Raw genomic sequence first — 56,191 nt, 5'->3', positions numbered from 1 at the left:
CCCACCGGCTCGGTGTTCGGCGTCCTCGGGCCGAACGGCGCCGGCAAGACCACCACTGTCCGCATGCTCGCCACCCTCCTTCGCCCCGACGGCGGTGAGGCGCGCATCTTCGGTCACGACGTCAGCCGTGAACCCACCGCGGTCCGCTCCCTGATCGGCGTCACCGGGCAGTACGCCTCCGTCGACGAGGATCTGACCGCGACCGAGAACCTCGTGATCTTCTCCCGGTTGCTCGGCCTGAGCCGCCGCGATGCGCGCACCAAGTCCCTCGAACTCCTCGAGGAGTTCGACCTGGTCGAGGCCGCGACCAAACCGCTGAAGAACTTCTCCGGCGGTATGCGTCGGCGCCTGGATCTGGCGGCCAGCCTGATCGCTCGCCCGCCGCTCCTGTTCCTCGACGAGCCCACCACCGGCCTGGATCCGCGCACCCGCGCTCAGATGTGGGTGACCATCCGGCGACTCGTCGCCGAGGGCTCGACGGTGTTGCTCACCACGCAGTACCTCGACGAGGCCGATCAGTTGGCCGATCGCATCGCAGTGATCGACCGAGGTCGCGTGATCGCCAACGGCACCGCCGACGAACTCAAGGCTTCGGTCGGGATCTCCTCCCTCCAACTCAAGTTGGTCGACCGTGACCGAACCGAGGAAGCTCGTTCGCTCATCGCGGCTGCGCTGAGCGTCGAGGTGGGTGTCACCCCCGAAGTCGGGCGGATCACCGCACCACTGAGCGACCCGTCGATCACTGCGGACCTGTTGATCCGTCTGCGTGAGCAAGGAATTGCCGTCGACGAGATCAACGTACAGAAACCCAGCCTGGACGAAGTGTTCCTGACCATTACCGGGCACCAGCCCGAAGACGGTGGACGCAACGACGCCCAGTCCGACAACGACTCCGATCGGAGCGTCGCATGACAACCACCCTCACAAAACCCCGGTCGCCGATAGCCCAGCCGGATGCCGCACCCCGCCGCATCAGCCTGCAGCAGAGCTTCGCGAACACGTTCACGATGGCGTACCGCGGAATTCTCAAGATCAAGCACAACCCCGAGCAACTTTTCGACGTCGTCATCCAGCCGATCATCTTCACGTTGATGTTCACGTACATCTTCGGCGGCGCGATCGCCGGTGACGTGACGGCATATCTGCCGACGATCATCCCCGGCATCCTCGTCCAGACCGTCATCACCGGTTCCATCGTCACGGGCACTCAGCTTCGTGAGGACATGGACAAGGGCGTGTTCGACCGCTTCAAATCCCTTCCCATCGCTCGTATCGCCCCGCTGTCCGGCGCATTGCTCGCCGACGTCGTGCGCTACGGCATCGCAACGACCATCACGTTCATCGTCGGTTTCGCGATGGGTTACCGCCCCGCAGGCGGCGTGGTCGGCATTCTGTCTGCCGCGATCCTGGTCATGGTGTGCGCATTCTCCATCAGCTGGATCTTCGCTCTCATGGGCGTGCTGATGAACAAAGCGTCCACGGTGCAGGGTGTTTCGATGCTCGTGCTGTTCCCGCTGACGTTCCTGTCGAATGCGTTCGTCGATCCTGCCACCATGCCGAGTTGGCTTCAGAAGTTCGTGAACGTCAATCCGGTCTCACACTTGGTGACCGCAGTTCGCGAGCTGGCCAACGACGGTCACTTCGGTATCCACGTCGTGTGGTCGTTGGTCGGCGCCGCGGTGATCGTTGCCGTCATGGCACCCCTGACCGTCCGGATGTACATGCGCAAGACATAAGTCCCGCAACATCGTCCAGACCTAATCCAGCACCGGTCCGCGAAGCGCAGCCAACACTGCTTCGCGGACCGCTCTGCGTGAGTAGCCCGACACCTTCTCGGTTTCCACAGACCACCTGTCGGCTCCCACCACACCGACAGCGAAGTCGGAGAGACGCGCATGGTGGAGCGAGACGAAGTCCTGTCTCCCCGGCATTTTCAACGACAGAGCCATCAGTTCGACCCCTCGATCGATGTTGCCCGTGACAAGATCGAACGACCCGATCGCCGACGCCAAGGAACCCGCGAGCGGCAGGTCCGCATAACCCTTGGGATCGAACTTGAGAGCACTCGAATCCTTCATCTGCAGAACACGACTTGCCACGAGTTCATGTCGGCCGTGAACGACGTGAGCACACACGGCCGCAGCACCGAGCAGAACGACGAAGGGATCACCGAAGATGTTCTCGATCGCAGAGCCCAACAACTCCAGTGCTTCTCGATACCTGGCCAACCCTTCTTCGACTCGGCCGTCCGCGAGATCCGCCTCGGCGATGCTCGCCATCAGCGCCGCGCGCCGTTGATCGGTTTCGATGGCACCGGTCCCACCCGAGTGCGCCAAGGCCGGACGTGCCCGATCGAGAAGTGTTCGCCCGCCGGCGGTGTCACCGGATGCGATCATTGCTCCGGCTTGAAAGCAGATGAGCTGCATCGCCTCGTCACGTGCACCGAGGCGTTCCATCGACGCCGCCGCAATCGCGTAGAACTCGATGGCCTCGCCATATCGCGCGGATTGGCTGTGGACCGACCCGACATGCTGGGCCGCCATCGCCAGGCCCCACTCGTCACCGGCATTGGTCGCGTAATCGAACAACGCTTCCCCGTCCAGCAAAGCGCCCCGCAGATCCCCGATGTTCTCGCGCATATTCGAACGCGCGGACAGCGCAGCCATTCGGGTCTCGGGGTCGGAACTGCGAACGCCTTCCGCAACCAAACGCGCAAGTCTGTGGTTGGCGATCCCACTCGTGGTCAGCTTGATCAGAAATGCGAACAACGGACCGAGATCATCGCGCTCACGCAACAGCTTTCGAAGACGAACCCGCGCGCGGGCATGGTTTCGATCGGTCTCCGCGAAAAACAGATGCATCGCCACCAGAATGAACGTCGCGCCCACCAATTCTGCATTTACATCGCGTAGATCGTTGTCCGCGGTCGCCCCGACGATCTTCGACGCCCAGTTCGAGACTTCCGAATTCGATCCTCGTACGGCCCACAGAATCGCGAGGACGGGAAAGACGTTGGCTACGGTGACCGCGTCGCCGCGCTCCACGGCCCAGCGAAGAACCGCGAGAAGGTTGTCGTGCTCGGCGTCGAGGTCGGCAATCAGGCGCAGCTGATCCGTGCGTGCACGCACGACGGCGTCCTCGGCGATCGCGATTGCCCAGACATCCAGGCGCCGGATCACTTCCGGCCCCTCTCCGGACGCGGCGAGCTGCTCCTCGCCGTATTCACGGACCGTCTCGAGCATGTAGTACCGAAGCTCACCCTGCCCGTCGCTGACGGAAAGAAGTGACTGATTGACCAGCGCTTCGACAGCGCCGGCCACATCGTTCAACTCTCCCCACCCGGCAACGGCCTGCGCCGAGGAAAGCGTGAAACCTGCTGGGAATCGGCACAACCGACGCAGCGCAATCTGATCACCGCTGCCCAACAGATTCCAGCTCCAGTCGATCACCGCGTGCAGAGTTCGATGCCGATCTGGAGACGTCGGATCATCGGAGCGCAACAACGCGAACCGATCTCGAAGTCTCGAACCGATTTCGTCGACGCTCATCGTGCGGACCCGGGCAGCCGCGAGCTCGATCGCCAACGGGAGTCCGTCGAGCGTCGTACACAGCTTGACGACCGCATCGACGTCCAGATGAACGGACGGCCGCACCGCACGGGCTCTCGCCGAGAAGAGCTCGACTGCCGAGCCGGTTCCGTCGTCGATCGCCAACGGCGGCAACGGGTACACCGCCTCGGCACTGATCATGAGCGGCGAACGACTGGTGGTCAGTACCGTCAGCTGACGACCGGCCGCGATCATCTCGGCCACGATCTCCGAACACGCGCCGATCACGTGCTCGCAATTGTCGAGGATGAGCAACATCGGACCGGCGGACAACGCCTCTTTGAGTCGCTCTCGCGCCGAATGCGTCCGGCCGACGGTCAATTTGCCTGGCGCCAGATCGGATTCGCTGATTCCGAGGGTGCCGCCGATGGCCGCGATGACATCTTCACTGCTGCGCAACGACGCCAACTCCACGAGTACCACCGCGACGCCAGGCTGGTTCACGGATCCGCGCAGGCCCAATTCGTGTGCGAGACGGGTTTTTCCGGCGCCACCAGGTCCGAGAATGGTGACCACACGTGAGCGAGCCAGCAAGGATTCGATCTGGTCGATGTCGCTGTCGCGACCGAGCAAGGTGTTGGGGGCAGCGCGTAGACCGATCGCCCGCGCAGCTCGCGGTGTTGCCGCAGGTGCCCCGAGAAGTTCCGCGTTCAGAGCCACCAGTGCGGGTGACGGATCAGCGCCCAGGCGATTGGCGAGGTGGTTGCGGAACTCCGCGAATACTTCGAGTGCCTCGTTGACTCGGCCGGCTCCGGCGAGCGCACGCATCAACGCTTCGGCCGCTGTGTCGTCGAACGGGCTCGACAGATGGCGTCCGCGCACCAGTGGAATGGCGGCCGCGTACTCCCCCAACGTGAGCAAAGCGTCGATCTGCACCGTCTCCAGTTCGTCGTACACGCGGCCCGCGTCGAGCGCCAGACGATCTGCGACGTCGCCGACCACGTCGCTGCCGGGGGTACCGCGCCACAGGCGCAGCGCCGCGGTCGTGAGGGCGAGTGCCTCGGACGCGTCAGCGCCGCCGGCGCGCAGACGACGGACGGCGTCCGCTGCCCGGGCCAGGTCGACACGCTCCCGCGCGAGAGTGAGCCGGTATCCGGCCGCCGTGACTTCGAGCGACCCGTCCGGAAGTGCAGATCGCAGGCGCGAGACCTGAGTGTGGAGGGCGTTCATCGGTGAGCGCGGCGGCTCCAGCCCCCAGACGTCGTCGATCAGGCTCTGCGCAGTACGGGGCTCACCCGGATTGCGAGCCAGCGCAACCAGCAGAGTTCGAGCTCGCGGACCCGGCAACGGAACCAGACGATCGCCCACTTTGGTCGAAATGGGTCCGAGCAAGGCAATGTCTGCCGGGTCTTCGCCCGACTGCGCGTACCTGGCGCGCTCACTCACGTCTCGAGTCATGTGCTGATCCACCGCGTTCGATCGTATTGCACAGTGCAAAGATCGTTGTATGGCAACAGCTGCTCAATGGATCGAAGGCGCGAGGCCGCGCACACTCCCGAACGCGATTGCGCCCGTGCTGGTCGGCACCGGAGCCGCGGCGTCCCTGGACCTCGCAGTGTGGTGGAAGGCGCTCCTGGCACTGATCGTCTCCTTGGCCTTGATCGTCGGGGTGAATTTCGCGAACGACTACTCCGACGGAATCCGCGGAACGGACGACGACCGCGTCGGGCCACTGCGCTTGGTCGGATCGAAGTTGGTCAGTCCCGGAGCTGTGAAGGCCGCAGCGATCAGCTGCTTCACCGTTGCCGCGGTAGCCGGGTTCGTTCTGGCGGCGACCACAGCCTGGTGGCTGGTTGCGGTCGGCGTGTTCTGCATCATCGGTGCCTGGTTCTACACCGGCGGCAAGAAGCCGTACGGATACAGCGGGTTCGGCGAGATCGCCGTGTTCATCTTCTTCGGGCTGATCGCAGTGCTGGGAACTCAATTCGTACAGGCCGAACGGGTGGATCTGGCCGGGCTGGCCGGCGCGATCGCCATCGGCTCGTTCTCGAGCGCGGTGCTCGTTGCCAACAATCTTCGAGACATCCCGACCGACACCGAGTCCGGAAAGATCACTCTCGCAGTCCGGCTCGGCGACGCGAAGACCCGCACGCTGCACGTGATCCTGCTGGCCGTCCCGTTCGTCGCGACCTTGCTGCTGATCCTGCGTACTCCGTGGGCATTGCTCGGATTGCTGGCGTTGCCACTGGCAATCCGAGCCAACGCCCCACTGCGTTCCGGCGGTCAGGGTATGGCCCTGATCCCCGCGTTGCGCGACACCGGACTCGCCATGCTCGTCTGGGGTGCCGCGACCGCAGTTGCGCTCAGTCTCGCCTGAACGTCGACGGACTCAACGGTTGTCGGGGACGAACGCGCTGAGCAGAAAGTTCACGATCGAGATGATCAGCGCGCCCCAGACTGCCGTCCAGAAGCCGTCGACCGTCAAGCCGTAGGACGTACCGGACGAGATCCACGCCGTCAGCATCAGCATCAGGGCGTTGATCACCAGCGTGAACAGTCCGAGGGTCAGGATGAGCAGCGGTAGTGAGAGAAGCTGCACTACCGGCTTGATGAAGGCGTTGACCACCGTGAAGATCAAAGCGATCACCGCGATCACGAGAACCGTGCCCCAGGTGCCGTTGTCGTGGTTGGCGATCGTGATGCCGGTGACCCACGCCGACGCCAGCCAGATGGCTATGCCGTTGATGATGAGACGTGCCAGAAATGTCATGTCTGAATGCTGGCACATCCCGCCCCGTGCATGCGGAGCCGTGCCGAATCTAGGCGGCGCGATTCATCTTCGCTTCCAAGCGCTCACGGATCACCGACATCGTGACCTGCGTTTCGAGGGCCTGACGGGTAGGCCCGTCGGCGACACGCAGGATGCCGAGCAGAATGTGTTCGGCACCGATTCGATTGTCCTTGTGCGCGAGCGCTTCACGAAGCGAGAGTTCCAACACCTTCTTGGAGTCCTTCTCGAATCGTGAACGAGGGAACCCAAATCGACTCTTGCGAGAAGTGTCGACGCCGTCCGGCACAGGAGTCTCGTCCAGCACACCTTCGCCGAAGGACTGCTCGAGACTCTCCCGAACCGCATCGAGATCGATGCCGATCGACTTGAGCATCTCGGCGTCGTCGAAATTGTTCGAGCTACCTTCGTTCGATCCAGCGCCGGCGTGGCGGATCACGTCGAGGGAGACACCGGACTCGGTGAGCACCTCGGTGGCGATGCCCCGATCAGAGGTGAGCAGCGCGGTCAGAAGTTCCATCGGCGTGACCGGACCGGATCCGGCGACAGCATCGACAACGACGCCACGAGCCTGTGCGGAGAACCTTTCGAACATGGCAATTACCTGCCCTTCTCGCGCAGTGAACGCAGCATCGATTCCGACTGCGCGGACGCGTATTTCTTGTGGACGGCTTGACGGCTGACCTCGAGAGCTTCCGCGATCGCCTGCCAGGACCATCCGTGACGGCGCGCGTTGGCGACCTGAATGGCCTCGAGTTTTTCGAGTAGACGACGCAGCGCTCGAACAGCACGCAATCCCTCGGTGGGATCCGGGCTACCGGCGGCAGCAGCGAGAGAGGTTGCTTCGGTCATGATGTCAATTTAGGTTGACAACCGAAATCTGTCAACCAAAATTGACAGGCACGCCTAGTATCCGGCGACGGCTCCGTTCACTGCCACCTGCAAGTCGGCCTGCACAGTTCGGGCGATATCCATCGGCTTGTCCGGAAGTTCGGTCACCGGCATTCCGACAAAGACACTCGCAGCCTTGACGTCGCCGGCCACCGGACCGTAATTGATGCCGATCGACACCAGGGCCGGTGAGCAGCCCAACTTCTCGGCGCGCGCGACGATGTGGCCGATTCCGCTGTTGACGTGCTGCAGCCGCGTCGGGTCTTCGGTGTTGCACGTCCCTTCCGGGAAAATCGCCAGACAGTCCCCGTTGCCCAGCCGCTCGGCCGCGACGTCCATCATCACTCGGCCGGCATCCGAAACAGCCCGGAGGCCGTAGTTCTTGCTGCGAAAAACCGGGATGCTGCCCATCATGTCGACCTTCTTGCGCTGTGAAGGATCAACGAAGAGTTCGTCTTTGGCGAGGACCCGGGTCCGTCCGATCACTCGACGCAACGGAGTACGCCACGCGGTCGCCGCGAGCGTGAACTGGTCGCTCTCGGTCAGATGATTGACTGCCACGACCAACTGCGTCTTTCGTTCCAGCAGAGTCTTCAGCGCCGCTTCCGCACCCGGCGCGTACCTCACTCGCGGGCGGTACTTCAGCGCCAACGCGGCATAAGCGAGCTTCGCCACAAATCGGTTCTGCTGATGACTGCGGTAGTACTCGTACACAGCCTCGTAATTGTCGAGTGAAACTTCAGGATTGCCCATGATCCGCCCTCGCTGGAGAAGTGCCCCTTGACCAAACGATACACAACCTACGGTTGCGTAGGTTTGCGTTACAGAAGGCGTAGCGCTGGGAGAAACTCCACTCTCGAGGTAAAACGGTTTCTGTGATCCGCTCGGCCATATCCACCGACCTACCCGCACTGCAACAGATCGAGATCGCCGCGGGCGAACCGTTCCGAGACATCGGGATGGACGCCATCGCAGACGATCCACCGCCGACGCTCGACGAGTTGAACGATTTTCTCGCAGCCGAGCACATCTGGGTTCAGACCGACGCAAACGACGTACCCGTTGCGTACGCGCTCGTCGAGATCGTGGACGGCGGTGCACATATCGAACAGGTTTCCGTTCACCCCGATCATGCCCGCAAGGGCCTCGGAGCTCAGCTGATCGACGCCGTCACCGAATGGGCGGCGGACCATCACCACGATCTCGTGACTCTGACGACGTTCGTCGACGTTCCGTGGAACGCGCCGTACTACGAGCGACTCGGGTTCGTGCGTCTGGCCGAGAACACGCTCTCTCCCGGCCTGATACGCATCAGAACGGACGAGCAGTCGTCCGGGCTGGACGCCTGGCCGCGGGTGACGATGAGCCGCCCGTCACACGGTCCGGCGCCGGCGATTCAGGAACTGGCCGTCCACGCACCCGAACGGACGAACTCGTCCAACACTGCCGTCGGACCGAGCAGGTCGATCCCTTCCGACGCCACCCATTCGTCGTTGTAGTACGTGCCCGAGTAACGCTCTCCGCCGTCGCACAGCAGCGTGACGACGCTGCCGCTGCGCCCGGCTGCCATCATCTCGGCAATCAACGCAAAAGCTCCCCACAGGTTCGTCCCCGTCGAGCCACCTACTTTGCGCCCCAGGGCTGTGCTGGCGTGCCGGGCGGCTGCGATCGAGCCTGCGTCCGGCACCTTGATCATTCGGTCGACCACCTGACCGACAAACGACGGTTCGACGCGCGGACGGCCGATGCCCTCGATCCGGGAACCCCGTGTACCGACGATCGACGGATCGCTCGCTCGCCACGCGTCGAAGAACACGGAGTGCTCCGGATCTACCACGCACAGCCCCGTGTCGAATTTCCGATAGCGAAGAAAGCGGCCGATCGTGGCGCCGGTTCCGCCCGTCCCGGCTCCGGCGACCACCCAGTCGGGAATCGGATGTTCCTCGTGCTCGAGCTGAGTGAAGATCGATTCGGCGATGTTGTTGTTTCCACGCCAGTCCGTCGCGCGCTCGGCGTGGGTGAACTGGTCCATGTAGTGACCGTTCAACTCACTCGCGAGCCGATGTGATTCCGAGTAGATCGAGGACGGATCGCTCACGAAATGACAACGTCCGCCCTGCGCCTCGATCAGTGCGATCTTGGCGGGACTCGTGCTCGCGGGCATCACCGCGACAAAATCCAGGCCGAGCAACTTCGCGAAATACGCCTCGCTGACAGCCGTCGAACCTGACGACGCTTCGATGACGGTGGTCTCTTCGGTAACCCAGCCGTTGCAGATCGCGTAGAGGAAAAGCGACCGTGCGAGTCGATGCTTGAGACTTCCCGTGATGTGGGTCGACTCGTCCTTCAGATAGAGCTGGACGGTCCAGTTACTCGGCAGCGGATAGCGCAGTAGGTGAGTGTCCGCGCTGCGTTGCGCGTCGGCTTCGATCAGCCGCACCGCGTTGTCGACCCACTGGCGCGAGGTCCGACGGTCGACGTCGAGCGACTCCGTGGTCACCGCCCGTCTCCGCGCAGCTTGGAGCGAAGATCGTCACGATCGGACCGACGCTGGGCGTCGACCGCCGCGATGCCCGCATTGACACGCTTGCGCAGTTTCGCGAAGAGCAGCAGCGACAGCGGCAGCGCGATCAGAACTGCGAACAGTGCCGCGACGATCAGGGGAACGTCGGTGCCGGCGAGCTTTCCGCCACCGATGATGACGGCACCGATCACGACGACAAGCAGCAGCCGAGCGACCGAGTACAGCACCACGTCGCGGGCCAGTTGACCCTTGGTCACCGGCCCGGCAGCCGACTTTGCTTGCCCAGAGTTTGCGGAGGGTTTACTGGCCTTGACCGGCTCAGAAGGAACATTTTCGGGGTTTTCAGACAACTGACTCACCCTCTCAGGTTACCCATTCCGAATACGGGTGGGACTGAGCCCGCTATATCCATTTTGTCCTTTACTTAAACATTACTTTATCTTGAAAGATCGACTACCCGGCTATATCTGTGCAAACATTGCGCTACCACTCAGAAAACGGTCGAATGTGAGCGAAGGACTTCGAAACAAACTCGACGCAGGTTTTTGGCAACTGGTCGACACAACGGTTCGGAACCAAAGTTCGGAATCACTGCTCGGTTCGGAATCACTGTTCGTCAAACGTTCGACATCAACATGGAGGACCTCACAATGAGCGCACCAACCTTCAATACCGCCGCAGACGCACTCATGACGCCCGGACAGGTAGCGGCATTGTTTCATGTCGATCCCAAGACCGTGACCCGCTGGGCACACGCCGGACGACTGGGCTCGCTTCGCACACCAGGAGGACATCGTCGATTCCGTGAGACCGAGGTCATGCAGCTTCTGCGCTCGCTGACCACCGAAGCGGACAACAACTGAGCAACTTCAGCTCACGTCGAAGTACATGTAGTACCCGACAGATCTTGCAGGACCCGACAGATACAGCACTAGCGCACCGAGCCGAAACGCTTGTCCGCACCACTTCTGGTGAAGCGGGCCGGAGACTGAGTAGGCTCGACTTCAGTTCCCTGAGGAGGTGCGCCGTGTTGTATCTGTTGGCGTTGGTGGGTTTGGTGACATTGATCGTTCTGATGTGGAAGGCGTTCGGGCCCGATCCGTCTACGCGTACCCCGGTGAGCGGCGTACGCGGGCCGGACGACGATCCCGAATTCCTGTGGAATGTGAACCAGCAAACACGACGCAAGCGCACGGAAGGGCCGGACGTACCGCCGACTGACACGTCGACGTAGCGTCCGGGCTCACCCGGCTATCCGATTACCGCCCCGGCAACGCGAACGGGGAGGCCGGAAAGTCCTGCGCAACCACGGCAGCCAACTCCAGCACCGCTTCCCGAGTACCTGGACGCAGCCGGTCCAGATCGATTTCGGCGCCCTCTTCCAAATGCGGATCGAACGGAATCAGTCTCACCGCTCGACAGCGCTGCTCGAAATGCTCGACGACCCGGGGCAGATCAACCTTGCCCGAGCGAGGCCGTACCGCGTTGATGACGGCTACGGACGTGGCGACCAGCCTGCTGTAACCGTGAGCGTCGAGCCAATCAAGTGTCGCGGAGGCGCTACGTGCACCGTCGACAGATCCGGAACTGACGACGATCAACGAATCTGCACCTTCGAGAATGGCCTGCATCGCCGAGTGCATCAATCCGGTGCCGCAGTCGGTCAGAACTATGCTGTAGAACTTCTCGAGCATGTCGACCGTGCGCGTGTAGTCCCCGCCGCTGAAGGCCTCTGAAACTGCTGGATCACTGTCGGATGCAAGCACTTCGAGACGGTGGCGATTCTGCGATGTGTAGCCGCGGACGTCGCTGTACTTCTCGATACTGTTCTCGTCGCGCAACAGGTTTCGCACTGTTGCCGGAGTTTCGAGCGGGATCTTCTGGCTCAGCGTTCCCCGGTCGGGGTTTGCATCGACAGCGACGACGCGATCGCCGCGGATCGAGCCGAACATCGACCCAAGTGTCGCAGTGGTCGTGGTTTTTCCGACGCCACCTTTGAGACTGAGCACCGCAACCTTGTAGCAGCCCTGCAGCGGCTGGTTGATCTGGCGCGTCAACTCGACGAGGTGCTGCTCCTTTGCACCGTTTCCGAGGTTCACCGATCGGCCGGACAACGTGTACAGCGCCTTGCGCCAGCCACCCACCGGGGCAGGCCGGACAGGCCGCTTGACGAGGAGCGCAGCCGAGAGATCTTGCGCAGTCATCGGGAGAGCCGACTCGAAGCGACTGTCCGGAGCCGAGTTGAATCCGCTCTGCGGCATCGGAGCGCGAGTAGGTGGCGCTGTCGGCGGGGCCATCGGCATGGCCTGACCATTCTGGAGGGCGTGGCCGTTCTGCACCGGCGCAGCGCCGAGGTGCCCGAACTGCCGAATCACGGGATTTGGCGGATGCACGCCGGGCGCAAAAGGCGCCTGCGGGTGCTGGAGCGGTCTCGCGGATCCATGCGCGGTCGGACTGGGCTGCGAATTCTGGACAGGCAGCGAATTCTGGACAGGCAGCGGATTCTGGACAGGCTGCGAATTCTGGACAGGCTGCGGAGCGCCAGTTCGCGAATCCGGAACCGACCCTGCACGATTCGTAGGTTCGTAGGTCTGCATCGGCATCGCGGGCGAGGTCGAGAACTGGCCGTTGATCGGGCCGGGCTGTGCTGCCGGATACTGGATGACCGGAGTCTTGGGACCTGGTACCGGCGCCGCCGGAGCCGCTGGGGTCGTCGCCGGCGGCGGAGCGGCGGGTGCACTGGGCGCCTGGCCGGCGACTTGCTGGAGCGGGCCGGAGTCGACCGGGGCCACGAAGAGACTGCGAACATCACTGGGAACCGAGTCGGATGACAGCTCGGGCGCGGATGTGCGTAGCTCGCGCCGCGTCGGCTCGGCAGGACGCACCGGCTCCCACAATCCTGCTCCGGCGTCTTCGATCTTGTCGGCCATCTCGCAGTTCCCCCTCGTCGATCCCGCAGCTACCAGACAGCTAGTAATTCACCAAGCTGCATCGTAGCTGGCGCCGCCCCTGACTTACCCACCGGTAATACCTACAGACCGGTCGGCAGCCACCCACGGTACCTCGAGAGGATCAGTTGAGTCCCGCGTAGGAGTGCAAGCCGGACACGACCATGTTGATGATGAAGAGATTGAACAGCATCGCAACGAATCCGGCGATGTTGATCCAGGCAGCCTTCGTCTCCCGCCAACCAGACGTTGCCCTCGCGTGCAGGTAGGCCGCGTAGATCACCCAGGCGATGAAGGACATCGTCTCTTTGGGGTCCCAACCCCAGAAGCGTCCCCATGCAGCTTCCGCCCAGATCGCACCGAGGATCACACCTGCGCCGAACAGCGGAAACGCGATGATCGTGCTCTTGTATGCCAAGCGGTCGAGCGTCTGGGCATCCGGCAGTCGCTCTGCGATCCGGCCGCCGATGCTCGTGCCTTCGTCACCGGGCGGGAACTTCAGTCGCAACAGGAACAGGAGGCTGGCGATACCGCCGATCATGAAGATGCCGGAGCCGACGCTGACGATCGTCACGTGAATCGGCAGCCAGTACGAGCGCAGCGCCGGAACCACGGGAGCCGCGTCGGCGTAGAGAACCGTGCCGGCGAGGAACATCAAGATCAGAACCGGTACCAGCAGGAAGACCCACATCGGACGGTACGCCGGCTTGATCAGCAGGACGTGCCCGACCAGCAACGACGCCGCACACGCCATCGCCACGAATTCGTACATGTTGCCGAGTGGGAATCGTTCCGTCGCAAATCCGCGGAGCACGATCGACGCGAAGATCAGTACCGTTCCGACAACCAAGACAGCTCGGCCCATTCCGCCGAATCGCTCCGAGAGCGACTTGGTCGGAGTCTCCGCGACCCTGCCAGGCACGGACGCGTCGACTCCGCCGGCGGTGACCAGTTCCTTGTCCTGAACCGCCTTTGCTCTGGCCGACGCGTACTGCACGATGAGCAGCACAAACGCCAGCACAAGCACGGTGAAGGCGGACTTGAAGGCCCAGTCGCTGTACTGCGCGAGTGTCTCGTTGGTTGTCATCGGGCGTTCTCCTGCGCGTGCGGTTGGTTCACCGCGGTGGTCGGATTGCTTTTCAGCAAGCGGTCGGCGAGGCGGTCGAACTCGTCGCCCCATCCTGCGTGGTCGGTGCGGGCAAGCCCACCAAGTTCTACTACAGTACGTCGTTCGTCATCTGGATAGATACGTGCCCAGACGCGGCGACGCTTGATCACGAGCGAGACGAGTAGGCCCGCCATCATGGTCAACGCCGAAACCAACACCCACACCTGAGCGGGATCGTGGGAGACCTGCAGGTTCACGAAGTCGACGGCACCATCGAATCGCACCTGGGTTCCGTCGGCAAGCGTCGCGCTCTCACCCGGGAACAGATTGACTCGGTCCTGCTTGACCAGCCGGCCCTGATTGATCAGTTCGGTGTTGAGCTCGAACAGCGATTGCGGGTTACCGGTATCGAGTCCGGTATCACCCTTGTAGATGTCGATGGCGACTGCCGGATCGTTCATCGCCGGGTAACTCGACGACAGCAGGTTGCCGTGGAACAGCGCTGTGGGCGCGAACAATCCTTCGATGGCAATCTGGTTCTTCCGGCGCTCGTCCGTATCGGGATACATGCCGCCCGGCGGGTCGAAACGCATCGCGCCACTACTCAGGAACGTCGTGGCGTCGTCCGGACGCCACTGGAGCGTCTCGGTGCGGGTCTCACCGTTCGGGAACGTGACGGTGAATGTCGGCGCGTATCCGTGTCCCTGCAGGTACACACGATCGCCGGCGATCCGCAGCGGGTGGTTCACCTGGATGGTCGTGTCCCGCCAGGTATCGGACTCGAGGTCGTCGCCTGCCTGGTACGAGATGTCCGAGGTGAACATCTCGGCCTGACCGGTCTCGAGGTAGTCGGCCTGGAAATTCTTCACACGGACACACAGCGGAGTCATGCCGGTGCCGTCGAGGCTCAGGCCCGCGACGAACGAGTCGAACACTGCCGGCGAAGTCGTGCAGAATCCGGGGCCGTCGTTGGCGATGACGATGCGATTGCCCTCGTAGCCGAACAACTTGCCCGCGGCAATCGCGATCAACAATCCGACCAGGGACAGGTGGAACACGAGGTTGCCGAATTCGCGGAGGTATCCCTTCTCCGCCGAGATGGTGATCTCGCCTTCGCGTCGTGATTTCGTATCGCCGCGACGCGTTTCGACGCGCCACCCACGTAGTTCTTTCGACACACGGGCAGCAAGTTCGTCGGGAGTCTCGCCGTCGACGACGCTCTTGGTGTGGTGCGGCAGGCGAGCAAGATTGCGCGGCGCATTCACCGGACGGGTGCGCAGCGCCTTCGCGTGCTCCACGCAACGCGGCAGGATGCAGCCGACCAGCGAGATGAAGAGCAAAGCGTAGATCGCGGTGAACCAGAAGCTGCTGAACACGTCGAACAGTTCGAGGCGGTCCATCCACGGACCGAGCGTCGGACGCGCGGCGATGTAGTCGGCGACCTTGCCCTCGTTGAGGGTTCGCTGTGGCAGCAGGGCGCCGGGGATCGCAGCGAGTGCGAGGAGGAACAGCAGAACCAGCGCGGTCCGCATCGAGGTGAGCCCGCGCCAGGTGTTGCGCCCGAGTGCAACGACTCGACCGATCACCGACTGCTTCGGCAGCACGGGTGTCGGGTTGTCGTTATTGTCGTCAGCTGTCATATCGGCAGCGTCACCTCCGAGATAAATGCGTCGCGAACCCAGCCGACGAACTGGTCCCACGCGCCTGTGACGAGGGCGATTCCCACTGCCACCAACATGATTCCGCCGAAAATTTGAATGGTGCGTGCATTACGACGCAACCAGCCGACGCCGGTCAGCGCACGCGCCGACCCCAGCGCCAGAAAGATGAACGGCAGGCCGAGTCCGATGCAGTACGCGACGATCAAGGTGACACCGCGCGCGGCGGTCATCCCGTCGGTTCCCGCGGCTACGGACATCACGCCTGCCAACGTCGGCCCGAGGCATGGCGTCCACCCCAGCGCGAACACTCCCCCGAGCAGCGGCGCCCCCACCAGCGACGACACACGACGCGGTTCGAAACGGACGTCTTTCTGCAGCGCCGGGATGAGTCCGATGAACACCAGGCCCATCGCGATCGTGACCACACCGCCCACGCGCATCAGGACCTCGCGGTTGACGAGCAGAGTCGAGATCACGCCGAACACCGACGCGGTCGCGAGAACGAAGACGACGGTGAAGCCGGCGACGAACAATCCGGCCGCACCGGCGACCCTCAGGCGGCTGCTCCGGGTGATCGTCCGGGTCCTCGCCTCGTCGGCGGTGATCGCGGGGGCGTCGGCGCCGACGACGCCGGCCAGGTAGGACAGGTAGCCGGGGACGAGCGGCACGACGCACGGTGAAGCGAACGACACCAGACCGGCGAGCACACAAGCGCCGAGGGCCAGCAGAAGCGGACCGGACGACGCCGCGTTCTGAAACGCTTCGCCCACACCGGCACTCAGTGTGTCGCTGCCTGCCAGCAGCGTGGTGGTCGTGGTTGTCATCTTTACTGCGCGTCTTCCTGAGCTACTCGCTGGACGACGGGCAGCAAATCCTCGGCGAGAAGTTCTTGGAGGAACACCGCGGCAACGCGATGCTGGCGGTCCAGGACGATCGTCGTCGGAATGACCGACGTGGGGTAGCCGTCACCGAGGGCGATCAGCGAACGCATCGACGGGTCGTAGATCGACGGGTACGAGACCTTGTTGTCGACCACGAAGTCCTGCGCTTTGTTCTTGGTGTCGTCGCGGACGTTGATGCCGAGGAACTGCACGCCCGAATCCTTGGTCTGCTCGTAGACCTGTTCCAGGTCGTCGGCTTCGGCGCGGCACGGCCCGCACCACTGACCCCAGACGTTGAGGACGACGACCTTGCCCTCGAAGTCGTCGACGCCGACCTTCTGACCTTCGTTCATCAGATCGGGCCCGGAGAGCTTGCCGATGGTGCCGCGGTCGGACGGTGGATCGTAGAAGATCTTGGTCTGCCCGCCCGGTGAGACGAAGTCGAAAGTTCCGCCCTGTGCGACGGCGTCGTCGCCGGTCGCGCAGGACGAGAGAAGAAGCATCGCCGACGCAGCGGCTGCGAATGCTGCGGCGATGCGGCGCGAAATCATGCTCCTGTCACTCTCGGGTCGGAGGCACCGGCAGGTTCGGAGTAGACGATGTCGACCAGGGTGTCGCCTTCGTAGACCAGTGAGGTCAACGAGGCCAGTCCACACTGACGGTGACGGGGATCGTGCCAGAGACGCTCGCCCTGCAGGAATCGACGCAGTGTCCAGACCGGAAGCTGATGGCTGACTACGACGGCTTCGTGTCCGACTGCCGCGACGCGTGCGGCGTTGACGGCTGCGAGCATGCGATGAGCGATCTGCAGGTAGGGCTCGCCCCAGGACGGGGTGAACGGGTCACGCAATTTCCACCAGTGACGCGGACGTGAGAGCGCACCGTCCCCGACGGCAACCTTGAGACCCTCGAACTCGTTGCCTGCCTCGATGAGGTTTTCGTCGGTGACGATGTCGAGCTTGTGTGCCTCGGCGATCGGCGTCGCGGTCTCTTGTGCGCGCTGCAGCGGCGACGCGACCACGTGGGTGATGTCGTGATCGGCGAGCACCGACGCGACCGCACGAGCCTGGGCTTCGCCCGCCACCGACAACCGGAAACCCGGGAGCCGTCCGTAGAGGATCCCGCGCGGGTTGTGAACTTCGCCGTGGCGAAGGACGTGGACGATGGTGCGGGTGGACGTGTGGTCGGGGTGATCGGCGTCGGTCACAGTCGAGGGTCCTCGCTGAAGAAGATGGATGTCGGAAGCGTGCGGTTGTTGCTCGGACTTGAACGTGTCAGGGCTTGACGGCAGCAGCTGCGGCCTTGGCGGCGTGCGGCATGGCGTCGGCGATGATCGAGAATGCTCGATCGTCGAGTGCAGCGGAGACGAACCACGCTTCGAATGCGCTCGGCGGCGGGTACACGCCGCGGGAGAGCAACGCGTGGAAGAAGGCGGGGAATCGCCAGGTCTGCGCGGCTTTGGCTTCGTCGTAGTTGGTCACCGTGTTCTCGGTGAAGAACACGCTCACCAAGGTTCCGGCGTACTGCACTCGGTGTTCGACGCCTTCGGCGGTGAGGGCTTGGGTCATGAGGTCGCCGAGGGCGGTCGCGTTCCGGCCGAGCTTGGCGTACACCTCGGCGTCGGCGGCGCGCAGACTCGCGAGTCCGGCGGCGACGGCCACGGGGTTACCCGAGAGGGTGCCGGCCTGGTAGACGGGACCGTCCGGCGCGAGGTGGCCCATGATGTCGGCGCGGCCGCCGAAGGCTGCGGCAGGCAGGCCGCCGCTCATGACCTTGCCGAAGGTGTAGAGGTCGCCTGCGACGTTGTCGATGCCGTACCAACCCGAGGCGCTGACGCGGAATCCCGTCATCACCTCGTCCATGATCAGGAGTGCGCCGTGCTCACGGGTGAGACGACGCAGACCCTCGTTGAAACCGGGAATCGGTGCGACGGCGCCCATGTTTCCGGCGGCAGCTTCGGTGATGACGCACGCGATGGCGCCGGGGTTGGCGGCGAACGCCGCGGCGACCGCATCGAGATCGTTGTAGCGCACGACGATGGTGTCTTCGGCTTGAGCGCCGGTCACGCCGGGCGAGGTCGGCAGCCCGAACGTCGCGAGGCCCGATCCGGCGTCGGCGAGAAGGGCGTCGACGTGGCCGTGGTAGCAACCGGAGAACTTGATGATTTTGGTCCGCCCGGTGAATCCGCGGGCGAGGCGGACTGCGCTCATCGTGGCTTCGGTTCCGGAGTTGACCAGGCGAACCTTTTCCACGGGCGCGACGCGGGCGACGATTTCCTCGGCGAGGGCAACTTCGCCTTCGGTCGGCGCACCGAAGGAGAGACCGCCGAGCGCTGCTTCGCGAACGGCTTCGACGACTGCCGGGTGAGCGTGCCCGAGAATCATCGGCCCCCAGGACGACACCAGGTCGACGTAATTGTTCCCGTCGACGTCGGTGAGGGTGTAGCCGGATGCTTCGCGAATGAATCGCGGTGTTCCACCGACCGAACCGAACGCGCGGACGGGCGAGTTGACGCCACCCGGAATCACGTTGCCGGCACGTTCGAAGAGCCGAGCGGAGTTCGTTGCATGCACGTCGGGATCACCGGAAGACACAGTCACGGCTTCCAGTGTCCCAGTTCTGTCGAATCTGACAACGACAGGGTGTAGGACTTCGGTGCTCGAGGCGAGTTTTCCGGTCGAACCGGGCCCCGCGTGAGACGATTCCGAGCATGAAGCGACTGTTGACGACGCTGATGGTCTCGGCTGCGATTCTTCTCACATCGTGTGGTTCGGACGCTTCGAACGACGACAAGGCGACAGTTTCGTCGCCGCCGAGCGCCACAGACTCGGCTCGAACCACCGCGGCAACGAGCACCGACCCGGCGTTTCTCGGCGGGTGTTCGGCAGTGTCCGTCTACGTTCAGCAGCGTGTTCAGAGCGGCGACACGTCGACACAGACAGCGGGCGCCGACTTCCTGAAGATCGTCGAGAACGACCCTTCGTACCAGGCTATGTCCGAGAGCGAGAAGGAACTCTTCCGCCAAGGAATCGAAGCGGGTGCCGCGGGCTCCTGCTGAATGTGAGGTTGGGATCGAACCGGGTTGCCCGCGGTGCGCTACGCGCTATCGTCGGTTCCATGGCCACCACAGCGGACCACCTCAGGACAACACTCGACGGACGCTGGCGGGAGGTGCGTGAGCGCGTTCGCGGCGAATTGAACGACGAACGTTTTGCTCCGCACTACACACCCAACACCGCCATTGCGCGCTCCAAGGCTCTCGAACAGATGCGGGTCCTCGCCGATCTCGGCTACGCCGCAAACGGTTTCGCGGTCTCTCACGGCGGAACGGGCGACGCGGGTGGCGCCGTCACCAGCATCGAGATGCTCGCGATGTCCGACCTCTCACTGATGGTCAAGGCCGGCGTGCAGTGGGGACTGTTCGGCGGCGCCATCGAAAACCTCGGCACCGAGCGTCACCACCAGGCGTACGTCAAGCCGCTGATCGATCTGGACCTGCTCGGTTGCTTTGCGATGACCGAGACCGGTCACGGCAGCGACGTCCAGGAACTCGAAACCACGGCAACCTACGACGTCGAGACGGGCGAGTTCGTCGTCAACTCCCCCACTCCGTCTTCTCGCAAGGACTACATCGGCGGCGCTGCCCAGCACGCCACTGTCGCGGCAGTGTTCGCACAGCTGATCACCGGAGGCGAAAGCCAGGGCGTCCACTGCCTTGTCGTGCCGATTCGTGACGACGCCGGCAACGACCTCCCCGGAGTGACGACGTCCGACTGCGGGCTCAAGGGTGGACTGCCCGGAGTCGACAACGGCCGCATCGTCTTCGACCAGGTCCGCATCCCGCGTGAGAACCTGCTCAACCGTTACGCCGACGTCGCCGAGGACGGCACGTACACTTCGGCGATCGAGAACCCGAACCGTCGGTTCTTCACGATGGTCGGCACATTGGTTCGTGGACGTGTCACCGTCGGTGGTTCGGCGGCAGCGGCCGCCCGCGTGGGATTGGCCATTGCCGGTCGATATGCCCTGCAGCGCAGACAGTTCAGTGCTCCGAAGAGTGACGACGAGGTCCTGATCATGGACTACCTCGTCCACCAGAAGCGTCTGCTGCCGTTGATCGCCCGCTCGTACGCTCTGCAGTTCGCACAGAACGAACTGGTCGCCGCGATGCACGACATTCAGAGCAGCGACGACCCGGACCCGCAGGAGCAGCGCGAACTCGAGGGTCGTGCCGCCGGACTCAAGGCCGCCAACACGTGGCATGCCACTCGGGCGATCCAGGAAGCACGCGAAGCCTGTGGTGGCGCAGGCTATCTCGCCGAGAACCGCCTCACCGCGCTCAAGGCTGACACCGACGTCTTCACCACGTTCGAGGGTGACAACCACGTTCTGACGCAGTTGGTCGCAAAAGAACTCCTCACCTCGTACGCCGACGAAGTCCGCGGCATGAGCCCGGTCGACTGGATGCGCTTCGCGGCTACGACGGTCTCCGACGTGGTCAAGAAGCGCACGGCAGCGCAGCAGATCCTGCAGACGATCGTCGACACTCGCCAGGACAACGAAGAGGACGGCAGCCTCTTCAACCGCGGCACCCAGATGAAGATGTTCGAGGACCGCGAGGAGTACCTACTCGCCACTGCGGCAAGGCGATTGCAGGCAGCGCAGAAACGCGAGGAGAACCCGTTCGACGCGTTCAACTTCGTGCAGGACCACGTACTCAAAGCCGCTCAGGCGCACATCGAGCGCGTCATCCTGGAAGCATTCGTCGCCGGCATCGACTCGTGTGAGGACGAGACCGCAAAGGAACTCTTCGGCGAGGTGTGCGATCTCTACGCACTGTCCGTGATCGAAGAGGACAAGGCCTGGTTCATGGAGCACCGGCATCTGTCGGTGGAGCGTTCGAAGGCCGTGACGCGCGGGATCAACGAGCGGTGCCGCACCCTGCGCCCGCACGTCGAGACGCTGATCGACGGCTTCGGCATCCCGGACATCCTGCTGGGGTCGGCGATGTTGGACGGGCCGGGCACGGACGCCGTACGGCTGAAGTAAACAGTTCGGGTGGGGTCGGCAATCGCCGGCCCCACCACGCTCAGTGCGCTGCTGCCTTCTTCGACTGCCGAGAGGCAAGCAGTCCGGTCAGGCCGAGTGCCGCGACCAGCCAGATCCCCAGAACGAGCAGGCGCGGTCCGGCGCCGTTCCCATCGAAGTAGATGACGGAGCGGATGGGCTCCATGGCCGCTGTTGATGAAGACGAGCACCGTCAGCACCGCGAAGATCGCGGCTTGGCCGAGCAGTCGATTGAGCAGGATGCTCACCGCACCGACGGTGAACGTGTAGACCATCGAGATTCCCAGCAGTTGTAGGATCTGACCGACCGACGCCCCGAAGGCGTGCATGAAGATGCTGGTGATTCCGAAGGCTATGAGCGGGGTGAGTATCGCCGCACCGGCCAGGATCGAATACTGCTCTCGCAGCCGCATTCTCGGCGCAACCTGACTGAGCACCGTGATGGTCAAGTAGCCACCGAGGGTGCAGACGATCAGGAAGTAGAAGAGCCCGACGGTCGAGGAGTCGCGCGCCGTGACGGGCGCCGAGTCGATCACCGTGACCTGCTGCCCCGTCTGCTCCGCGACGGAATGCGCCAAGCTGCTCACCACGGAAACCGTCGAGGCGCCCGCACCGGTGGCGATATGTGCGGTCACGGTGTCACCGATCTCGACGGCGCCGATAGCGTCACGGTTGTCGATGCGCGAGATCGCGTCAGCCGAGTTCTCTGTGGCGACGAGGTCGAATTTGTCGCCAGACGTGGCTTCGATTCCCTCGATCAACGACGCCGTCACAGATGCTGGACCAACCACCACGATCGGTGCCTGGTTCGGCATCGGCGAGTGGAACGCGCTGACGTAACACAGGCAGAACATGATGACGAAGAACAGCGGAAACGCGAGTCCACTGCCCACCATCTTCCAGTTGGTCGGCGGATCGACGACCTCTTCACTGGGAACGCGGACATCGGTATCTGTCATATTTCACACTCTCTTCACTAACCGCATCTAGCTGTCAACACCGTTGACAGACTCAACAGTCAACACTGTTGACACGTTAGAGTCAACGCCGTTGACAACGAGGTCGGCGAGCGAGCACAGAGGTCGATGTCGTGACATCCACGAAGCACACACCAGAGCAGGAACAGCCCTCGACGTCCGAGGCGATTCGCGCCGCAGCGTTCCAACTATTCGGTGAGCACGGGTTCGGCGGCACGTCAGTTCGCGCCATCGCCAAAGTTGCCGGAATCGATCCGGCCCTGGTCATCCGGCATTTCGGGTCGAAGGAAGCGCTGTTCCTGGAAACCACTCCGGTTGCGGACTACTTCGAAGGTCAGTTCGACGGCCCACTCGACACCCTCGGTGAGCGGATCGCAGTCTTCGTCCTGGGCAAGGCCGACGCCCGGATGCTGTCGGTGTACACAGCGCTCATGCGAGCGTCGGACAGTCCACGCATCCGGGAGCGACTGCGCGAGATGACAGGCACGTTTGCCACCAATCTCGCCGCTCGCCTCGACGGTGAAGACGCGTACACCCGCGCACTCCTGGTCTCCGCCCAGGTGTCCGGCCTGTTGAGCGTCCTCAGCGACGAGAGCATCCCCCAGTCCGCAGATCGCGACGAGTTGGCAAAACTCTACGGCCGGGCGATGCAGACGCTGATCGATCAGTACTGAGTGATGACCTCCTCGGCAAACCGCCGAATGGAGTCGAGTCGCCCCTGACGATCACCGGCGTCAACTCCGTAGCGATACCAGGGCAACACTCTGATTTCCGTGACTCCGAGAGTCTCGAGTTCGCGATATCCGTCCAGATCACGAACATCCGTCGGCGAGACGTTGACGCCGAAAGGAACATCGGCACGACCGTACTCGACCCGCAATTCCGTGAGGCGATCGATAGCGCAGGCTAATTCGGCTTTGGTCGTGTTCACCGACATCCAACCGTCAGCCAGCCTGGCTGCACGACGCAACCCCGGTTCGCTGTGCCCACCGATGTAGATCGGAACCGGAATCTCCGGAGCCGGACTGATCATCAGAGCGTCGAAATCGTAGTGCTTGCCGTGGTATTCGACCCATTCCGGCCCACGTCCCGCACACACCGCCTTGATGATCTCGATGGCTTCGTCGGTACGCGCACCGCGGGTGCGCATCTCGGTACCGGTGAAGGTGAATTCCTCGGGAATCCAGGACAAACCGACGCCGAGGGCGACGCGGTTCCTCGACATCACGGCCATGGTCGCGACCTGCTTGGCTGTCAACAGCGGATCGCGCAGTGGAAGTTTGAACACGTTGGTGTAGAACTGAATTCGCGATGTGACGGCCGCCATCGCCGCCATGGCAATGAACGGATCAGGCATCGGCGTCTCGGGCGCCCACATCCGCTTCCCGTCAGCAGTGTACGGGTACGGCGCCGACACCTGCTCGGGATAGAACACGGAATCCGGCATCGCGATTCCGTCGAACCCCACCTCTTCGGCGACCTGCGCCAACTCGCACAGTTCCAGGGCGTCGATCATCGCACCCGCCAAGGACCACTTCATCGTTCCACCGTTTCGCCGTTGGGCGAGATCCAAGCGCCGCCCAAGAACATGATGTCGGTGATGTTGCGTACGACGCCGTGAACATTGCCGTCCCATGCGGTCAACACCGACGCCGGCCCCCAGATCACGTAAGGCACAGTCGCGTTGGCGTACTCCTGCACCTTGCTGATCGCCTCACGGACAGCATCGTCCGTCGATGCCGTCTGCACAGCTGTGATCATCGCGTCCATCTCCGGGTCCGCGAAGCCGGACGGGTTGTTCTTCGAATCACTGGCCATACTGTTGTACAAGTTGAGGTACGGCGCTTCTTCTCCGACCGGAGCGCCACCTCTGGTCATGTCGAAATCGTGGTCCTTGTATACCCGTCGAACCAGATCGGTCACATCGGTCGCGTAGTCGATGGTGACGTCGAAACCGATCGCGTTCAGCGACGCCTGAACCGTCAGTGCCGTCGCCTGTTGGCTGGGCTCCGGGGTGGTGAGGTAGCGGAGTTTCCCGTCGTACCCGTCGGACTTTGCTTGATCCAGCAGCGCCTTTGCCTTCACCTGATCGAACGGAATACCTGCTGTGTTGTTGAACCAACGTGACGTCTGCGGGACCAGATCGGAACTGGCGGTGCCCAATCCGTTGTTCGCACGAGTATTGACCGCCGCCGGATCCACCCCGTAGGCGATCGCCTGACGGACGCGTACATCGGCCCCGGGCTTGCCCTCGCGATTGTTGATCGTGCCGATCCCGTTCTGTCCGGTCGGACTGAGGTAACCCGAGTATCCGTCGTCGAGAACTTGTTCGATCACGGCCTCGTCGCGGAGGATGTACGTCATGTCGATCTGGCCGCTCTTCAACGATTCGTACTGAGACTGCGCACCCGACGTGGGAACAAACCGCACTGTGTCCAGTGGAGGTTTACCGCCCTGATAATCCGTGCGTGCGGCGAGTACCAGTTCTTCGTGCGGGGCGAACTTGGCCAAGGTGAACGGACCCGCCCCGATCGGTGTGAACGCTCCCTCCCCGGTTCCTGAAACCGACCCTGCCCCTCCCCCTGAACTTCGCGCAACGATCATTCCGGGCCCGAGCGACAACAGCGCCGGGAATTGACGCCAGGGCCGCTCGAGCACGAATTCGACTGTGGTGGCGTCGAGCGTCTCGATCCGATCCACGATGTTGAGCCAGGTCTGCGATACATCACCCTTGCCTGCCACGAATCGATCGATACTCCACTTCACCGCTTCCGCGTCGAGCGGACTTCCGTCACTGAAGGTGAGGCCATCAGCCAAAGTGACGGTGTACGAAGTGAAGTCGCTGTTGTTCGACAGTGTCTTCGCGAGTTGTGGCACGAAGCTCCCGTTTGTGGAGTCGCTGCGTACCAGCGTGTCGTAAATCGCGGCCATTTCGGTTCCGCCGGTCGAACCGGCGGCTTGCGTTCTCATGGGGTCCAACGAGGAAGGGAACGAATAGGACCCGAAGGTGAGAACACCGCCGTCGATCCGCTCCCCCACATCTGGGGCGCCCACAAAACCAGCTGCGCCACTACTGCTCGGTGAAACCGATCCCGAGGTGCCCCCACTACTGGAGGCACACCCGGCCAACATCAATGCACCGGCGAGCCCGAGCGCGACAAAGCGAGGGCCGAACCTAATCTTCCTGGTGTACATACGTTCCCAATCTCCGTCGGCGTGTCAGATCTTGACTACCTTGGACGTCGGGATCGGGTGCGAGTCCGCCTTGATCCAGCGCAGCGCCCATGTGCCCTCGGCATGCGAATCGGTGTCGATCCAGTTGCCGTAACCCGGATCCTTCGCCGCTACGACGATTGTCATGGTGCCGTCGTCGTTGAGCTTCGCGGTGTGATTGTTGATGTAGATGTTCGTGCGGTTGTAGTCGAGAGACTCGACCCAGAAGTTCTGCAGCACGAAGTTGAAGTACTCGCAGTTCGGAACCTCGGTCTCGATGACCCACGCCTCGTCCTCGGCGAGCTTCCAGTAACCGTGGAAGTAGAAAATCGTCGGATCGCCGCCGGCGTCCTGGAAGTAGTCCTGTCCCCAGTCGAAGATCTCGTTGGTGTGCGGCTGGAATTTGCGCGACCACTCCAGGAAGGTCTCCGCCATCCCCTTCACGATCCCGACGGACTTGGTGAGACGCTCGCCGATCTCTTCCGGACTCAGCGGGACGAACTCGCCGTCCGGGTTCAGGCATTCGATGGTCAGATCACCGATGACCTCGTTGCGCCGATCCTGGTGAGTTTGCCGAACGGAGATGAGGTTGCTGTCGGGCGCCAAAGGCAGCCAAGCGCCCTCAGCGGGCTTGTCGACGCTCGCGATGAACTCGAAACGGCCGTTCTCGTCGACCTCGAGGTCGTGGATATGCAGATCTCCGGTCTGCAGCATGGTGCCGTCGATGTGGTACCGATTGACGCGCGAGCCGAAGGTGATCAGCGGGACGGTGCCTCGGGTGCCGATGATCCGGTAGTTGTACTTACCGGAAATGTTGGCGCGCATGTAGACGTTGTCCGGGTTGTCGGCACCGATCTTCGTCATCATGTTCGGGTTCGGAGCCGACGAGAACTGCGGCCACCGCGGATCGGTGTACTCGACACAGTTGATCGTGCCGTACCGAAGCAACCGACTCAGGTAGCGGACGCCCTCGGCTTGAGTCAGCGGATCCTGAGGGACGATCTCGTCTTCCAGGACCTTTCCGACCTCGAGCAGATCTGCGCAGAACTTTTCCCAAACAGCATTCATGTGAATCTCCTTGTTTCAGTTGGGGCTTCGCCCTGTGCGCCTTTTTGGTAGTCGGCACTACCAAAAAGGCGCACAGGGCCGGAGGGCTTCAGGGTGTGGTGGCGAACTTCGCTTCGACGTCGGCAGCGCTCACGCCGAAATCCGCGAGCGAATAGCGATGCGACGGACGACGGTGCTCGGCAAGGCTCGCCTGATGCGACGCCTCCACCGCTGCGCGAGCCTCGTCAGTGAATGGCAGGTCGAACTGCGCGTAGATCTTCTCGACGGTGCCGACCGCATCGGCGATGAAGTCCTTGTAGTCGACGTCGATGAACTGATCGGGGTTGTAACGGCTACGGGCATTGTTGAAGTTCGCATTCCCTCGCGCCCACAACTCCAGTTGCGTGCGCCCGATGGCCGGACGATCGAAGGCCCTCGACATGTCGTGTCCGCCCTGCTCGACGAGGCTGAAGGTGGACGCCATCGATGTCAACGGGTCCCGGAAGGTCCGAACGAACAGTGCATCCGGATAGACCGACATGATCTCGTCGATCGCGAAGACATGGCTCGGGCTTTTGAGCACCCACCGTCTGTCCTGGTCGTGCAGCCCGATCAACTGCAGGTTCTTCTTGTGCCGCGCATATGTTTCGGTCCAATCCTGCTCCGCCAGCCACTGCGTGTAACTCGGCACGTACGCAACAGTTTCGAACGCGGTGGAGAGCAGCGTCTGCTGCAGCAGACGCCAACATTCCTCGACCTCCTCCGCCCCCATGAAATGCACCTTCATCAGGTCCGCTTCGTTGCGCTGGCGAGCACGGTAGAAGGCATCGGAGCGAACGTAATATTCGTTCTCCGACCACTTGTCGCGCTCGGGGCGCGGCTGCGGCGTCTCGGCGAGCCACATCTCGGCGCCCTGATGCGCCGGGTCGGCACCGAGCAAGCGGTGCAGCGCGGTGCTGCCGGTGCGGGTCAACCCGACCACGAAGATCGGGCGTTCGATCGGAACATCGACGTGCTCGGGGTATTTCGCGAATCCGGCCTCACTGGTCAGGCGACCCGCGAGCGCTCCGACGATCATCTTGCGAGCGATCACCTTGCCGTGAGGAGTGAGGTCGGCCTCGTTCTGGAACGACTCGAGGAGAACTCGAAGTCCTTCGAGATAGCTGTCGCTGCCGAAGTTTTTGTACCCGGCCGCCTCGCGCGCAGCGTGGTGCAGGTCATCGATGGAACCGATGCCGTCGTAATCCTGTGTCATGGCTAATCCTTGTATGAGTTGATCAGTGGTGCGTGTGACCGCAGTTGACGTCGAGACATTGCCCGGCGATGGCTCTGGCCGAATCGGACAAGAGGAAGACGACGGCATTGGCGATGTCGTCAGGTTCGGGTAGCCGGCGCAGATCGGCGCCCGCTGCAACCTCGTCGTAAATGACCTTGGGGTCGACCCCAGCTGCCGCCGCCTTTTTCTCGAACATGTTCTTGACCGAGTCCGCCCAGATATAGCCGGGAGCAACCGAATTGACTCGAACGCCCTTGGGACCGAGATCGATCGACAAACTGCGTGCCATTGCCAGGAGCCCGGATTTCATGATGCGGTAGGCCCCGAACCCGGGAAGCTGATTACGCAGCACCATGGACGTCACCATCACGACGGAGCCCTCCGCCTCGGTCAATGCCGGCACAAACGCGCGTGTCACGTTCAACGCCGCAAGCAGGTTGATGTCGATACCCGACTGGATGGACGCCATGTCGGCGTCCAGGAGCGGGACCTGCGCGGGTTGAACAAATGCGTTGTTCACCAAGCAATGCACCGCACCGAACTCAGCGACAGTTGTCTCCGCCAACGAAGCGATCGAATCGACGTCGGTGAGGTTCGTCGGGACGGCCAACGCGATTCCGCCGCGGTCTCGAATCTCCCTTGCCACCGATTCCAAGCGCTCGGGTGTGCGGGCAGCCAGAACAACCTTCGCTCCGGCCGCCGCACTCTGCATCGCAATCGAACGACCCAGCGCCGGGCCCACTCCCGAGACGACGACAACCTTGCCTGCCAGCAGGCCCTGATGGGTCAGCACAGCGCCTGCGGATCGAGAACAACACTCAGGGAGATGATCTTGCCGTTCTCGTCGAACTCGAACACGTCGGTGGCAGCGAAGTCAGGGATACCGGCGCGCTGCACCCGAAGCTGCATCGCTGCGTACTTTCCCGTCACCGAAATCGGACCGAGCAGGCTGACTGTGAAATCGACCTGCGCGTTCGCGGTATCGAATTCGCGAATCTCCTCGATTCCGCGGTAGGTCCGGCCCCCCAGCGGTTCGTGTTGAACTGCGTCGGGCGCAAACAGCGCAACCAGTCCGTCGACGTCGTGACTTCCGAGACACTTGACGTAATCCTCTACGGCAGAAACTATTTCAGCCCTGTCAGGCATAGATGCTCCTCGTGTTCAGGCGGATCAAGAAATGGTTCCGCGGGCGCGGAGATGGTCGACGATCGCGATCGCAGCGTCCTCGGTCGTCGTGACACTGGTGTCGATGTGAATGTCAGGGTTCTGCGGCGGTTCGTACGGCGAATCGATTCCGGTGAAGTTCACCAACTCGCCCCGTCGAGCCTTCTTGTACAGACCCTTGGGATCTCGCTCCTCTGCGACGGCAAGAGCGGTGTCGACGAAGATTTCGACGAACTGTTCGTCGCCGATCAATTCACGGGCGGCATGACGCTCCGCCTCGAACGGTGAAATGAAGGACGCGAGCACGATCAGACCGGCGTCCGCCATCAGTCGGGTGACCTCGGTGACGCGACGGATGTTCTCGACGCGGTCGGCTTCGGTGAATCCGAGGTCTCGATTCAGCCCGTGACGGACGTTGTCTCCGTCGAGGAGGTAGGTGTGCGCGCCGAGTGCGTGCAGTTGACGCTCGACATCGTTCGCGATGGTCGACTTTCCCGAACCGGAGAGACCGGTGAACCACAGAACTGCGGGTTGGTGTCCCTTGAGCCTGGTGTGCGCGGCCTCGTCGACGTCGACGGATTGCCAGTGAATGTTGTCCGATCGACGCAGCGAGTGCGTGATCATGCCCGCACCGACAGTGCCGTTGGTAAGGCGGTCGATGAGGATGAAGCTACCGGTGTCACGGTTGCCGACGTACGGGTCGAACGGGACCGGTCGATCGAAACTGAGGTTGCACACACCGATTTCGTTGAGCGCGAGAGTAGTCGTTGCGGTCTTCTCGAGAGTGTTGACGTTGATCTTGTGTTTCGGTTTGGTGATGCGCGCAGTGACTGTGACGGTACCGATCTGGCACAGGAACGGCCGTTCGGGCAGCATGGGAGCCTCACCCATCCAGACGATGCAGGCCTCGAACTGATCGGCTACGGCCGGCGGATTGTCGCCGATGGACAGCACATCACCGCGACTGATGTCGATCTCGTCGGCGAGCGTGATGGTGACCGAGCGGCCCGCACCGGCAACGTCGAGGTCGCCACCCATGGTCACGATGCGCTCGACTGTGGACGTCTTTCCACTGGGGAGCACGCGGATGGGATCTCCGGGAGATACGGTGCCTGAAACGATCTGGCCGGAGAATCCGCGGAAGTCGAGGTCCGGCCGGTTGACCCACTGCACCGGCATCCGGAACGGAGCCGCGGCGGCAGCATCGTCGATGTCCACGCTTTCGAGATGCTCGATCAGGCTTGGTCCGGAGTACCACGGGGTATTCGCACTGCGCTCGGTGAGATTGTCACCCATGTATGCCGACATCGGGATGGCGACGAACCCGTCCAGACCGATCTCGTGAGCGAACCCTGCGTAATCCGCGGTAATGGCATCGAAGACCTCTTGCGAGTAGTCGACGAGGTCGAGCTTGTTCACGGCAAGCACCACGTGCTTGATCCCCAGCAACGAGACCAGATACGAGTGCCGGCGGGTCTGAGTCAGTATCCCCTTGCGGGAATCGACAAGGATCACCGCAAGATCGGCGGTCGACGCGCCCGTCACCATGTTTCGGGTGTACTGCTCGTGCCCCGGAGTATCGGCGACGACGAACTTGCGTCGCTCGGTCGTGAAGTAGCGGTAGGCGACGTCGATCGTGATGCCCTGCTCACGTTCGGCGGCGAGACCGTCGACCAGGAGCGCGAAATCGAGCCCCTCCCCCTGGGTTCCGCTCTTGCGCGAATCGGCTTCGAGCGCCGTCAACTGGTCGTCGAAGACGAGTTTCGATTCGTAGAGCAGACGGCCGATCAAGGTGCTCTTGCCGTCGTCGACGCTGCCGCACGTGATGAATCGCAGCATGCTCTTGTTCGCATGACGTTCGAGGTACGCCTCGATGTCGTCAGCGATCAGATCCGAGGAAACAGTCATCAGAAGTACCCCTCTTGCTTCTTCTTTTCCATCGACGCACTGGAGTCGTGGTCGATGACCCGTCCCTGGCGTTCGGAAGTGGTGGTGAGCAACATTTCCGAGATGATCTCGGTCAGGCTCGTGGCGGTCGATTCGACGGCTCCGGTCAGCGGGTAGCAGCCGAGGGTGCGGAAACGAACGCTCTTGAGCTCCGGAGTCTCTCCCGGCAGCAACGGCATCCGGTCGTCGTCGACCATGATCAGCGCACCGTCCCGCTCGACGACGGGCCGCTTGTCGGCAAAATACAGCGGAACGATCGGAATCTCTTCCTGGCGTATGTATTCCCACACATCCAGCTCGGTCCAGTTCGAGAGAGGGAAGACGCGCAGGCTCTCGCCCGGCGCTTTGCGGACGTTGTACATCCGCCACAGTTCCGGTCGCTGCTGCTTGGGATCCCAACGGTGCGCAGCTGATCGGATCGAGAAGATGCGTTCCTTGGCGCGGGATTTTTCTTCGTCACGGCGGGCGCCGCCGAATGCAGCGTCGAACTTGTAGTGATCGAGGGCTTGTTTGAGGCCTTCGGTCTTCCACATGTCGGTATGGACAGCGCTGCCGTGAGTGAACGGGTTGATCTCCTGCTTCACGCAGTCCGGGTTGGTGTGGACGATCAGATCGAGATCGCCTGCAGCAGCGGTACTGTCACGAAGTTTGTACATTTCACGAAACTTCCACGTGGTATCGACGTGCAGAAGCGGAAACGGCAGCTTCGACGGATAGAAGGCCTTGCGCGCCAGATGCAGCATCACGGCGGAGTCCTTGCCCACCGAGTACAGCATCACCGGGTTCTCGCTCTGGGCAACAGCTTCACGCATGATGTGAATGCTCTCGGCTTCGAGTCGTTCGAGGTGCGTCAGTGTCGCGGTCATCGGCCCAGTTCCTCCAGTGCTTTCGGGGCGAGTTCGGGTCGGCAGATCAGCAGATCCGGCAACCACGGGTTTTCCTGGTTGTAGCGCAGTTCGCTGCCATCGATACGCGAAACATGCAGTCCCGCAGCACGTGCGACAGCAACCGGCGCCGCCGAATCCCACTCGTACTGTCCGCCCGCATGTGCATAGATGTCTGCCTCACCCGAGACGACCGCCATTGCTTTGGCTCCGGCGGATCCCATTTCGATCAACTTCGCGCCCATCGAGTCGGCCATGCGCATGACCGGTTCCGGACGCCGCGTCCGCGACACGACGACCCGCACCGGTGTCGAAGCGCCGCGCTCGGTTCGATCATCGCTGCTGGAATAGGTGACGCCGAGGGCAGGCATCGCGACCGCACCTGTTGTGAGGACACCGTTTTCGCTCAGTGCAACATGCACTGCCCAGTCCGATCGTCCGGCCTCGCCGTACTCACGGGTGCCGTCGAGAGGGTCGACGATCCACACCCGATCCGCAGCCAGCCTCGCGAGGTCGTCAGCCCCTTCCTCCGACAGCACTGCATCCGCAGGAAAGCGTCGGGCAAGTTCGGCGACGATGAATTCGTGACTGAGCCGATCGGCCGCGTTCTTGAAAGTCGCGACATCACCGTCGTTTTCGCCGAGGGATTTCCGATGGTCGAGCAGAAGTTCTCCCGCCGCAGCGGCGATGTCGATCGCCGCGCGTTCATCGTTAGTGCGTGTCATAGGTACTCCACAACTGTGTAGACCTCCCGATCGATACGGGAAGAAAGGTCAGGCCGACCGCAGAGTGTCCAGCGCTTTGCACTGGCCTCGATGTGGTCTGCGCCATACCGTAACACCAGAATGAACGATGTTCATTCTATTTCGAACAATGTTCATTCTATGATCTGAGTCACATTGGATTCTGGGTGGCGTTCAATAACGAACAGTGTTCGATGTGAATTGAGGATGCCGACCACCGCGACTACGGTGATCAAATGAGCAGTGCCAGCAGCAAGTCGATCTACGGTGACGCCGAAGTGCGTCGGCGCCGAACACTCGACGCGGCGATCTCGCTTCTGGACGAAGGAGGCTACTCCGCACTCACCATCCGCGCGGTCGCTAAACGAGCCGGCACCAGCACCGGACTGATCTACCAGTACTTCGTCGACAAGCAGGACATCTTCGCCGCCCTCCTCAGCGAAAGTCAGCTGGAAATGGCGGACTTCGTGAACTCGCTCCCCCGCAAGCAGGGACTGAGCGCCTTACTCGAGTCCATGATTTCCGAATTTGCTCGGCACTGGGAACGGGTGGGTCGACTCACCACCACCTGGCGCGACATCGAAGGCATGGCCGGGTCCGACCGAGAAAGCATGCGGGAACTTCACGCATCCGTAGCGGTCTACAACTCGGCATTGATTCGAGCGCTCACCGAATCTGCTGCAGCCGAAGGGAGCCGGTTGATCGACGACCCCGCGTTGATCCATCTCGTGCTCTCCGGACTCAAAGGCCTGTCGGACACCATCGTCATCAACATCGCCAAAGAAGTCACACCCGAGTACTTCGTGAGCTTCTCCGCCCGGGCGCTCGCGCGGTCCATCACGGAGTGACGGACCGGCACCTTACGAACGAACGAGGCGAGCGATGGCCGCCTGAGCTTCCTTGATCTTGACGTCTGCTTCCGGACCACCCTGCTTGGCAGCTTCGACGACGCAGCCCGCAAGGTGCGCGTCGAGAAGCTTCAGGGATACGGACTGCAACGCGCTCGTCGCGGCGGACACCTGGGTGAGCACGTCGATGCAGTACCGGTCGTCTGCGACCATGCGCGAGATTCCGGCTACCTGACCTTCGATACGACGAAGGCGTTTGAGCAGATCGTCCTGCTCGGGGCTGTAACTACTCATACCGCAACTATACCCCCTACCCGTATGAGGGCTACTGCGATGCGACGAAGCCCACCCGGACGCGGCGCACGACATCGATGGCCATCAGCCCCGCAACCAGAATCGACAACCCGGCGCCCGAGATCCAGAGACCGTCGTAGTGCGTGCTCTCGAACGGTGGAGCGCCCTCCAGTATCGGTCCGAAGTCGGACGTCGTCGTACCCGCTCGCCAGCACACGACCGCCAGAATCGTGGCGGCGACGATACCGAGTACACCGATCCACGTCTTCACGTCGACGAGCGGAGTTGGCTGCGCCTCAATCATCGGCAGACCCGTCCGGTTCCACACCGACCGTGACAACCTGGCTCAACGCCTCGCGAAGTGCCCGATCGTCTTTCGCCCACGCTCGCACCAATCCCCCGGTGGTCAGACGCAAGCCGATACCGTGCCGACGCCGGGGCACTCCGGACAGCTCACCCAGCGCGCGTGCCGTTTCCCACGGCTCCATTGCGTCTTCATAGGCGGAGTCGTCCGATTCGGGAAACACCTCGGCGATCTCGGTGATCGGCACCTCTTCGGTTCCCTGACGCAACGTGGTCGCGGTCAGAAGTACGCTCGCATGCCGGCGCGCGGCAATCACCTGCACGTAGACCAACCCGGTGAGGATCACGGCGAACATCGCCAGACCGAACCAATGCACCACCGGGCCGGTGAACAGTTCGATGACCAAGGCGATCAGGCAGAAGATCGGCCCGAACGCGATGGCCCACCACCGAGAACCCGGTTCGTAGTACAGAACGTCCGGGCCGATTTCCGGCGCGCGATCAGCCACGGGCAAACCAACTTCGGGTGGTGTCGCGGTAGATCGCGACGCAGGCACAGATCAGCATGACGGGAACAACCAGCGCGAGCACGGTACTGATCCCGGCCACGACCAGCGCGATCTGCAGCACCGCGAACACTCCGGACACGATCACCAGGATCCGTCGGCACAACGCCCGTCCGGCGCGAGTGGGACCGGCGAGGCCGCCGATCGCAAGGCCGGTCAACAGCAGAACCAGCCCGGACACCCGCACGAAGGTGACGTAGATGTCGATGTTTCCGGCCGACACGCCTTGATCGGTGAATTGTTCACGCAGCGAATACGAGGCGCTGGTGACATTGATCAGGCCGAAGAGTATGAGTAGGAACGCGCTGGCGATCCACAGCCAGAATGCTGCCTCGACGGCCGTCGGGCGCCTGACCTTCGTAGAGATACTCACGGGTTCAAGTGTGCGCTATCCGCTGACGATGCCCGGAATCATGAGCACCAGGAGTGTCACCAGAACAGAGGCTCCAAGGATCGCGAACAAGATCACTTCGGTCCGTGAACCACGTTGGCGCAGTGGAGCGTCGTGGGTGCTTTCCGTGCGCAGGGCTTCCTGAGAACTCATTGTCTACGACCTCTCCCCTACTACTGCAGTGACCCGTTTCACAGTACCCCGAGCTACCTATCGGTTCCCCGCCGGGGGGAAACGAAGAAAGTACGGATTGGACTCTTTTCGGTGCATCATCACGATCGCCCCGACAGCAGCAACTGCCTGCAGGATCTCCGCTCCGCCGAACAGCAGAGTGGCCGCGCCGCCGTCGCCGCCGAGCCCGAAGATCACGGGGATCGCAGAGACCAACATGAAGACTCCACAGAACGTCAGCAACATTCGAGCCCAGTTCTTGCCACGACTCATCGAGCGCACGAACAAAAGGAACACCGCGGTGACGATCACCACCAGGACAGCGGAGAACACGATGACCAGTGGGAACATGCCCTCAACGTCGGAGCGTGTCAGACCGGCATCGACAGCCGCCTGGTTCCTGAGCATCTCGTCGACGAACATCGACTTCTGCCCGAGCAGCATCCAGATCATCGCGCCGCCCTGGACCAGCCCAAGCGCCGTCACAGCCCACCACAACTGAATCGCAGTCACGACGTCCGTCGGCGGCTCGGGTTTCGGCTGGGGGCCCGGGTATCCGTTGTAACCGGGGCCGTATCCCGGGATCTGACCCGTCGGCATCGGTCCGAGTTCGCGGTATGGCTGATTCTCGAACGGCTGGTTCTCGTAGGGAGGTTCCCGGCGGGGCGGTTCCTGGCGCGACGGCGGCCACTGCTCGGTCATGACACCAGCGTATCGGTCGATACCGGTGCAGCCACCATGCGTGACTCCGTCACAGCCATCCGGCAACTTCCGACGCCCAATACGTGAGGACCACGTCGGCACCGGCGCGGCGAATGCTGGTGAGCGATTCGAGAATCGCCGCGTCCCGGTCGATCCACCCGTTCTGCGCGGCGGCCGTGATCATCGAGTACTCACCCGAGATCTGGTACGCCGCGACCGGAACCGGAGACCGGTCGGCGGTCTCACGCAGAATGTCGAGGTAGGACATTGCAGGCTTGACCATCACCATGTCAGCGCCCTCGGCGATGTCGAGGTCTACCTCGCGCATCGACTCGCGACGGTTGGCGCCGTCCTGCTGATAAGTACGACGGTCGCCTTGCAGTGAGGATCCGACGGCTTCACGGAACGGTCCGTAGAACGCTGACGCATATTTCGCGGCATAGGCGAGCTGACCGACCTCGACATACCCGGATGCATCGAGCGCGCCGCGGATCGCAGCCACCTGACCGTCCATCATGCCGCTCGGGCCGAGCAGGTGCGCACCCGATTCAGCTTGCGCGAGAGCCATTTCGACGTATCGGATCAAAGTTGCGTCGTTGTCGACGGCGCCGGCGGCGGTAAGCACGCCGCAGTGGCCGTGATCGGTGAACTCGTCGAGGCAGGTATCGGCCATGATGACCGTCGAATCGCCGAGTTCTTCTGCCAGAGCGCGCAATCCGACGTTGAGGATGCCGTCGGGATCGGAGGCACCGGAGCCCTGAGGGTCCTTGTCCTCCGCCTTGGGGACGCCGAAGAGCATCAGACCACCGACGCCGGCTTCCACTGCTTCCACCGCGGCGGACCGCAGCGAATCGAGGGTGTGCTGGAAAACGCCTGGCATGGAACTGATCTCACGCGGCGTATCGATGCCGTCTGCAACGAACATCGGCAACACGAGGTGCCGGGGTTCGAGCGAGGTCTCTGCCACGAGTCGCCGGAGCGCTGGGGTGCGCCGGAGCCGGCGAGGGCGATGAGTGGGAAACACGAGAAGTAGCCCTCCTTCGTCGGAACCTGTGAGTGGTTGAGGAGTCCACAGACTCCTCAACCGCTCACGGGTGCGCTAGCGCCTGCGGGACTTCTTACGCGGCGGCGGCAAAGCACCTTCAGCGCGCAGCCGAGCTGCGTGCTCGGCGAGAGCCTCCACCAGCGGTCCCACCTGCGAGGTCTCGGGCTGCACGTCGACGCGCAGACCGAACTCGATAGCGGTTTCGGCCGTCTTCGGGCCGATGCACGCGACCAACGTGCGGGCGTGCGGCTTGCCGGCGATGCCGACGAGGTTGCGCACGGTCGAGGACGAGGTGAAGCAGACGGCGTCGAATCCACCGGTCTTGATCATCTCGCGGGTCTCGGCCGGCGGCGGCGCCGCCCGGACGGTGCGGTAGGCGGTGACGTCGTCGATCTCCCAACCGCGTTCGCGCAGGCCCTCGGCGAGGGTTTCGGTTGCAATGTCCGCGCGCGGCAACAGAACCCGGTTGACCGGATCGAAAACGTCGTCGTACGGGGCGAATTCGGCCAGCAGGCCTTCGCTGGACTGCTCACCGGTCGGGATCAGCTCGGGGTTGATGCCGAACGAGCGGACCTTGGCTGCGGTTGCTTCGCCGATACAGGCGATCTTCACGCCGGAGAAGGCGCGAGCGTCGAGACCGAACTCCTCGAACTTCTCCCACACTGCGCGAACCGCATTGGTGGAAGTGAAGACCACCCACTGGTAACGACCGTCGACGAGGCCCTTGACCGAACGCTCCATCTGAGCCGGGCTGCGAGGCGGCTCGACGGCGATGGTCGGAACCTCGATCGGGATCGCTCCGTGAGTGACCAGACGGTCGCTCATCTCGCCGGCCTGATCCTTGGTGCGCGGCACGAGGACAGTCCAGCCGTACAGAGCGCGCGATTCCCACCACGACATCTTGTTGCGCTGCGCGACAACCTTGCCGACGGTGACGATGAGCGAGCCCACCAGTTCGGATCCGGCTTCGTTGAGCGTCGCGAGAGTTGCCTCGACGGTTCGCTGCTGACGAGTGGTGCCGCGGACGGTGATGGCAGCAGGCGTCTGCGGAGCCAAGCCGTTCTCGACCAGCGCGCTGGCGGTCTCGGCGAGATGTCCCGACGTCGCGTGCAGAACAAGCGGTCCCGGTGCAGCGGCCAGAGCAGCCCAGTCGACTTCACCGCGAACGTCGGCCTCGGTGTGACCCGAGCCGAGCGCCATACCGGCGTAGCTCGGCACAGCCGAACCCGAAGGCAGACCCGGGAGAACCTCGAACTGAACCTGCGTGCGGGCGACTGCCGTGACCTCTGCGATCACGGAATCCGTGGTCAGCGGATCACCGGAGACCAGACGCACGACGTCGTGGCCGTTCTTGGCCTCGTGCACTAATGTCTTTGCAACCTCGGCAGGCTCACCGAGTGCCGGACGCACGTCCGCGATCAGCTCGCCGGTCTCCTCGTCGCGGCCCATGTCGATGCCGACGAGCGCGACGACGCCCTTGTCGACGTCCGGATCCGTGAATGCCATTGCGGCGCCGGTGAGGACGTCACGTGCGCGAACGGTGAGCAGGGCGGGGTCGCCCGGTCCCGATCCCACGAACAGGATCCGTCCGGGAGTGTTCTTTCGGACTCGGGTCATCGGTGATTCTCCAGTGCGCTGTATCGAAATGGGAACTTGGTGCAAGTGCAAAGTGGGGCGTCAAACATCGGCTGCCTCGCCTGTAGTCACGTTCATCAACTCTCGGGCGCCGAGTTCGAGTAACTCGCGCGCTACCGCTCGGCCGAGTTCCTCGGCCTTGTCCGGCGCACCGACTGCGCCGGTACGGATGACGTCCGAACCGTCGATGGCGGCTGCGCAGCCGCGTACCGACAGTTCGTCGAAGATTCTGCCGTCGTCGTCGAGGGATTCGACGATCTCCGCGATCGCTCCGACCGGAGCGGTGCAGCCCGCTTCCAGCTCGGCGAGAAGTGCACGCTCGGCAGTGACTGCCGCCCTGGTACCGGCGTCATCGTGCTCAGCCAGGATCGCCGCCAATTCCGCATTGGCAGAAAGGCATTCGACGGCCAGAGCGCCCTGCGCCGGAGCGGGGAGCATCTGCACGGGCTCGATGTTCTCGGTGATGCGATCGAGCAGACCTATACGGGACAAGCCGGCGCGAGCGAGGATCACGGCGTCGAGTTCACCGGATTCGACCTTGCCGAGACGGCGTTGCAGGTTGCCCCGCAACGGCACGATATCGAGGCCGAGCCCGAGTGCCTTGAGCTGCGAAACGCGGCGCGGCGCGGAGGTTCCCACCTTGGAACCGGCCGGAAGCTCCCCGAGGACCAGACCGTCGCGGGCGACGAGCGCGTCACGCGGATCTTCGCGTGGCGGAATCGCCGCGATGACGAAACGCGGATCCTGCGCGGTCGGTAAGTCCTTGTAGGAATGCACAGCAACGTCGACGCGGTTGTCCAGCAAAGCTTCTCGAAGCTCTGCGGTGAACACTCCGACGCCGATCTTCTGGACGGGATCGGTGGACTGGTCGCCCTTGGTCTTGATGATGACCAACTCGGCGGGATGTCCCGCTGCAATGAGGGCGTCGCGCACGGTGCCGGCCTGCGTGGTCGCGAGAAGACTTCCGCGAGTGCCGATCCGCAGCGGGCTCCCCGATCGAGGGGTGGTGACGCTCATGCCTGCAGGTCCCTTCCAGTGCGGTCGCCGTCCACCAGGTCGGTGGGTGTGGCCACGGCCGCGGGAGATCCGGGGCTGAGTTCGAAGAGTTCGCGCAGCGCTGCTGCGTAGGAGTCGCCGCCGGGGGCCGACGCGAGTTGCTTGACGCGCACGGTCGGGGCGTGGAGCAGCTTGTCCACGACGCGTCGCACGGTGCGTGCAACCTCGTCGCGCTGCGGATCGTCCAGGCCGGGCAGACGCGAATCGAGCCGCATCAGTTCGGCTTCGACGACGTCGGCGGCGCGCTGACGCAAAGCCGTCACGGTCGGGGTGACCTCCGCGAGGCGCTGTCCGGCAAGGTAGGTCGCAAGCTCGCCGGCGACGATGGTGCGTGCGGCATCTGCGTCGGAAGCGGCTGCGCCTGCCGCTGGATCACGCTGCAGCGTCTCCATGTCGAGAACGGTGACACCCGGCAGGCCGGCGACGGCGGGATCGATGTCGCGCGGCAGCCCGAGGTCGCAGATGACGAGGTGCTTGGTGTTGTCGCGATCGGGCTCGGCGAGTGCGCGGTGCACATCCGCCAGGGTGACCACTGCCCCGACCGCGCCGGTACAGGTAACCATGACATCTGCCTGCGCCATCGCGGCCGAAAGCTGATCGAAGGCAACACCGTCGGCGTCGACGCCGTTGGAGCGTGCCGTCTCGGCGAGGTGCTCGGCGCGTTCCTGGGTCCGGTTGACGACGACGATGCGTGCGATTCCGGCGCGGGTGAGATGCGCAACCGACAGACCGCCCATCGAGCCTGCACCGACAACCACGGCAGTGCGGCCGACGAGGCCGCCCTCACCGATGATGCCCGCTGCACGATCAAGAGCCACGGATACGACTGATGCTCCGGCTGAGTCGATTCCGGTTTCGGAATGCACTCGCTTGCCGACGCGCAGTGCCTGCTGAGCCAGTTCGTGGACGACGCGTCCGGCGGCCTGCTGCGCATCCGAAGATGCGTAGGCCGAACGGATCTGGCCGAGAATCTGCTGTTCGCCGATCACCATCGAATCGAGGCCACTGGCCACGGCGAAGAGATGTTCGACCGCTGCTTCGCTGTAGCGGACGTAGGCGTGAGCGTGCAGCGCCGTCAGGTCGAGACCCGAATGGTCGGCGAGGATTTCACCGACCTCGGTGAGTGCACCGTGGAACGCGTCCACCACCGCGTAGACCTCCACCCGGTTGCAGGTGGAGACGATCATCGCTTCGGAGATGTGCGAAGACGCCAGAAGCTTGTCGATCAGCTTCGGACGATCGGTGTCGGTGACAGCTACTCGCTCGAGCACCGGGACGGGCGCGGTTCGATGCGAGACCCCGACAAGCAGAACACTCACGGCGCGATCACTGATCCGTTTCTTGTCGAACCTGCTCCGACCGGAGCGGGTGAACTGGTGGATGGGACTGACGAAGCGGATGCGGCGTGAGCCACTCGTACTCGCGGCGCACTGGATGCCTGATCGGCATTGCGCGCACTGTTGAAGGAGAGAACCTGCATCTCGACGGCTAGATCGACGCGTCGCAGTTCCACGTGATCGGGAACGTCGAGGGCGATCGGCGAAAAACTCATGATACAGCGCAGTCCGGCGCTGACGAACTGGTCGCACACGCCCTGAGCGGCCTCGTCCGGTGTGGAGATGACGCCGATGGTCGCATTCAGTTCACGGCAGGCGACGGTCAGTTCCTCGGTGCTGCGCACGACGAGATCCCCGACTCTGCTTCCGATTCGATCTGCGTCACTGTCGAAGAGTCCGACCATCTCGAAACCGCGGCGGCTGAATCCGCCGTAGCCGACCAGCGCCTTGCCGAGGTTTCCGACTCCGACGAGAACGACCTTGTGCCCACGATCGAGTCCGAGTGCACGCTCGATGCGGATGCGGAGCCTGTTGACGTCGTACCCGACGCCGCGGACACCGTTGGGTCCGAGGAACGACAGATCCTTACGCAACTTCGCTGATCCGACACCGGACGCCTGGGCAAGTTCCTCGCTCGAGACGATGGAGGTACCCCGGTCGGACATCACTCCGAGGACCCGCAGGTATGCGGCCAAGCGCGTCACCGTAGCCTGGGGGATGACGCGATCCTGAGCGATCGAGTCGGTGACAGAAGAGCCCGCAGCGCCGGTGACGCGCTGAGCCACAGGCTCATGCGTCTGGTGCGGTTCGGTCACGTCGCTGGCTCCTCGTCCGGTCGACACGACTGTCGACCTCCACGATGCTCCGGGGGAATGTTCACACCACGGTAACCGCTTGTGAACCCATGCACAAAGTTGCTCGAGACGGGTTCGATGTGCCGTTCACCTGCAAAGCGGCTTGGCAGACAACTTTGAGGGTTGCCTTACTTGCGTAAATCGTCACGAAGGCGCTCTTCGTCAACTTCCCAGTAACCGTGCTCGCGTCCGTCGAGAAGAATGACCGGCAATCTGTCTCCGTACTCCGCTCTCAGCTCTGGATCCGTCGCGGCAGCTTCGTCTACGTCGATGCACGTCAATTCCAGCTCGAACTCGGAACAGACCCGTCGTAGTACCTCCGCCGCGCCGACGCAGGACGCGCATCCTGCGCGTGTCAACAAGGTCACTTCATGCGTAACTGCAGTCATCGACGCATACCTTTCTTCTACTGGGACGCCATCTACTTGATCGGTCGAGTGTGCCTCCGGAGCCCCACTCGGTACCAAATCGGCGGAGAGGAACGTCACACACCACAGGGAAGGTCACCATCCAACCCATCGGGCCTCATCGCGGAGGATAGGCTGACTCGAAGAGTTCTCTGCTCGAGAATGCAACACGGGAGGTGCGGGTGCCTGCGCGATCACTACCGAACGGCTCCGGATTCGGATCAGGGCTTGCCGGGGTCATTCTCCCCGGACGTCGCCATGTAAAGAATCCGCTGGGCCCGAGTGAGTCGGAAGTTCGAGCCAATCTCGCCGGCGAGGCGAGCGCTGATGCAGCTCTGGCATTGCACGAAGCTGCCAACCCCACAGAACCGGAAACCGGCGAAGAGCCCCCGGCCGTTCCGCGCGACCTCACGGCCGCCGCATTCTTCGACGTCGACAACACCATGGTGCAGGGTGCATCGATCATCCACTTCGCCCGTGGTCTCGCTGCACGCAAGTATCTCAAGACCTCGGATCTGGTGGATTTCGCGTGGAAGCAGATCAAATTCCGAGTCACCGGCCGAGAAAGTAGTGACGACGTCGCCGAAGGCCGCGAGAAAGCACTGTCCTTCGTGGCCGGTCGATCCACCGCCGAACTCGCCCGCCTCGGCGAGGAGATCTACGACGAGGTCATTGCCGACAAGATCTGGCCAGGCACGAGGGCGTTGGCCCAGATGCACCTCGACGCCGGACAACAGGTGTGGTTGGTGACGGCAACTCCGGTCGAACTGGCTCAGGTCATCGCCGAGAAACTGGGACTGACCGGCGCGTTGGGCACCGTCGCCGAAAGTGAGGACGGAGTCTTCACCGGCCGACTCGTCGGCGACATCCTGCACGGAATGGGCAAGGCACACGCCGTACGGACGTTGGCGGTGCGTGAAGGACTCAATCTCAAGCGCTGTTCCGCCTACTCCGACAGCCACAACGACGTACCGATGCTCTCGTTGGTGGGGACACCGGTGGCGATCAATCCCGACGCAGACCTTCGTGAACTCGCGAAGAACCGCGGTTGGGAAGTTCGTGATTTCCGCACCGGACGAAAGGCCGCCAAGATCGGCGTTCCCACAGCGCTGGTGCTCGGAGCGGTCGGCGGTGCGCTCGCGGCGATTCTCGCCAGGCGCAAAGAACAAAACGCCTGAGCGGGTTCGGTCCGGATCGAGAAGCGATCCGGACCGAACTCAGCCGAGAAAGATGTTGCGCCGCTTGGCCAACAACCGATAAAGCGTCTGCTGAATCGTTTCCCGGACGTGGTCCGTGACCTCGAACAGGACCATCGGATCGTCGGCTGCACCGCTCTCGAAGGTGTCGGTGACGATCGGCTTTCCGAACTCGATGTACCACTTCGACGGCAATGGAACCAGGCCGAGTGGCCCGAGGTGCGGAAACAAAGGTGTGACCGGGAAATACGGCAAACCGAGAACGCGTGCGAGTGTGGTGAGATCACCGATCTTCGGATAGATCTCCTCCGAGCCCACGATCGAGCACGGAATGATCGGAACACCGGTTCGCATTGCGGCCGACACGAAGCCACCGCGCCCGAACCGCTGCAACTTGTACCGCTCACTGAACGGTTTCCCGATGCCCTTGAATCCTTCCGGGAACACGGCCGCGACTTCACCGTCGTTGAGCAGACGCTCGGCGTCGGGGTTGCACGCCAACGTATGGCCGGCTTTGCGCGCCAGTCCGCCCACCACCGGCATTTCGAAAGCCATGTCCGCAGCCAACATTCGCAGTGGACGATGCGCCGGATGATGATCGTGCACGGCAACCGACGTCATCAGCCCGTCGAGTGGGATGACACCGGCGTGATTGGCAACCACCAACGCTCCCCCGGTGAGGGGAATGTTCTCGATCCCGCTGACCTCGACGCGGAACCATTTCTCGAACAACGGCCGCAGCACGGGCATGACGACGTTGTCCGCAAAATGCGGGTCGAATCCGAACTCGTCGACCTCGTAGTCGCCGGACACCCGACGTCGGAAAAATTCTGCTGCCGAGGCGATCTGGTCGACGATCGCCGACCTGGCCGCATCGACGAACGTGCTCTCACCACCATGGTCGGCCGCCGACGGCACTCCGGACGGATGCCGACGCTGACTTTGTTCACGGACGTCACGCTCCGCGCCGGTGACGGACTCACGCGAACGAGAAGCTTCCGACTTTCCGGTGTGAGTTGCGCTGGGCCGCAGGGGAATTACCTTCGCCACGTCAGTCACCCCTTCACCGCACTTCGTCCCGACAACGGCATGTGCATCACGTCTGCACTTACGCTCGCCTCGGCAGTGTCACCGCCGAGGATGGTGGTCAACGCATTCTCTGCCCGATCGATCCACTCGGACTTGATGATCCGGCGCGTCTGCATCGCACGCATGAAATCGTCGAGTGCTTGCATGGTGGTCCATCGCGGCTCGAACCCCAACTCGCTGCGCATGCGAGTGGTGTCGAGTCCGCAGCCGAACCGGAAGTACTCGAGTTGCTCGTCGGTGTAGAGCCTCATGGACGACCCCACCAACGCGCTCCCGACACTACGGAACAGAGCGAGCGGCATGGGAACTTCCACCCTGCCTGCCCGGCGGATCGCCTGCGACATCATGACCACTCCGTCGCCGGCGATGTTGTACGTACCCGAGGCGTGGCCGATAGTCGCCTTCTCCAGCGCCGCGAGGGCATCCTCGACGTGGAGCAATTGCAGGCGCGCGTTGCGCCCGACGATGGTGGGCACGAGTGGGGCGGTGACGTAGTGCCCGACGGTTGCAGTCAGCTGAGGTCCGATCAACGGCGCCAACCGCAGAATCCCGACCGAGATGTCCGGGCGCCGACGCCCCATCCCGCGGAGGTATCCCTCGATCTCGAGGCTGTCGCGGGCATATCCGCCCGGCGGCCGGCGGCGCGCACTCATTTCTTCGGTGAACTGAGCGGGATCCTTGGCACTGCACCCGTAGACGACCGAAGCCGAGCGCAGGATCACCTTGCGAACCGTCGGAGCTTTCTGGCAGACCGCGAACAGTTGCATGGCGCCGATGACGTTCATGTCCTTCATCGCGGCGCGGCTGCCGGCTTTGGGGGCTTTCTGAAGCGTCGACGCGTGCACGACGGTGTCGACCTCGGCGTTTCGGATCACTTTGCCGATCAGCGGATTGCGGATGTCTGCTCGCACGAATTCCGCGCGGCCCATTCTGCGCATCATGTCCTTGCTCGGACTGACGGCGTCGACGGCGATGACACGCTCTATCGACGGATTCTGCGCAAGCCTGGTCACCAGGTAGCCGCCGAGAAATCTGCTCGCCCCGGTCACCAGTACGACGCGAGGCGTCGTGCCCCCTGAAGTGTTGTCACCTTCAACCACCAAGTACCCCCATATCCAGTAGAAACGCGCTCTGCCGAAGCGTTCCTCCCGCGATTTTCCCCCACTTTACGGGCAGAGGGGGTCCCGCGCTGACTACCCAAAATTCGGCCATTCAAGACAAACCGCCCAGACAATGAGACGGCCGACACATCTCTCCCCTGAGATACGTCGCCCCTCCCCTGAAATACATCGATGCCCGCCACCCCGGAAGGGGCGGCGGGCATCAACAGGTACTGCTTATTTACCGAGTTTCCTGCGCTGTACTCGGGTACGACGAAGCAGCTTGCGGTGCTTCTTCTTCGACATGCGCTTGCGACGCTTCTTGATCACTGAACCCATAGCGGGTGTCCCTCACGTTCTTCTCTAGCGTTCCTGCGCACGCCGGTCACGTACGCCTGCGCCAAGCAATTGGCGCCTGGCCCTCGTTTTAACTAGCTCAGCGCCTTACGACACCAGCTTGCTGGTACGACAGTGACTCATCGTACCGGTGTGGTCTCACTCGGCATAAACCGAGCCTCCGGCACAGCAACCGCTGTGCCCGCGACTCGGCTCACGCCGAGGTCATCCTCTTCGAACCGGCTGGTCAGCCGGCATCGAAGTACGAGGTTTCGAGGTAATCGTGTACCGCCTTCGCGTGTACACGGAACGAACGGCCCACTCGTACAGCGGGCAATTCGCCACTGTGTACCAACCGGTACACAGTCATTTTCGACACCCTCATCAAAGTTGCTACCTCAGCAACAGTGAGGAATTGCGTGCCGGCCACTGCCGGCTTTCCGTCGTGGGACGAACCCATGGACGGCTTGTTTGCAGACACCATTAATCCACATACCTCCAGCACGACTCGCGCCGCCGGCTTCCCCTCCGGCGGAACAGACACGTACGTACTAAGTCGAGCTTAGCTGTACTGGTGGGGTTAAAGCGACGGGTGTGGCTAAACGGACGACTATTCCGCAGCTGAACCCATCGCGGCCGAGCGCGACTTGGCGGCATCCAAGGCATCGAAGAACGCCGTCCGCAGGCCGCCCGCTTCGAGCTGACGCAGTGCCGCAGCCGTCGTTCCACCCGGTGACGTCACCGCGGCGCGAAGATCCGTCGCGCTGTCGCCGGTGCGATCGAGCATCGCTGCGGAGCCGACCATCGTCTGCACCACTAATTCGGTAGCGACCGGGCGCGTCAGGCCGAGACCGACTCCCGCATCGATCATCGCTTCGGCAACCAAGAAGAAGTAGGCCGGGCCGGAACCGGAGACAGCAGTGACCGCGTCGATCTGCGATTCGGGAACCGTGACCACCTTGCCGACGCTGCCGAGGATGCCGCGTACGAGCTCGAGATGCTCGGCCTTGACGTGCCGTCCGGGCGAGAGGACGCTCACGCCCTCCCCGACCAACATGGGGGTGTTCGGCATGACGCGGATGACCGGGAACCCTGCGGGCAGACGCGTTTCGAAGAACCCTGTCGGGATACCCGCCGCAAGGGAAACGATCAATTGCTCGAGGTCGCCGTCCAGATCGACCTTCGTCAACGCGGTGAGCGCTGATTCGACGTCGCCGGGCTTGACCGCGATGACGATGACGTCGGCGCCCTCGGCGGCGTCGGCGATCGTGCTGACGCGGATGGAGTATTCGGCGATCAATTCGTCTGCGCGAGGTTGATACTGCTCGGCGACAACCAGATCCTTGATGGCGTGGCCGGCCTGCAACAGCCCGGAGATCAGCGCCTCGCCGATCTTGCCGCCACCGATAATCGCAATTCTTGTCATGGCGAACAGCCTGCCACGACCGCAGCGATCGACCCTAGCGGGGCATCATCGCCAATTGACGGCTCTGTACGACGACTGCGCCCGTCGAATCGAGAACAGCATGATCCTCTTCGAACCACGTGCTGCCCAGAACATCCGAGCTTGCCCGCACGCGAAGCCATCCCGGCGTCGGCAGTCGGCGCAGGTACGTCGTCAACTGCACGGTCGGCGCCCACCCGAACAGGCCGCGGTTCATCGTCACGGGCGCGCTGATGTCGCCCGCCATGATCGCGAACAGCACAGCGGTGTCGATGTCGTTCTCGTCCTCGGGTCGAGGACGAACCCACATCCTGACCTCGGCCTCGCCTTGGCTGCCGGTCAGGAAGTGCGCCGAGGTGGTGTCGATTCGCATGTCGCAGCCCTGCCCGACGTGCACGACCTGCGCCATCGGGTGATCGCCGATGACGGCCACCGCACTCTCCGGCGGTTCCGGTGACATGCCGTCGATCGACGAGGCAGTGACGAAGGTGGGGTCGCCGTCATCGGGGAATCCGAGCGTGACCGCCGCGCGAACAGCGCTGCGTCCCGCCTGGCTCAACTCGACGTCGAACAACGCGACCTGGCGTCCCTGCTTTCGGACGATCACCTCCAGTTCGACTTCACCGGGGTCGGGGGCGGACAGATAGTTGGCGCTCACCGCGAGTGGCTGCATCTTCAGAAGCGAGTCGTTCTCACCTGCGCCGTCTCGCAGACATTGACGCGCGGCAGCGGCGCACACAGCCATCATGGAGCCGCCGTGCACTTTCGGCCCGATGGTCCAGATCGGATCGATCGTTGCGGTGTATCGCCCGTCGCCGAGCGAGGTGAGGCGATTGAGATCTTGAAAGGGGCTGGTGCTCATCGATTTTCCTGTTCGGTGCTTTCTCGGTGTTGCGGGAAATGTCGTGCCGCCAAGTCTTGGTGCGCCAGGCGTCGCAATGCTGTCAGGACGGGTTCGTACATGGCGGTTCCGAGGACCGCATAGCGAATGCCGTCCTCGGTCGAAGCGGCATGGCGAACGCCCTCCTTCGTCGTGCTGGTGGGCATCAGCTCGATTTCCACTTCGGCAATTCCTCGGATGTGGTCGCCGTAGGCGCGCAATCGCTCGTCCGAGAGGCTCAGTCCGGCATCCTCGAGACCGATCAGTGCACGCTCGAGGTGAGCAACCGCCACGTACCTCGGCTCGTAGACCTGACCGAGAAACTCCAGAACCTTGCGAGCTCTGGGGAACTGTTGATCCGGCACCGGATCGACGTAGGGCGGTAGTTGCGCGATCGCGCGACCGAAAGTCTCGAATTCGGATCGCTCGTCACTGTCCACCAATTCGAGCACCGCACGAATCCGTGGAATCGCGAGTCCCGCCCCGGCCAGCGCCCTGATCAACGCGAGTCGCCGGACGTGCTGTTCGCCGTACCTCGCTCCCGTCGCGCTGGTCGGTTCACCAGGCATCAGCAGACCTTCACGGAGGTAGTACTTGATCGTGGCCAATGCAACGCCGGACTGTGCGGCCAATTCGGAAACCTTCACCGCTCCTCCGTCCAACTCGCTCGGGCCGCCACTGGATAGTGATGCTATCCAATGGTGGCCGAGCATCGGTAGGCAGGACACGCCTTGCGCTAGGGTTGAACCTTCTCTGCGCACACCACCAGAAATTTCCGAACGGAGCGAACAGGCGGAATGACGGATTTGCAGTCGGGGGCTCAACCCGACGAACAGTGGCGCATCGTCGAACCACTGACGCTGACTCCCCTGCTCACCGCCGCACTCGAGGTCTTCCACGAACTCGGCTACCACGGAGCGTCGGTTCGTGACATTGCAAAACGCGCCGGCGTCACCGTGCCGACGCTGTACTACCACCACGGCAACAAACAAGGCATCCTCGTCGCGCTGATGGAACCGGGCATCGAGAACGTCACCGCACGCGCGAGCGCTGCGGTCGACGCTGCCGGACCGTCGCCGACGGCACAGTTCGGCAATCTCGTCGAGGCGTGTGTTCTGCACATGACCAGTCGCTCCGACATCGCGTTCCTCGATTCCGAACTGCGGTACCTCGAGGACGCCGAACGAAAGAGCTACGCCGCCAAACGAAAGAAGCTCGAGAATCTACTCGTCGACGTTTTGACGGCAGGCGTCGACAGCGGTGAGTTCACGGTCCCGGACATCACCGGAACGGGCCGCGCACTGCTGGGCATGTGTCAGTCCGTCGTCCTCTGGTATCGACTCGACGGACCGCAGACTCCGCGCGAAGTCAGCGTTCTCTACCGCGAGATAGCTCTGAAAGCCGTCGGCGTCGCTTCGTGAACGCTGGTCGAATTTCGAGGCATGTCCGATTAGCCCTTAACTGACGAACGTCACACCTGTCGGCTGACACCGAAACCGGGACGCGCCCACTGTCACGGGTCCACACTTAGAAGCAGAGATGCGCGGGGTGGATCCGCAGACCGAGGGAGTTCTTGACGTATGGCCAACAGCAATCCATTTGTTCCTCCGAGCGCGGTCGACGTCGACCTTTCCGCGGTTGCCTGGGGGGCAAACCGCACGATGTCCGACTTCGAGACGGGAATGTGGCGGATGGAAGAGGCGCAGCCGCAACTGCGCTCACCGATCGTTGCGGTAGAGGTTCTCGATCGAGCTCCGGACTGGGATCGACTTCTCGACGCAGTCGAGTGGGCATCGCACGTGGTTCCGCGTATTCGTATGCGCGCGGTGGAACCGGCAATGCAACTGGGCAATCCGGTGTGGTCGGTTGATCCCGAGTTCGACATCGGCTACCACCTACGACGCGTCCGCTTGCCCGCACCAGCGGACTTCGATCACGCACTGCGCATGTGTCGTCACCTTGCGACCGAACCTTTCGACAAGGCTCGGCCGCCGTGGAGCGCGCTGCTCATCGAGGGTCTCGACGACGGTCGTGCCGTGTTCGTGGTCAAGACTCACCACTCCATCACCGACGGCATGGGCGGCATCCAGATGATGACGCTGCTGCACAGCAGGCGCCCGGATCCCACTCCGAACAAGCCCGACCGCACACCGCCGGCTCCGGAGCACCTGTCGTCGGTAGGCGCCTTCGGCGAGGAGGTCGTCAGCGAGATCCGGCGTGCGCCCTCCCGTATCGCCAAGCTGGTTCGCGGCGCCACCAATGTTGCGACCACGGCGATCTCGAGTCCGTTCAGCACGGCTTCCGAGGTCCTCGGGTACGCCAATTCACTCCGCAAGATCGTCACTCCCCCAGCTCGTTCCGGTTCCCCTCTGCTCCACGATCGTGGTCTCGGACGGTGGTTCGGAACTCTCGAAGTGGGTGTTCCCGAGCTCAAGGCCGGAGCAAAAGCTGCCGGCGGCTCACTCAACGACGCTTACGTCGCCGCTTTGCTCGGCGGCTTCCATCGCTACCACGAAGCCTTCGGACAATCCGTCGAGAGCATCCCGATGGGTATGCCGATCAGCATGCGCACGGGCGCGGATGCCAACGGCGGCAACCGGTTTGCAGCCGTTCGCTTCAACGGCCCGGTCGCCGAAACGGATCCGGCCAAACGCATCAGGCAGGTGCGAGAAATCGTTCTGGGTCTGCGTGAGGAACCCGCGTTGGACGCTCTCGACGTCGCCGCCCCGATCCTCGCTCGCCTGCCGAATTATCTACTCGCGAACTGGTATCTGTCCCAGTCGACAGGACTGGACCTGCAGGCGAGCAACGTCGCCGGCGTACCGGTACCGGTCTATCTCGCCGGAGCGAAGATCGAGCGGATGTTCCCGTTCGGCCCGGCGCCCGGTTGCGCGGCGATGGCGACACTGGTCTCCCACGTCGGGGTGTGCTGCATCGGAATCAATCTCGACACCGCCGCGATCACGAAGCCCGCGCTGCTGATGCAGTGCTTGCAGGAGAGCCTGGACGAGATCGTGGCTCTCGGAGTCACAACGGAAGGTGCGTGAGTCATGAGCGAGAACACGACCAACCCGCGCGTGTACCTCACCGAAACCATGACAGAGGCCGAAGCCGGCGTGCTGCGAAAGTGGCTTGCCGACAAGGCAACCTCATCCGAAGCTCGGCCGGTCACCGTGAACATCACCGACAAGACCCTTGCAGAACTGGCGGCTCGGACCGACGACCCGATGCTCGCACCGCTTCGCGTGGTGTGGATTCCGGACACCCATACCAAACACAACGTCGCGGTGCGACTGCGTGATGCGCTGGCACCACGCGATCCCCTCCACCCCGGACGCGGTGCGCAACGCAGAACCCTGCGCACCGACCCTTCACGGTGCCAGGTCATCGAAGGTGAGCCAGCACCACTGAGCGATCTCGAGCGTCGCCTCGAAAAGAGCGGTGGCGGTTCACTACCCGAGTTCATCCGACGGCAGGCCGCCCTCGCACTCGAGCGCGCCGAATTGGGCCTTCTGGGTGGCCAGTACAAGGTGTCGCGGTTCGTCGTCGACGAGATCACCGACACCCGCCGGTTCACCACCGAGGTGATGGCTTTGGCCGACCGGTTGAACATCGCCGTCGCCGAAGTCGACCGCCGCGCCCGTGAAGCTCTCGAAGAAATGGTTGCCACCCAGAGTCGCCAGGCCATCGCGGTGTGGGATCGCCTGGGCCGCTACTTCGCTCGCGCCTACAAGCTGGACGTGGACACGAGCCGCTTCGAGGAACTCCGTGAGCTGAACAAGGAACACTCACTGGTCTTCCTCCCCAGTCACCGTTCGTACCTCGATCCCCTCGTCCTGCGTCCGGCATTGATCGCGAACGGCTTGCCGCTCAATCACGTCATGGGCGGCCTCAACATCAGCTTCTGGCCCATGGGCTCGATCCTCAAGCGCAGCGGCACCGTCTTCATTCGTCGAAGCATCGGCAACGACGAGGTCTACAAGTGGTCGATGCACGAGTACATGCGCTACCTGCTCACCAAACGCTTCAATCTGGAGTGGTACATCGAAGGTGGACGCGGGCGTACCGGGAAACTACGCCCACCGCGCTTCGGTCTCCTGACCTACCTGACCAAGGCCTTTCAGGTCAGCGGCGCATCCGACGTGTACCTCGTCCCCGTCGCGCTGAGCTACGACCAGCTCTACGAGGTCGGGGCAATGGCTGCCGAGGCACTCGGCGCCGAGAAGACACCGGAAGGCCTGCGCTGGATGGTGGGTTACGTACGCGCACAGGGAAAACGCAACGGCGTCGCGCACGTGACCATCGGCCGGCCGCTCTCACTCGCGGACGCACTCAGCCAGGAAACCGATCAGCGCCTCGCCATTCAAAAGGCCGGCATCGAGGTGTGTCACCGCATCAACGAGGTCACGCCGGTGACCGTGTCTTCACTGGCGATGTTGGCGTTCCTCGGAATCGAAGACCGGGCGTTGACAGTTCGTGAACTCACCGCGATTCTCACGCCGCTGTTCGGATACATCACCGCGCGAAATCTTCCGATCGCCGGCGACGTCGAACTGTCCGATCCGCGTGTCATCGAGAAGGCGTTGCAGACACACGTCGATTCCGGTGTGCTCGAGCGCTTCGATCGCGGCGGCGAGCAGGTCTTCTACCTCGGCAAGGACCAGCATCTTGTTGCTGCCTTCTACCGCAACAACACAATTCACTTTCTCGTCGTGCGCGCCATCACCGAACTCGTGCTCCAGGCAGCCGTCGAAGAGCGGTTCGAGGATCCCGTCGGAGACGGTTGGGCCGAGGCCAAGCGCATCCGCGACCTGATGAAGTTCGAGTTCTTCTTCAGCGACCGGGACACGTTCGAGCAGGAGATGCGAACCGAGCTGACCCTGATCGATCCCGAGTGGGAAACCGTCATGGCCGCCGACAAACGAACCGAGCACATGATCGAGACGGTGCGGCCGTACCTCGCGCACCGAGTGCTGCAACCGTTCCTCGAGGCGTACCAGGTTGTCGCCGATCAGCTTGTGCTCGCGCCGATTTCGACGTCGTTCGACGAAAAGTCCTTCATCAGCAACTGCATCGACGTCGCACATCAGCGTCGCCTGCGGCAGCAGATCGCCAGCAACGAATCGGTCTCCGGTGAGTTGTTCGCCACTGCACTGAATTTGGCGCGCAACCGCAACTTGATCGAAGTCGACGACGACGGAGTCCGGGCCAGGCGCCTGGCGTTTGCCGCGGAGATCAAGGTCCAGGTCGAACGTCTGCGCCATATCCGAGCACTCGCGCATGCACGGCTCGATCAGGTGGCCATGCCCGTGCCCGACGCCGCAGCAGTAGTGACCATTCCAGAAGCAAATCGAGCGCCCGCCGAGAACGAGGAAGTAGGACTGTGACCGGACTCGAGCGTCTGCACTCCGCCATCGAAGCCGCGCCTCCCGGGCCCGGAACGATCGCCGCCTTCGACCTCGACGGCACGTTGATCAGCGGGTACTCAGCCAGCGTTGTGTACCGAGACCGCCTGCGGCGCTTGGATATCAGCGTCGGCGAATTGTTGCGCACCACCGGCGCCGCGATCGACACCCAGTTCCGTGGCGCTGATGTCGGAGCGCTGATGGACATCGGCGTTCGCGCCCTGGGCGGCCGTACCGTCGAGGAACTCAACGACTGGGGCCGACGGCTGTTCAAGCAGGAGATCGCCGCGATGATCTACCCGGAAGCCCGTGGGCTACTGGCGGCGCACCGGCGAGCCGGCCACACGATCGTGATGGCCACGTCGGCGACTCCGTTCCAGGCCAAGTACGTCGCCGAAGATCTCGACATCGAAGACGTGCTGTGCACCGAACCCGAAGTCGTCGACGGCATGCTCACCGGCGAACTGTCCTCGCCCGCTCTGTGGGGGCCGGCCAAGGCCAATGCCCTTGCGGGCTATGCCGAGAAGATGGGCGCCGACTTGAAGAACGCGTTTGCGTACTCCAACGGTGTCGAAGACGTCTTCATGCTCGAGGCCGTCGGGCGACCTGTCGCGTTGAATCCCGATCGTGGTCTGGCCAGGATCGCGTTGCGCAATCACTGGCCTTCGGTCAGCCTGCGTAAACCGCAACGAGGCGCAACACCGATCTCGACGATCCGAACGGCAACCGCCATGGGTGCGCTTGCTGCCACCGCCGCCCTCGGCGCGTCGGCGGGCATCGTCACCGGCAACCGTCAACTGGGTGCGAACCTGGTCGGCAGCTACGGCCCCGACATCTCGCTCTCACTGCTCGGCATCGACGTCGAGATCGACGGCGAGCACAACGTGTGGGACCACCGCCCGGCGGTGTTCATGTTCAACCATCAGAGTTCCCTGGACATGTTGGTCCTGGGAACTGTGATCAAGCGTGACGTGACCGGCGTCGCGAAGAAGGAAGCGGCAAGCGATCCACGGTTCATGCCCGTCGGTGCACTGCTCGACGTCGCCTACATCGACCGCACCGACACCACAAAAGCGAAGGCTGCGCTGCAACCGGCAGTCGACAAGCTCAAGAATGGTGTCTCGATAGTCATAGCTCCGGAGGGCACCCGTTCTCCGACGCCACGCCTGGGCCCTTTCAAGAAGGGCGGATTTCACTTGGCGATCCAAGCCGGTGTGCCGATCGTGCCCGTGGTGATTCACAATGCGGGTGAACGGATGTGGCGCAATTCGCTTGTCGCCCATCCAGGCCCGGTCTACGTCTCGGTGCTCGATCCCATCTCGACCGAAGGCTGGGAGACCAAAGACCTCGACGCACACGTCGAGAAGGTACGCGCGCAGTTCGAAGCTGCGCTACTTGCCGGCCACCGCTGAGCGTGCCAGGTGCTCGCGTGCAAACGCGAGCGCCTGCGCCAGCATCGACGACCGCTCCCGCCGGGTGCGCGCGTTCTGCGTGTTGATCTCGATGACAGCCTGGCCGCTGAATTCGCTCGCAGCCAATTGCTGACACAACTCCGCGCACGGCTGTGAGCCATGCCCCGGAATCAGGTGCTCGTCCATCGACGCCCCGCGACCGTCGGCCAGGTGCAGGTGCTCGAGCCCCTTGCCCATACGGGAGGCCAACTCCAGGGCATCCATGCCCGCCGTCGCGGTGTGCGACAGGTCGAGTGTGTAGTGAGCGTGATCGGAATCGGTCGGGTCGTACGACGGACTGAACGCGGACAACGCTGCCCCCGGACCGCCACGTTTACGCAGACGCTCCGCGGATTTGTCCTTGCCGCCGAAGAAGCTGTCGGCGCGCATGGGGAACATGTTCTCCACCGCCACCACGACGCTGCTCTTCGATTCGAGATCGACAACCTGTTCCGCGAAGCCTTCGGCATACTTGCGCTGCCACCGGAACGGCGGGTGGACGACCACCGTCGTCGCTCCCAAGGTTTCGGCAGTGCGTACCGAACGCTCGAGCTTCTCGACCGGATCGGAACCCCACACGCGCTGCGAAATCAGCAGACACGGCGCATGCACGGCCTGCACCGGAATCGCATACTTGCGAACGAGGGCAGCCACAGCACCGATGTCCTGACTCACGGATTCGGCCCACACCATCAGTTCGACACCGTCGTATCCGAGATCAGCGGCGTAGCGAAATGCTGCTTCCGTGTTCTCCGGATATACCGAAGCCGTCGACAAGCCGACGGCTATCGGCCGACGAACCATGCGCTGCGATCCCCCGATCATCGTCCGATCAACCCGAGGTCAACAAGAACGCCAGTGGACCGAGCGTCACGATCATGCCGACGACCACCGCGATCACGAAACTCGTGATGTCGTCCGTCTTCCGCAGAACCCGCACGACGGCCACCAAGCCGACGATCACGATCAGCGCGAGCACCAACGCCACCCACGGCAGCATGTCCCACAGCTTCT

The 56,191-nt window shown here is 63.1% G+C and carries 59 protein-coding genes (2 of these 59 cut by a window edge); 15 read left to right on the top strand and 44 right to left on the bottom strand.

Annotation, left to right across the window (positions count from 1 at the left end; all coding sequences use genetic code 11):
* Window positions 1–912, top strand: the 3' portion of a protein-coding gene (locus ACKAMS_RS01615) for a daunorubicin resistance protein DrrA family ABC transporter ATP-binding protein (RefSeq protein ID WP_003941960.1). 96 nt of this gene lie to the left of the window's left edge; 912 of the gene's 1,008 nt are visible here — the last part of the coding sequence; the start codon falls outside the window, past its left edge; the stop codon is at window positions 910–912.
* Window positions 909–1,736: an ABC transporter permease gene (locus ACKAMS_RS01610; RefSeq protein ID WP_003941848.1), complete on the top strand. Its 828-nt coding sequence runs from the start codon at window positions 909–911 to the stop codon at window positions 1,734–1,736. The genes ACKAMS_RS01615 and ACKAMS_RS01610 overlap by 4 nt, the downstream gene beginning before the upstream one ends.
* 21 nt (window positions 1,737–1,757) lie before the next feature.
* Here ACKAMS_RS01610 and ACKAMS_RS01605 read toward each other — a convergent pair whose 3' ends face one another.
* Window positions 1,758–5,006 (bottom strand): BTAD domain-containing putative transcriptional regulator, encoded by a 3,249-nt coding sequence (locus tag ACKAMS_RS01605; RefSeq protein ID WP_408988520.1) that lies wholly within the window; start codon window positions 5,004–5,006, stop codon window positions 1,758–1,760.
* A 49-nt stretch (window positions 5,007–5,055) separates the two neighbouring features.
* Between ACKAMS_RS01605 and ACKAMS_RS01600 the strand changes: the two genes are divergently transcribed.
* Window positions 5,056–5,925: a 1,4-dihydroxy-2-naphthoate polyprenyltransferase gene (locus tag ACKAMS_RS01600; RefSeq protein WP_019744341.1), complete on the top strand. Its 870-nt coding sequence runs from the start codon at window positions 5,056–5,058 to the stop codon at window positions 5,923–5,925.
* 12 nt (window positions 5,926–5,937) lie between these two features.
* Here the strand turns inward: ACKAMS_RS01600 and ACKAMS_RS01595 are convergent, their stop codons facing one another.
* From ACKAMS_RS01595 to ACKAMS_RS01580, 4 genes are read right to left on the bottom strand one after another with little or no spacing between them, the layout of a single operon-like run.
* Complete coding sequence (locus ACKAMS_RS01595) at window positions 5,938–6,318, bottom strand: phage holin family protein (RefSeq protein WP_003941998.1); 381 nt, start codon at window positions 6,316–6,318, stop codon at window positions 5,938–5,940.
* A gap of 49 nt (window positions 6,319–6,367) precedes the next feature.
* Window positions 6,368–6,931, bottom strand: a complete 564-nt coding sequence (locus ACKAMS_RS01590) for a Clp protease N-terminal domain-containing protein (RefSeq protein WP_408988519.1) — start codon at window positions 6,929–6,931, stop codon at window positions 6,368–6,370.
* A gap of 5 nt (window positions 6,932–6,936) precedes the next feature.
* A complete protein-coding gene (locus ACKAMS_RS01585) occupies window positions 6,937–7,188 on the bottom strand; it encodes an HTH domain-containing protein (RefSeq protein WP_003941869.1) in 252 nt (83 codons plus the stop codon).
* Window positions 7,189–7,242: 54 nt separating this feature from the next.
* The gene (locus ACKAMS_RS01580) at window positions 7,243–7,980 is read right to left on the bottom strand and encodes a 1-acyl-sn-glycerol-3-phosphate acyltransferase (protein WP_003941959.1); all 738 of its coding nucleotides are present in this window, start codon (window positions 7,978–7,980) and stop codon (window positions 7,243–7,245) included.
* 122 nt (window positions 7,981–8,102) lie between these two features.
* Here ACKAMS_RS01580 and ACKAMS_RS01575 point away from each other — a divergent pair, with 122 nt between their 5' ends.
* Window positions 8,103–8,726, top strand: a complete 624-nt coding sequence (locus ACKAMS_RS01575; protein WP_020968948.1) for a GNAT family N-acetyltransferase — start codon at window positions 8,103–8,105, stop codon at window positions 8,724–8,726.
* Here the strand turns inward: ACKAMS_RS01575 and ACKAMS_RS01570 are convergent.
* Both ACKAMS_RS01570 and ACKAMS_RS01565 read right to left on the bottom strand, forming a co-directional pair.
* Complete coding sequence (locus ACKAMS_RS01570) at window positions 8,624–9,727, bottom strand: PLP-dependent cysteine synthase family protein (protein ID WP_408988518.1); 1,104 nt, start codon at window positions 9,725–9,727, stop codon at window positions 8,624–8,626. The two genes, ACKAMS_RS01575 and ACKAMS_RS01570, sit on opposite strands and share 103 nt — an antisense overlap.
* Window positions 9,724–10,110 (bottom strand): DUF4229 domain-containing protein, encoded by a 387-nt coding sequence (locus ACKAMS_RS01565; protein WP_019744347.1) that lies wholly within the window; start codon window positions 10,108–10,110, stop codon window positions 9,724–9,726. Before ACKAMS_RS01565 ends, ACKAMS_RS01570 begins: the two co-directional genes overlap by 4 nt.
* 291 nt (window positions 10,111–10,401) lie before the next feature.
* Here ACKAMS_RS01565 and ACKAMS_RS01560 point away from each other — a divergent pair, with 291 nt between their 5' ends.
* The gene (locus tag ACKAMS_RS01560) at window positions 10,402–10,614 is read left to right on the top strand and encodes a BldC family transcriptional regulator (RefSeq protein WP_003942029.1); all 213 of its coding nucleotides are present in this window, start codon (window positions 10,402–10,404) and stop codon (window positions 10,612–10,614) included.
* A 164-nt stretch (window positions 10,615–10,778) separates the two neighbouring features.
* Window positions 10,779–10,985 (top strand): hypothetical protein, encoded by a 207-nt coding sequence (locus ACKAMS_RS01555; RefSeq protein ID WP_019744349.1) that lies wholly within the window; start codon window positions 10,779–10,781, stop codon window positions 10,983–10,985.
* A 25-nt stretch (window positions 10,986–11,010) separates the two neighbouring features.
* Here ACKAMS_RS01555 and ACKAMS_RS01550 read toward each other — a convergent pair whose 3' ends face one another.
* From ACKAMS_RS01550 to hemL, 7 genes are all read right to left on the bottom strand, one after another.
* Entirely contained in the window at window positions 11,011–12,354 is a 1,344-nt protein-coding gene (locus ACKAMS_RS01550; RefSeq protein WP_408988543.1) for an AAA family ATPase, read from the bottom strand.
* Between the two features lie 469 nt (window positions 12,355–12,823).
* Complete coding sequence (ccsB, locus tag ACKAMS_RS01545; protein ID WP_047889757.1) at window positions 12,824–13,786, bottom strand: c-type cytochrome biogenesis protein CcsB; 963 nt, start codon at window positions 13,784–13,786, stop codon at window positions 12,824–12,826.
* Entirely contained in the window at window positions 13,783–15,447 is a 1,665-nt protein-coding gene (locus ACKAMS_RS01540) for a cytochrome c biogenesis protein ResB (RefSeq protein ID WP_021333939.1), read from the bottom strand. Before ACKAMS_RS01540 ends, ccsB begins: the two co-directional genes overlap by 4 nt.
* Window positions 15,444–16,292, bottom strand: a complete 849-nt coding sequence (locus ACKAMS_RS01535) for a cytochrome c biogenesis CcdA family protein (protein ID WP_019744353.1) — start codon at window positions 16,290–16,292, stop codon at window positions 15,444–15,446. Before ACKAMS_RS01535 ends, ACKAMS_RS01540 begins: the two co-directional genes overlap by 4 nt.
* Window positions 16,293–16,294: 2 nt before the next feature.
* Entirely contained in the window at window positions 16,295–16,900 is a 606-nt protein-coding gene (locus tag ACKAMS_RS01530; protein ID WP_003942071.1) for a TlpA disulfide reductase family protein, read from the bottom strand.
* Complete coding sequence (locus ACKAMS_RS01525) at window positions 16,897–17,556, bottom strand: histidine phosphatase family protein (RefSeq protein ID WP_003941868.1); 660 nt, start codon at window positions 17,554–17,556, stop codon at window positions 16,897–16,899. Before ACKAMS_RS01525 ends, ACKAMS_RS01530 begins: the two co-directional genes overlap by 4 nt.
* A gap of 67 nt (window positions 17,557–17,623) precedes the next feature.
* Window positions 17,624–18,949, bottom strand: a complete 1,326-nt coding sequence (hemL, locus tag ACKAMS_RS01520; protein WP_283384609.1) for a glutamate-1-semialdehyde 2,1-aminomutase — start codon at window positions 18,947–18,949, stop codon at window positions 17,624–17,626.
* Between the two features lie 110 nt (window positions 18,950–19,059).
* Here hemL and ACKAMS_RS01515 point away from each other — a divergent pair, with 110 nt between their 5' ends.
* The 3 genes from ACKAMS_RS01515 (at window position 19,060) to ACKAMS_RS01505 (ending at window position 23,067) form a co-directional block, all read left to right on the top strand.
* On the top strand, window positions 19,060–19,407 hold the full coding sequence (locus ACKAMS_RS01515) for a hypothetical protein (protein ID WP_007735283.1): 348 nt from the start codon (window positions 19,060–19,062) through the stop codon (window positions 19,405–19,407).
* Between the two features lie 59 nt (window positions 19,408–19,466).
* A complete protein-coding gene (locus ACKAMS_RS01510) occupies window positions 19,467–21,398 on the top strand; it encodes an acyl-CoA dehydrogenase (protein ID WP_408988517.1) in 1,932 nt (643 codons plus the stop codon).
* A 1,108-nt stretch (window positions 21,399–22,506) separates the two neighbouring features.
* Window positions 22,507–23,067 carry a TetR family transcriptional regulator gene (locus ACKAMS_RS01505; RefSeq protein WP_020968944.1) on the top strand — a complete coding sequence of 187 codons (561 nt, stop codon included), beginning with the start codon at window positions 22,507–22,509 and terminating at the stop codon, window positions 23,065–23,067.
* On the opposite strand, the gene ACKAMS_RS01500 is transcribed toward ACKAMS_RS01505, so the two are convergent.
* The 9 genes from ACKAMS_RS01500 to ACKAMS_RS01460 all read right to left on the bottom strand — a co-directional run bounded on the left by ACKAMS_RS01500 (window position 23,058) and on the right by ACKAMS_RS01460 (window position 32,649).
* Complete coding sequence (locus tag ACKAMS_RS01500) at window positions 23,058–23,933, bottom strand: TIGR03619 family F420-dependent LLM class oxidoreductase (RefSeq protein WP_408988516.1); 876 nt, start codon at window positions 23,931–23,933, stop codon at window positions 23,058–23,060. The genes ACKAMS_RS01505 and ACKAMS_RS01500 overlap by 10 nt on opposite strands.
* Window positions 23,930–25,588, bottom strand: coding sequence for an ABC transporter substrate-binding protein (locus ACKAMS_RS01495; protein WP_408988515.1), 1,659 nt, complete (start codon window positions 25,586–25,588; stop codon window positions 23,930–23,932). The genes ACKAMS_RS01500 and ACKAMS_RS01495 overlap by 4 nt, the downstream gene beginning before the upstream one ends.
* A gap of 24 nt (window positions 25,589–25,612) precedes the next feature.
* Entirely contained in the window at window positions 25,613–26,674 is a 1,062-nt protein-coding gene (locus ACKAMS_RS01490) for a DUF1214 domain-containing protein (protein WP_019744360.1), read from the bottom strand.
* Window positions 26,675–26,762: 88 nt separating this feature from the next.
* Window positions 26,763–27,908, bottom strand: a complete 1,146-nt coding sequence (locus tag ACKAMS_RS01485; RefSeq protein WP_408988514.1) for a sulfotransferase family protein — start codon at window positions 27,906–27,908, stop codon at window positions 26,763–26,765.
* A gap of 22 nt (window positions 27,909–27,930) precedes the next feature.
* Window positions 27,931–28,722 carry an SDR family oxidoreductase gene (locus ACKAMS_RS01480; RefSeq protein WP_019744362.1) on the bottom strand — a complete coding sequence of 264 codons (792 nt, stop codon included), beginning with the start codon at window positions 28,720–28,722 and terminating at the stop codon, window positions 27,931–27,933.
* Complete coding sequence (locus tag ACKAMS_RS01475) at window positions 28,716–29,075, bottom strand: nuclear transport factor 2 family protein (RefSeq protein ID WP_019744363.1); 360 nt, start codon at window positions 29,073–29,075, stop codon at window positions 28,716–28,718. The genes ACKAMS_RS01480 and ACKAMS_RS01475 overlap by 7 nt, the downstream gene beginning before the upstream one ends.
* Before the next feature lie 24 nt (window positions 29,076–29,099).
* Entirely contained in the window at window positions 29,100–31,001 is a 1,902-nt protein-coding gene (gene cysN / locus ACKAMS_RS01470; RefSeq protein WP_019744364.1) for a sulfate adenylyltransferase subunit CysN, read from the bottom strand.
* Window positions 31,001–31,906 (bottom strand): sulfate adenylyltransferase subunit CysD, encoded by a 906-nt coding sequence (gene cysD, locus ACKAMS_RS01465; RefSeq protein WP_408988513.1) that lies wholly within the window; start codon window positions 31,904–31,906, stop codon window positions 31,001–31,003. The genes cysN and cysD overlap by 1 nt, the downstream gene beginning before the upstream one ends.
* Window positions 31,903–32,649, bottom strand: coding sequence for a 3'(2'),5'-bisphosphate nucleotidase CysQ (locus ACKAMS_RS01460; RefSeq protein ID WP_019744366.1), 747 nt, complete (start codon window positions 32,647–32,649; stop codon window positions 31,903–31,905). The genes cysD and ACKAMS_RS01460 overlap by 4 nt, the downstream gene beginning before the upstream one ends.
* A gap of 254 nt (window positions 32,650–32,903) precedes the next feature.
* Between ACKAMS_RS01460 and ACKAMS_RS01455 the strand changes: the two genes are divergently transcribed.
* The gene (locus tag ACKAMS_RS01455; protein ID WP_019744367.1) at window positions 32,904–33,515 is read left to right on the top strand and encodes a TetR/AcrR family transcriptional regulator; all 612 of its coding nucleotides are present in this window, start codon (window positions 32,904–32,906) and stop codon (window positions 33,513–33,515) included.
* Window positions 33,516–33,527: 12 nt separating this feature from the next.
* Here the strand turns inward: ACKAMS_RS01455 and ACKAMS_RS01450 are convergent, their stop codons facing one another.
* The 12 genes from ACKAMS_RS01450 to ACKAMS_RS01395 all read right to left on the bottom strand — a co-directional run bounded on the left by ACKAMS_RS01450 (window position 33,528) and on the right by ACKAMS_RS01395 (window position 42,258).
* Entirely contained in the window at window positions 33,528–33,809 is a 282-nt protein-coding gene (locus ACKAMS_RS01450; RefSeq protein WP_003942012.1) for a metal-sensitive transcriptional regulator, read from the bottom strand.
* A 31-nt stretch (window positions 33,810–33,840) separates the two neighbouring features.
* A complete protein-coding gene (locus ACKAMS_RS01445) occupies window positions 33,841–34,113 on the bottom strand; it encodes a hypothetical protein (RefSeq protein ID WP_021333927.1) in 273 nt (90 codons plus the stop codon).
* Window positions 34,106–34,621, bottom strand: coding sequence for a hypothetical protein (locus ACKAMS_RS01440; RefSeq protein ID WP_408988512.1), 516 nt, complete (start codon window positions 34,619–34,621; stop codon window positions 34,106–34,108). Before ACKAMS_RS01440 ends, ACKAMS_RS01445 begins: the two co-directional genes overlap by 8 nt.
* Complete coding sequence (locus tag ACKAMS_RS01435) at window positions 34,614–35,051, bottom strand: hypothetical protein (RefSeq protein ID WP_003942066.1); 438 nt, start codon at window positions 35,049–35,051, stop codon at window positions 34,614–34,616. Before ACKAMS_RS01435 ends, ACKAMS_RS01440 begins: the two co-directional genes overlap by 8 nt.
* A 15-nt stretch (window positions 35,052–35,066) precedes the next feature.
* The gene (locus tag ACKAMS_RS01430; RefSeq protein ID WP_019744371.1) at window positions 35,067–35,222 is read right to left on the bottom strand and encodes a hypothetical protein; all 156 of its coding nucleotides are present in this window, start codon (window positions 35,220–35,222) and stop codon (window positions 35,067–35,069) included.
* A 57-nt stretch (window positions 35,223–35,279) separates the two neighbouring features.
* A complete protein-coding gene (locus ACKAMS_RS01425) occupies window positions 35,280–35,942 on the bottom strand; it encodes a hypothetical protein (RefSeq protein ID WP_019744372.1) in 663 nt (220 codons plus the stop codon).
* A 49-nt stretch (window positions 35,943–35,991) separates the two neighbouring features.
* Window positions 35,992–36,966 carry a porphobilinogen synthase gene (hemB, locus tag ACKAMS_RS01420; protein WP_408988511.1) on the bottom strand — a complete coding sequence of 325 codons (975 nt, stop codon included), beginning with the start codon at window positions 36,964–36,966 and terminating at the stop codon, window positions 35,992–35,994.
* Between the two features lie 75 nt (window positions 36,967–37,041).
* Complete coding sequence (locus tag ACKAMS_RS01415) at window positions 37,042–38,604, bottom strand: bifunctional uroporphyrinogen-III C-methyltransferase/uroporphyrinogen-III synthase (RefSeq protein ID WP_003941969.1); 1,563 nt, start codon at window positions 38,602–38,604, stop codon at window positions 37,042–37,044.
* A 60-nt stretch (window positions 38,605–38,664) separates the two neighbouring features.
* The gene (gene hemC / locus ACKAMS_RS01410; protein ID WP_408988510.1) at window positions 38,665–39,639 is read right to left on the bottom strand and encodes a hydroxymethylbilane synthase; all 975 of its coding nucleotides are present in this window, start codon (window positions 39,637–39,639) and stop codon (window positions 38,665–38,667) included.
* On the bottom strand, window positions 39,636–40,997 hold the full coding sequence (locus ACKAMS_RS01405; protein WP_003941867.1) for a glutamyl-tRNA reductase: 1,362 nt from the start codon (window positions 40,995–40,997) through the stop codon (window positions 39,636–39,638). The genes hemC and ACKAMS_RS01405 overlap by 4 nt, the downstream gene beginning before the upstream one ends.
* Window positions 40,994–41,857: a redox-sensing transcriptional repressor Rex gene (locus ACKAMS_RS01400; RefSeq protein ID WP_021343418.1), complete on the bottom strand. Its 864-nt coding sequence runs from the start codon at window positions 41,855–41,857 to the stop codon at window positions 40,994–40,996. Before ACKAMS_RS01400 ends, ACKAMS_RS01405 begins: the two co-directional genes overlap by 4 nt.
* Window positions 41,858–41,997: 140 nt before the next feature.
* A complete protein-coding gene (locus ACKAMS_RS01395; RefSeq protein WP_397510072.1) occupies window positions 41,998–42,258 on the bottom strand; it encodes a glutaredoxin family protein in 261 nt (86 codons plus the stop codon).
* A gap of 200 nt (window positions 42,259–42,458) precedes the next feature.
* On the opposite strand from ACKAMS_RS01395, the gene ACKAMS_RS01390 reads away from it, so the two are divergent.
* Window positions 42,459–43,454, top strand: coding sequence for an HAD family phosphatase (locus ACKAMS_RS01390; protein WP_020968932.1), 996 nt, complete (start codon window positions 42,459–42,461; stop codon window positions 43,452–43,454).
* A 39-nt stretch (window positions 43,455–43,493) separates the two neighbouring features.
* Here the strand turns inward: ACKAMS_RS01390 and ACKAMS_RS01385 are convergent, their stop codons facing one another.
* From ACKAMS_RS01385 to ACKAMS_RS01355, 7 genes are all read right to left on the bottom strand, one after another.
* Window positions 43,494–44,531 carry a lysophospholipid acyltransferase family protein gene (locus tag ACKAMS_RS01385; RefSeq protein WP_070384596.1) on the bottom strand — a complete coding sequence of 346 codons (1,038 nt, stop codon included), beginning with the start codon at window positions 44,529–44,531 and terminating at the stop codon, window positions 43,494–43,496.
* A complete protein-coding gene (locus ACKAMS_RS01380; RefSeq protein WP_021333922.1) occupies window positions 44,528–45,661 on the bottom strand; it encodes an NAD-dependent epimerase/dehydratase family protein in 1,134 nt (377 codons plus the stop codon). Before ACKAMS_RS01380 ends, ACKAMS_RS01385 begins: the two co-directional genes overlap by 4 nt.
* 237 nt (window positions 45,662–45,898) lie before the next feature.
* On the bottom strand, window positions 45,899–46,000 hold the full coding sequence (locus ACKAMS_RS01375) for a 30S ribosomal protein bS22 (RefSeq protein WP_003402602.1): 102 nt from the start codon (window positions 45,998–46,000) through the stop codon (window positions 45,899–45,901).
* A gap of 244 nt (window positions 46,001–46,244) precedes the next feature.
* Window positions 46,245–46,481 carry a helix-turn-helix domain-containing protein gene (locus ACKAMS_RS01370; RefSeq protein ID WP_003941845.1) on the bottom strand — a complete coding sequence of 79 codons (237 nt, stop codon included), beginning with the start codon at window positions 46,479–46,481 and terminating at the stop codon, window positions 46,245–46,247.
* A 126-nt stretch (window positions 46,482–46,607) separates the two neighbouring features.
* Window positions 46,608–47,423: a pyrroline-5-carboxylate reductase gene (gene proC / locus ACKAMS_RS01365; protein WP_019744381.1), complete on the bottom strand. Its 816-nt coding sequence runs from the start codon at window positions 47,421–47,423 to the stop codon at window positions 46,608–46,610.
* Between the two features lie 34 nt (window positions 47,424–47,457).
* Window positions 47,458–48,303: a thioesterase family protein gene (locus tag ACKAMS_RS01360; protein WP_408988509.1), complete on the bottom strand. Its 846-nt coding sequence runs from the start codon at window positions 48,301–48,303 to the stop codon at window positions 47,458–47,460.
* Window positions 48,300–48,968, bottom strand: a complete 669-nt coding sequence (locus ACKAMS_RS01355; RefSeq protein WP_029536759.1) for a MerR family transcriptional regulator — start codon at window positions 48,966–48,968, stop codon at window positions 48,300–48,302. Before ACKAMS_RS01355 ends, ACKAMS_RS01360 begins: the two co-directional genes overlap by 4 nt.
* Before the next feature lie 150 nt (window positions 48,969–49,118).
* Between ACKAMS_RS01355 and ACKAMS_RS01350 the strand changes: the two genes are divergently transcribed.
* The 4 genes from ACKAMS_RS01350 to ACKAMS_RS01335 all read left to right on the top strand — a co-directional run bounded on the left by ACKAMS_RS01350 (window position 49,119) and on the right by ACKAMS_RS01335 (window position 55,138).
* A complete protein-coding gene (locus ACKAMS_RS01350) occupies window positions 49,119–49,742 on the top strand; it encodes a TetR/AcrR family transcriptional regulator (protein WP_060939280.1) in 624 nt (207 codons plus the stop codon).
* A gap of 159 nt (window positions 49,743–49,901) precedes the next feature.
* A complete protein-coding gene (locus tag ACKAMS_RS01345; RefSeq protein ID WP_030535507.1) occupies window positions 49,902–51,368 on the top strand; it encodes a wax ester/triacylglycerol synthase domain-containing protein in 1,467 nt (488 codons plus the stop codon).
* A 3-nt stretch (window positions 51,369–51,371) separates the two neighbouring features.
* Window positions 51,372–53,708 (top strand): glycerol-3-phosphate 1-O-acyltransferase, encoded by a 2,337-nt coding sequence (locus tag ACKAMS_RS01340; protein ID WP_020906768.1) that lies wholly within the window; start codon window positions 51,372–51,374, stop codon window positions 53,706–53,708.
* Entirely contained in the window at window positions 53,705–55,138 is a 1,434-nt protein-coding gene (locus tag ACKAMS_RS01335; protein ID WP_408988508.1) for an HAD-IB family hydrolase, read from the top strand. The genes ACKAMS_RS01340 and ACKAMS_RS01335 overlap by 4 nt, the downstream gene beginning before the upstream one ends.
* On the opposite strand, the gene ACKAMS_RS01330 is transcribed toward ACKAMS_RS01335, so the two are convergent.
* Both ACKAMS_RS01330 and ACKAMS_RS01325 read right to left on the bottom strand, forming a co-directional pair.
* Entirely contained in the window at window positions 55,118–56,002 is an 885-nt protein-coding gene (locus ACKAMS_RS01330; protein WP_019744388.1) for a sugar phosphate isomerase/epimerase, read from the bottom strand. The two genes, ACKAMS_RS01335 and ACKAMS_RS01330, sit on opposite strands and share 21 nt — an antisense overlap.
* A gap of 7 nt (window positions 56,003–56,009) precedes the next feature.
* Window positions 56,010–56,191: the 3' portion of a hypothetical protein gene (locus ACKAMS_RS01325; RefSeq protein ID WP_070796610.1), read on the bottom strand. It continues 952 nt past the right edge of the window; 182 of the gene's 1,134 nt are visible here — the last part of the coding sequence; its start codon lies off the right edge, out of view; its stop codon occupies window positions 56,010–56,012.

It is taken from the genome of Rhodococcus sp. 5A-K4, assembly GCF_046097995.1.
Taxonomy (GTDB): domain Bacteria; phylum Actinomycetota; class Actinomycetes; order Mycobacteriales; family Mycobacteriaceae; genus Rhodococcus_F; species Rhodococcus_F erythropolis.
This window is presented reverse-complemented; position numbering and strand designations above follow the sequence as displayed.

Excerpts from the sequence above, each read along its gene's own strand:
- ACKAMS_RS01350 (WP_060939280.1), top strand. The coding sequence starts at position 49,119 with ATGACGGATTTGCAGTCGGGGGCTCAACCCGACGAACAGTGGCGCATC.
- ACKAMS_RS01460 (WP_019744366.1), bottom strand. The coding sequence starts at position 32,649 with ATGACACGCACTAACGATGAACGCGCGGCGATCGACATCGCCGCTGCG.
- ACKAMS_RS01455 (WP_019744367.1), top strand. The coding sequence starts at position 32,904 with ATGAGCAGTGCCAGCAGCAAGTCGATCTACGGTGACGCCGAAGTGCGT.
- ACKAMS_RS01515 (WP_007735283.1), top strand. The coding sequence starts at position 19,060 with ATGAAGCGACTGTTGACGACGCTGATGGTCTCGGCTGCGATTCTTCTC.
- ACKAMS_RS01610 (WP_003941848.1), top strand. The coding sequence starts at position 909 with ATGACAACCACCCTCACAAAACCCCGGTCGCCGATAGCCCAGCCGGAT.
- ACKAMS_RS01425 (WP_019744372.1), bottom strand. The coding sequence starts at position 35,942 with ATGACCGAGCAGTGGCCGCCGTCGCGCCAGGAACCGCCCCGCCGGGAA.
- ACKAMS_RS01605 (WP_408988520.1), bottom strand. The coding sequence starts at position 5,006 with ATGACTCGAGACGTGAGTGAGCGCGCCAGGTACGCGCAGTCGGGCGAA.
- cysN (WP_019744364.1), bottom strand. The coding sequence starts at position 31,001 with ATGACTGTTTCCTCGGATCTGATCGCTGACGACATCGAGGCGTACCTC.
- ACKAMS_RS01485 (WP_408988514.1), bottom strand. The coding sequence starts at position 27,908 with ATGACACAGGATTACGACGGCATCGGTTCCATCGATGACCTGCACCAC.
- ACKAMS_RS01445 (WP_021333927.1), bottom strand. The coding sequence starts at position 34,113 with ATGATTGAGGCGCAGCCAACTCCGCTCGTCGACGTGAAGACGTGGATC.
- ACKAMS_RS01330 (WP_019744388.1), bottom strand. The coding sequence starts at position 56,002 with ATGATCGGGGGATCGCAGCGCATGGTTCGTCGGCCGATAGCCGTCGGC.
- ACKAMS_RS01560 (WP_003942029.1), top strand. The coding sequence starts at position 10,402 with ATGAGCGCACCAACCTTCAATACCGCCGCAGACGCACTCATGACGCCC.
- proC (WP_019744381.1), bottom strand. The coding sequence starts at position 47,423 with ATGACAAGAATTGCGATTATCGGTGGCGGCAAGATCGGCGAGGCGCTG.
- ACKAMS_RS01450 (WP_003942012.1), bottom strand. The coding sequence starts at position 33,809 with ATGAGTAGTTACAGCCCCGAGCAGGACGATCTGCTCAAACGCCTTCGT.
- ACKAMS_RS01370 (WP_003941845.1), bottom strand. The coding sequence starts at position 46,481 with ATGGTGTCTGCAAACAAGCCGTCCATGGGTTCGTCCCACGACGGAAAG.
- hemC (WP_408988510.1), bottom strand. The coding sequence starts at position 39,639 with ATGAGCGTCACCACCCCTCGATCGGGGAGCCCGCTGCGGATCGGCACT.
- ACKAMS_RS01530 (WP_003942071.1), bottom strand. The coding sequence starts at position 16,900 with ATGATTTCGCGCCGCATCGCCGCAGCATTCGCAGCCGCTGCGTCGGCG.
- ACKAMS_RS01430 (WP_019744371.1), bottom strand. The coding sequence starts at position 35,222 with ATGAGTTCTCAGGAAGCCCTGCGCACGGAAAGCACCCACGACGCTCCA.
- ACKAMS_RS01510 (WP_408988517.1), top strand. The coding sequence starts at position 19,467 with ATGGCCACCACAGCGGACCACCTCAGGACAACACTCGACGGACGCTGG.
- ACKAMS_RS01540 (WP_021333939.1), bottom strand. The coding sequence starts at position 15,447 with ATGACAGCTGACGACAATAACGACAACCCGACACCCGTGCTGCCGAAG.
- ACKAMS_RS01395 (WP_397510072.1), bottom strand. The coding sequence starts at position 42,258 with ATGACTGCAGTTACGCATGAAGTGACCTTGTTGACACGCGCAGGATGC.
- ACKAMS_RS01415 (WP_003941969.1), bottom strand. The coding sequence starts at position 38,604 with ATGACCCGAGTCCGAAAGAACACTCCCGGACGGATCCTGTTCGTGGGA.
- cysD (WP_408988513.1), bottom strand. The coding sequence starts at position 31,906 with ATGACCGCGACACTGACGCACCTCGAACGACTCGAAGCCGAGAGCATT.
- ACKAMS_RS01600 (WP_019744341.1), top strand. The coding sequence starts at position 5,056 with ATGGCAACAGCTGCTCAATGGATCGAAGGCGCGAGGCCGCGCACACTC.
- ACKAMS_RS01340 (WP_020906768.1), top strand. The coding sequence starts at position 51,372 with ATGAGCGAGAACACGACCAACCCGCGCGTGTACCTCACCGAAACCATG.
- ACKAMS_RS01345 (WP_030535507.1), top strand. The coding sequence starts at position 49,902 with ATGGCCAACAGCAATCCATTTGTTCCTCCGAGCGCGGTCGACGTCGAC.
- ACKAMS_RS01375 (WP_003402602.1), bottom strand. The coding sequence starts at position 46,000 with ATGGGTTCAGTGATCAAGAAGCGTCGCAAGCGCATGTCGAAGAAGAAG.
- ACKAMS_RS01475 (WP_019744363.1), bottom strand. The coding sequence starts at position 29,075 with ATGCCTGACAGGGCTGAAATAGTTTCTGCCGTAGAGGATTACGTCAAG.
- ACKAMS_RS01595 (WP_003941998.1), bottom strand. The coding sequence starts at position 6,318 with ATGACATTTCTGGCACGTCTCATCATCAACGGCATAGCCATCTGGCTG.
- ccsB (WP_047889757.1), bottom strand. The coding sequence starts at position 13,786 with ATGACAACCAACGAGACACTCGCGCAGTACAGCGACTGGGCCTTCAAG.
- ACKAMS_RS01500 (WP_408988516.1), bottom strand. The coding sequence starts at position 23,933 with ATGAAGTGGTCCTTGGCGGGTGCGATGATCGACGCCCTGGAACTGTGC.
- ACKAMS_RS01535 (WP_019744353.1), bottom strand. The coding sequence starts at position 16,292 with ATGACAACCACGACCACCACGCTGCTGGCAGGCAGCGACACACTGAGT.
- ACKAMS_RS01495 (WP_408988515.1), bottom strand. The coding sequence starts at position 25,588 with ATGTACACCAGGAAGATTAGGTTCGGCCCTCGCTTTGTCGCGCTCGGG.
- ACKAMS_RS01550 (WP_408988543.1), bottom strand. The coding sequence starts at position 12,354 with ATGCCGATGCAGACCTACGAACCTACGAATCGTGCAGGGTCGGTTCCG.
- ACKAMS_RS01590 (WP_408988519.1), bottom strand. The coding sequence starts at position 6,931 with ATGTTCGAAAGGTTCTCCGCACAGGCTCGTGGCGTCGTTGTCGATGCT.
- ACKAMS_RS01490 (WP_019744360.1), bottom strand. The coding sequence starts at position 26,674 with ATGAATGCTGTTTGGGAAAAGTTCTGCGCAGATCTGCTCGAGGTCGGA.
- ACKAMS_RS01585 (WP_003941869.1), bottom strand. The coding sequence starts at position 7,188 with ATGACCGAAGCAACCTCTCTCGCTGCTGCCGCCGGTAGCCCGGATCCC.
- ACKAMS_RS01580 (WP_003941959.1), bottom strand. The coding sequence starts at position 7,980 with ATGGGCAATCCTGAAGTTTCACTCGACAATTACGAGGCTGTGTACGAG.
- ACKAMS_RS01360 (WP_408988509.1), bottom strand. The coding sequence starts at position 48,303 with ATGAGCACCAGCCCCTTTCAAGATCTCAATCGCCTCACCTCGCTCGGC.